Origin of the sequence: Bacillus sp. MUM 116 (assembly GCF_001866655.1) — a bacterium.
Lineage (GTDB): Bacteria > Bacillota > Bacilli > Bacillales > Cytobacillaceae > Neobacillus.
Window position 1 is genome coordinate 57,672 of record NZ_MLYR01000008.1, and the last position, 40,696, is coordinate 98,367.

The window sequence follows — 40,696 nt, forward strand, 5'->3', positions numbered from 1 at the left end:
ATTTGAGTGCAATGGCTCGAAAAAGCGGAAAGCGTACAAAGGGACCAAAACCATTTACATCAGAAGATAGGGAGAAATTTAGGGGGCTTTTTAAAAGGGTGATTTCACATTAAAAAAGAACCGCCCATTTCTAAGGCCCCCTAATTTCCAGGAAACTTATTAAGTTAATTTTCTATTAATGAATTTGTATGATTGAAAACAACGTTTCCATCAACAATCGTTAATTGTACCTTTGTATTTGGTATTTCTTCCTCGGGAATTTCAAAAAGATTTCGCTCCAAGACGACAATATCAGCCAGCTTCCCCACTTCCAATGTTCCTAATTCATGTTCTCTAAATGAGCCGTATGCAGATCCGATCGTATAAGCCTTTAGTGCTTCGGCAAGAGTAATCCGTTCATCCGGATGCCATACTGTTACTCCGCTGCTGTCAATTCTCGTTACGGCACGATAGATTTGTAGAAGCGGATTCAGGATATCAATGGGGAAATCGGTCCCAAATGCCAAATTCGCACCGGTTTTTTTCAATGTATTAATAGAAAATACATGCTTTTCTCGTTCAGGACCAATTCGGTCGGTATAAACACCTCGTTCAGACATCGCAAAGTGATCCGGCTGCATCGAAGCAGTAACACCCAGCTCCTTAAACCGAGGGATATCATTAGGATGAATCACCTCTACATGCTCAACGGAATGACGTGAATCCCGCTTGCCGTTAATCTTTTGTGCTTCTTCATAGGAATCGAGTGCCAAGCGAATGGCTCCATCTCCAATTGCATGAAAACGAATGCTGAAGCCTTCTTTATCTGCCTCAACGACCCATTTTTTAAACGTTTCGGGAGAGTGAGACGTCTCACCACGTGTTTCTGGTTGATCCGCATAAGGCTCTAATAAATAAGCAGTACGAGCGGTAATCACTCCATCAATAAATTGTTTCAGTCCTGACATACGGAGTTTATCCGATTGATACGTATCTCTTAATTGTTTGGCACGCTCTAAATCACCATTTAAGGCTGGCCATAAATGAAGACGTGCTGTTAATTCCCCATTATCTTCAAATTCTTTGAAAAGGTCATAATCATTAAGAATTTCCATTGCCTCTGTCGCAAATAAGTCGTGAACAGCCGTTATTCCTAAACTAGCGGCATGAACCAGGAAATTCGAGAAAAGTTCTCTCTTTTCTTCCTTTGTAAAGTCATATGCGTGGCAGATGACCGCATCCATCGCTTTTTCATATAAAAGCCCATCGGGTTCTCCATTTTCGTATTTACTGATTACACCGTAAGGAGGGTTCTCTGTATCACGATGAATATTCGCAATCTCTAACGCTTTGGAATTCACCCACGCATAATGCCCTTCTGCATGAAACATAAGTGCCGGCCGGTCTGGGAGAATCCGATCCAGAGAGAAACGAGTTGGTAATTGCTGTGTATCCCAGTACCCAGCATCCCATGCTGCGCCCATTACCCATTGATTTTCTGGATTTGCTTCGGCGAATTCCTGAATCATTTCCAGTGCTTCAGCTTCTGAACGTGCCTCGAATAAATTGACACTGTTAAGGGAAACTGCACCATCCATAGCGTGAAGGTGGAAATCATGAAATCCCGGCATAATCAATTGGTCTTTATATTGATAGACTTTTGTATTTTCACCTAAATACGATTTCATTTGCTCATCAGAACCAATTGCAATGATTTTATTGTCTTTAATCGCAATTGACGCGGGTTCAGGCTTGTCCGATAGTCCTGTAAATACAGCATTACTAGAAATTATTACATCAGCAAGTTGTTGAATCATGATCAATCAATCCTTTTAACTATATTTTTTACTCTATTATCATTGAGCCTCTTCAAATCCCAGCTTAGGAGGAGGCAGTCTAAACATTTTTGTAATATTTAAAAGGTAAATAAATCCTAACACAAGCCAAACCCCACCCAGTATAAGTGAATGAATGTCTAATTTAAACCAAAATAATCCTGTAAGCGAAGCACCGATTAACGGAAAAATAAAGTACCGAATGGTCCCAGTTAAAGATCTTTGTTTTTCTCGAATATAAAAGTGAGAAATAACAGAAAGATTCACGAAGGTAAAAGCAAAAAATGCACCAAAATTGATGAGAGATACGGCAGATGTAAGACTTAAGAAAAGTGCACTAAACGCAATGCCTCCAATAATTAAAATGTTGTAAACGGGTGTACGATACTTAGGTGAAAGATACCCAAATATTTTAGCAGGAAGTACATGTTCACGGCCCATTGCATATAAAATCCGGGATGCACTTGTCCCTGATGCAATGGCTGATGCAAAGCTTGAAACGATTCCTTCCGCAAGAATATAACTCATTAAAAAGTTTCCCCCTACCCGCATGGCAATTTCCATATAAGCTGCTTCCGGATTTTTAAATGAATGATAGTCCGGCCAGACGAGCTGTAAAAAATAGGAACCAACAATATATAATCCCCCGCCAATGAGTGTAATAAGAAAAATTGCCCTAGGTATATTCTTTTGAGGGTTTTTCGCTTCTTCAGAAAGGGTTGTTACCGCATCAAATCCTAAAAAAGAAAAGCATAAAACAGGGATCATGGACATCGTGTTCGAAAGATTTATATGTGAATCAATAAATGGAAGCGCCGAAAAGAGTGTTCCTGCTCCAAGACCATTTAGAAGACCCTTAATCGAAAACACGGTAAAAAGCGTGAATGTTCCGAACTGAAGGAACAAAATAGCTGTATTAAACTTTGCTGCTACCGTGATACCAAGTATATTTACAACTGTTATCGTCATAATAAAGACAATGATCCATACATACATAGGAATCGATGGGAAATAGGCCTTCATGGCGATTCCTAACAATAAAGAACTAATCATTGGACTAAATACATAATCCAATAATATCGCCCATCCTACAAGAAAACCAATATGAGGACTAAGGGATTTTTGGGTAAACGTATAGGCAGCACCCGCATTTGGAAAGGCCTTTACCAACTGCGCATAGCTGTAGGCAGTAAATAGCATAATGATTAACGCAACAAAGTAAGCCGTCGAAAGCATCCCGTTCGTGCTATGAACAGCTACTCCATAAGTTGAAAACAGAGTCGTTGGACACATAAAGGACAGCCCAAAAAACACAAGATATTTTAATGAAAGAGAACGCTTTAGCGTGGGCGAGCTTGTTTGATTCATAGATCATCCTCCTTACGCAGGTTCTTATTGTTTTAGGATTCGCGGATAAAGTGTATCTTTACACTTCACAATGACTGTTTTAATAGAATTTGTTCTTTTAAAAGCAACAAAACAACCTTATTTTACGAAAGTTCCAACATTTTCATAAACTACTTTTCCATCCACTATCGTTAACTGTACCTTTGTATCCGGTATTTCTTCCACCGGTAATTCAAAGAGATTTTGTTCTAGAACGACAAGATCCGCAAGTTTCCCTACTTCCAATGTACCTAATTCATGCTCCCTGAATGTTCCATAAGCTGGTCCACTAGTATAAGCTTTCAATGCTTCAGCAAGAGGGATCCGTTCCTGTGGATGCCATACCGTTTTTCCACTGCTGTCTATTCTCGATACAGCACGATAAACTTGTTGAAGCGGATTCAGGATATCAATCGGGAAATCTGTCCCAAATGCCAAGTTCGCACCGGTTTTTTTCAATGTATTTATGGCAAAAACATGCTTTTCTCGTTCATTTCCTATTCGATCGGTATACACACCTCGTTCGGACATCGCCAAGTGGTCTGGCTGCATCGAAACAGTAACGCCAAGCTTTTTGAAACGATGGATATCATCAGGATGAATCACTTCGATATGCTCAATGGAATGACGTGAATCCCGCTTGCCGTTTGCCTTTTGTGCTTCTTCATATACATCTAATGCCAGGCGAATAGCACCATTCCCAATTGCATGAAAACGTATACTAAATCCTTCTTTATCTGCCTCAACCACCCATTTTTTAATAGTCTCAGGAGGGTAAGACGTCTCCCCACGTGTACCTGGTTGGTCCGCATAAGGTTCTATTAAATAAGCAGTGCGAGCAGTAATAACGCCATCAATAAATTGTTTCAATCCTGAAATACGGAGTTTATCCGATTGATACCTATCTCGCAAATGCTTGGCATGTTCAAGATTGCCATTTAATGCTGGCCATACATGAATACGAGTTGATAGTTCCCCTTTATCTTCAAATTCTTTGAAAACATCGAGTGCATCGATTTGTTTTAAGCCATGTAAGTCATGAACAGCCGTTACCCCAAAGCTTGCTGCATGTTTCAAGAAATTAGAGAAGATTTCCTTCTTTTGTAAAGTCGAAAAATTAAATGCATGGCGAACCACTGCATCCATTGCCTTTTCATATAAAAGACCGTCGGGGTCTCCATTATTATCTTTTCCGATCATACCGTAAGAAGGGTTTTCTGTATCCCGGTTAATATTAGCAAGCTCTAATGCTTTCGTATTTACCCATGCATAATGGCCTTCGGCGTGAAACAGTAGTGCCGGACGGTCTGGAAGAATACGGTCCAATGAATGACGAGTCGGTAATTGTTGTGTATCCCAGAAACCTGCATCCCACATAAACCCAATCACCCATTGATTTTCCGGTTTTGATTCAGCAAATTTGCAGATCATTTCCAACGCTTCTTCTTCTGAACGAGCATCAAACAGATTGACACTAGTGAGGGCAACGGCCCCTTGCATAATATGAAGATGGAAATCATGGAATCCCGGCATCACTAATTGGTCTTTAAAGTTATAGATTTTCGTATTCTCACCTGCAAAGGCTTTCATTTCTTCCATGCAGCCAATCGCTACAATTATGTTATCCTTAATCGCAATCGAAGCAGGTTCGGGCTGGTCGGAAAGCCCTGTAAATACAGCATTACTTGAAATAATGATATCAGCTGGTTGTTGAAACATGATTAATCAATCCTTTCATTTCTAGCTCTATAGGCTAAGCTTCTTCAAAGGCAAGCTCGGGAGGCGGCTGTCTAAACATTTTTGTTAAGTTTAATAGATAGATAAATCCGATAAGAAGCCAAGTTCCACCTAGTATTAGTGAATGTTTATCTAATTTTATAAAAAACAAGCCAATTAGTGCTGCACCAATAAGCGGGATCACTAGATATTGAATCGTCCCTTTAAAAGATCTCTGCTTTCTTCGGAAAAAATAGTGAGCAATTACAGAAAGATTCACAAAAATGAAAGCGAACAATCCTCCAAAATTAATCAGCGATATGGCTGTTGTTAGATTTAAGAAAAGAGCACTCAAGGCAATCCCGCCAACAATTAAAATATTAATAATCGGTGTACGGTATTTCGGGGATAGATAGCCAAATACTTTTTTTGGCAGTACATTTTCCCTTCCCATCGCATACAAAATGCGAGAGGCGCTCGTTCCGGATGCAACGGCTGAAGCAAAGGTAGAAGTTAACCCCACTGCTACGAAGAAACTCATAAAAATATTTCCGCCGATATACATCGCAATTTCTAAATAACCGGATTCAGGATTTTTGAAAGACTGAAACTCCGGAAAAATGAGTTGTGCAAAATAGGAACCTGCAATAAATAAGAAGCCGCCTATAAATGTTATCAAGTAGATCGCTTTGGGCAGCGTTCTCTTAGGATTCTCCGTCTCTTCTGACAATGTTGTCACTGCATCAAAACCTAAAAAACTAAAACATAGAATAGGAATAACAGATAGAAGATTGGATGCTTTTACTTCAGGATCATAAAAAGGAACGGCTGAAAATAATGTCCCTGTTCCTTTTCCTGCAAGAAGCCCTTTAATCGACAGGATAAAAAATAGTGCAAACAATAAAAATTGAAAGAAAAGCATATACATATTAATTTTTGCTGCAAATTTAATGCCAAGGATGTTGACAATTGTGACAATGGCAACAAATAAAATAATCCAAACAAACCTTGGAACTGCTGGAAAATAAGCTTTCAATGAGATTCCGAGGATTAGGGAACTGATCATTGGACTGAACATATAATCAATAATGATGGTCCAACCAACGATAAATCCAATATGTGGACTAATTGATTTTTGCGCAAACGTATAAGCCGCTCCTGCGTTTGGAAACGCTTTAACTAATTGGGCATAGCTATAGGCTGTAAATAACATGACAACTAAAGCAATTGCATATGCAGTTGGGATCATCCCATTTGTGCTTTGTACCGCAACCCCGTATGTAGCAAAAAACGTTTTTGGAGCCATAAAAGCCAATCCGAAAAAGACGACATGTGTCAAACTAAGCGAACGTTTAAGCGTAGGTGAATTTGTATTTGCCATTAATCAAACCTCCTTGTAAATGTTATCGTGCAATATTATTTTCTAGGAAAATTCAGAAAATTAAACTTAAAAAAGCATCACTCCATCCAATATGTTTGAATTTATGATAAAGTCTCGTCTAACTCCAGAGTCAACCGCTGTCATTAAAAAAAGCCCCCAAAATGATAAAAAATCATTTCAAAGGGCCTTGAATCGGAATTTGGATTTCATAATAAGCTTCATCATATTGATCCGTCAGCGATATGTCAACCTGCATAATACGAACAGCATCACCTTTAATCACATATCCATGTGTATCGCAATAACAGAGCACCTTCTTAAGCTGGACCAGCATCTTCTCTCTTACGAGTCCTCCATAGTAGGAACATACATATAGTCCTTTTTCTAGTTTCTGTGTTGGCTGCTTAGGCTCTTCGTCCTGCACCAGAATGAATAATTGAGATTGATAGCCACCTAGTTTTTGGAAACAATAAGAGGTTTTACGAATATCATCAAAGTACTCCTTTTTGATAAAATCTCCAAATTTATTGCTTGCCAATACCGGGATGTCTCCGGTAATCATGTTCTCCAGCTCCAAAAGTCCAAGATAAAGATTTTCTTTATCCTCCCACCCTACCGGCCTTGGAAGCTGAATATATTCCCGCTCTTCAAATTGTTTAACTACGATATCCGAATTCCCGTAACTATTAGTGAAAGATTCAATATTGTTTATTCGTGTCTTCAAAATCTGATGGATATTTTGCAATTCCTTAATTTTTTCTTGTATATTTTCCATTGATTTTTGAAGAAATTGAACCGATTTTTTTACGTTACGATCTGTTAGAAATTTCCTGATTTCCTCTAAGGAAAAACCGATTCTTCTTAATTCTTTAATGGTTCCAAGAATTTCATATTGGTAAATGGAATAGTAACGATAGCCAGTATCGGGATCAGTATAATACGGCTTTAACAATCCAATTTTATCGTAATGTCGTAATGTATCTACTGTTACATTTCTTAGCTTCGCCATTTCTCCAATACTTAGCATATTTTGCATGGCATTTTCTCCTTCAACCAACTACCGGTAGTTAATAAATAGATTACAACCTTATTATACTATTTAAAAAATTTAGTATACAATCTAAGATTTGATCAAGCAGGGATAAAAAATTTTTGGGGGCCGTGCGCATTGCTTAAAAACACTTATTTACCCTTACAAATATGCAAGTGATGGTGTATAATTACTTAAAACTACTTAAATCGGAGGTGCGATTCGTTGTACCAAGAGGAAAGATTACTGTCAATCATGGATTTTCTAAAAGAGAATAACAGGGTTTCGGTTGATCAAATTTGTTCATTGTTCGCTGTTTCTAGGGATACAGCTAGAAGGGATCTTGTCAGGCTTGAAGAAGAAAAAGCGATTGTGCGTACTCGTGGCGGAGCGATTCTCCCATCTGTCCATGATGAGGTGAAAAACTATACGAAACGACTTAAAACGGTATCAGAAGAAAAAAAGAAAATCGGAAAATTGGCTGCCTTGTTAATTTATCCTAACGACAGAGTAATCTTAGATGCTTCCACTACCGTTCAAGCTTGTGCAGAACAGATCGAAAACATAGATTGTACCATCATCACCAATTCAATCAACCAGGCTGAAGTATTATCATCCAAGCCTCAAATAAATATTCAGCTTCTAGGGGGCACACTGCAAAAAGAACACCGATTTCTCTATGGTTCATCCGTAAACGAAAAACTTTCTGAATACCATGTGGATAAGGTATATATCGGAGTTGTCGGAATCTCGGAAAACGGATTAACCATCGCCCATGAAGAAGATGGCGTTGTAAAAAGAAAAATGATTCAGCAGGCAAAACAGGTAATCGTGCTGGCCGACCATACGAAGCTCGGCATTACTGATTTTTTTCGCTTTGCTGACTTACAGGATATTGATCTCTTAATTACCGATAAAACCCCTTCGAAGGAGTTTAGGAAATTGTTGAGTAAAAACAATGTGGAACTCTTGACAGCGGATATAGAAGAAGAAGGAGTTGATTAAAGTGATAAAATTAATTGCCGTGGATTTGGATGGCACATTACTTAATGAAGAAAACCGTATAAGCCAAAGGAATCTGGAAGCAATTAAATTTGCCCAATCCAATGGTGTTGAAGTAGTCATCGCCACAGGCCGGGCCCATTTTGATGTTCAAGCAATTTTTAAAAATTCCGGATTGAAAACCTGGATTATTGCTGCAAATGAGGCAACCATTCATCAACCGAATGGGGCAATATTCCACTCAGAACCAATTAATCAAGATGATGCCATTATCATTTTACGATGGCTGGAGAATGAAAACTTCTATTATGAGGTATTCAGCAATCATTCAATTTTTACCTCGCAGAATGGACGGGAGCTTCTAGCCATTGAAATGGACCGCGTTTCAAGTGCGAATCCTGATGTAAGTATTGAACAGCTGAAATATGCTGCTGAAAAGCAATATAGTCAAACAGGGTTTTCTTTTATTAAATCGTACCAAGACCTGGCGAGTAAGGAAATAGAAATCTATAACATCCTTGCATTTTCCTTTCATGAAGAGAAGCGGAAAAAAGGAAGGACACAATTTGAACATTTGGAGAATGTAACGATTGTAAGCTCTGCGAAACACAATTTTGAATTTGAACATAAGAATGCTTCAAAAGGAATTGCCTTAGAAATTCTGGCAAACAAGTTAGACATCCCCTTAACTGATACTGCCGCTGTCGGGGATAGCTTTAACGATTTATCCATGATGCAGGTTGCAGGAAAAAGTGTTGCTATGGGGAATGCCCATGAAGAAATAAAGGAACTATGTGACGAGGTTACGCTTTCAAATGTCGAAGATGGGGTTGCGCATTTGATTTATTCATTGATACCAGTCACCGCAGATTAATAACCAAGTTACTTAGACTATCATTGGCGTAACGCATTTGCGGCGTGACAATGATAGTTTGAGCATATATTTTTTTGAGAGTCCCGAATAAGGCTTAGCCGTTTTTGGGGACTCTCAACTGAAAAAACAATGCAATTCGCATAAGGAATTGCATTGTTTTTTTTTGCGGCTTATTTTTATTTGATTAGATTCGCTGATAAATCCATTGGAAGTATTGGTAGTATTGCTTTACTCATTATTGAAAAGATCAATAAGGTTTTAGCCCACAATAAACTAAAAGTAGCAGGCATCCGCTAGATACTTTCAGAAAAAAATTATAAAAATACAAAAGCAAGTGGAGAAATACGATCCGTTTTTCTTCACTTGCTTTATTTTAGAAATTATCGGACAGCCCCTTTTCCTTTTTATGAAGCTGGTTCAACCTTTGTTGCTTTATAGCTTGAGCCATCCCATTGGAGATACACACGATATTTTTGCGTGCCATTTCCTTTTCCTGATACAATCCCAACTGAGCCGCCTGGGTTGCTTTTGTCGCTCCCTAACCACCATACAGTTATATTGCTTTGACTCATTCCAATAGCAGAAGAGATTGTCTGCAGCATCTCCTGCCAATCTTGAGAATTTGAATCATAGCGTGTAACATGCTCGTTATTCTGGTTCGGAGCATCGTCAGAATTTCCTCCTTTAACGTACAGTTCATTATTCACTCTATTAACGTCACTTGGCTGCTTAAAGCTGGTTGAGTCTGTTCCAAACGCTTGCATCATGTCCTTAAACATTAGTTGCGAGATTTTGGTAGTATCTCCAAGCATATAGTTGCCTGGACCGTTATTCACATACCCAGTCCATACAGCCATCGTGTATTGTGGGGTATAACCCGCAAACCAACTATCATTTACTGCGTTGGATGGATATCCAAATTGAGCACTGGTCTTATGGTCAAAATTGGTTGTACCCGTTTTTCCAGCAACATCCAATCCTGGGACATTTGCCGTTTTTCCAGTCCCAGAGTTTACGACTGTACGTAACATATCTGTTACCATATAGGCTGTGTAATCATGCATAACACGGTTTGGCTGTGGCGTAAAGCTCACAACTTTGCCATCAGGAAAGACTACTTTTTGGACAAAATGCGGTTGATTGTATACTCCTTCATTTCCAAAAGCGCTGTAGGCCCCTGCCATTTCTAAAGGATTAACTGTATTACTTCCAATCGCGTAGGATTCGTACACTTGGTTGTTATTAAAAGGAATACCGAGGTTTTCTGCAAAATTCTTTGCCTTATCCATGCCAACCTCACGAAGAGTAAGAAGCGCAGGGATATTATAAGAATATTGTAGTGCCGTCCGTATTGACAACATCCCGTGATATTTATTATCCCAATTTGAAATAGATTGACCATTTGTATACGTTGTCGGCTGATCATTGATTTGGTGAGCAGTTGACCATTTCAAATATTCAATCGCAGGACCATAATCAAAAATCGGCTTAAACGAAGAACCTGGTTGACGTTTTATATCAATTGCAAAGTTGTTTCCTAGAAATGTTCCTTTATATTCATTTCGTCCGCTCCCTATTGCCCGGACTTCACCAGTTTTTGTATCTAAAAAAACAAATGAACCTTGAAACTTAGAATTAGGATAAGCAATGATATTATTTGTGTTCATCATTTTATCCGCATAATCCTGTGCTTTTGGATCTAAAGTGGTATAAATAGATAATCCACCCGTGCTGATGTCTACACTTTTAAGTTTTCCTTCCACTTCTTTAACAGCTGCATCAAAAAATGCTTCATAAGGAATACCTTGTTGAGTGGTTTTCGGAACAAGGCCCTCCGTTACAGGTACTTTCATCGCTTCCTGCATTTGTTTCTCTGTAATATAGCCCTGTTTATGCATGGAGCTTAACACAAGATTACGTCGATTGGTGGCAGCCTCTCTGTTCGCTGGTTTAGACGGATCGTAATTAGTTGGACTTTGTGGGAGCCCTCCCAGCATAGCAGCCTCCGGAAGCGTTAATTTATTTAAATTATTTGCATCAATTCCGTAGTAGGTTTTTGCAGCAGCGGCCACTCCATAGGCCCCATCTCCAAGGTAGATTTTGTTTAAATACATCGTTAAAATATCCTGTTTAGAATATTTTTTGTCCAATTGATACGCCAAGTACCATTCTTCTACCTTTCGCTTTATGGTTTTCTGTGGAGACAAAAAGGAGTTTTTAATTACCTGCTGTGTTATGGTACTACCGCCCTGAGAACCGAAGTGCCCGGTTAGATTCTTGAAAATTGCTATAGCGGTCCGTTTAAAATCTATACCATCATTTTTATAAAAATTTGCGTCTTCGGTAGCAATAAATGCGTGTTCCAACACTTTTGGAACTTGAGTATACGTAATTTTCGTTCGATTTTCTTTACCGTATTCATAAATGAAATTCCCATTTTTATCATAAAATTTTGTTGGTAGTGGATCTACTAGTTTTGAAGAATTTAATTTAGGCGCTTCTTTAATCATAGTAGCGAAGGTAATGGCACCTACTCCTGACGAAACAAATCCCAGCACCAAACAGGAAATTAACACTTTTTTCAACATGGATGCTTTTTTTGGCGTTTTATTACTTTCTTTTTGATTTTGTCTTATTTTTACAGCTTGTTTTCGTTCCTGACGAGAACGATACGTTTCTTCTGACATTTATCTTCTCTCCTATGTGTAAGTTACTAAAAGTTGATTTAAAAAGAAGCAGTTATCACTAACTTATCTCTGACTGATGAGAGACTGATTTTAGTCCATTACTTTTCATGTAAAATCCGTCTATAATGAATTAAATAAGTAAAAATCTAATCATCCCTTTACGTCTTTCGAAATAAGGTATTTACGCTGTTCAATCTTTTCTAGTATTTCTTGCACAACCTGTTCCTTTTTAACATCTAGCTCTATCATTATTTCCTCTCATTTAAATCCTTCTATAAAGAAGAACAAATAACAAAATCCTTCAAACTAACCCTCCCCTATTCTCCTACTCTATCTGAGGGTCTAAAGTTGAAATGAACGTCTACAAATGCTAACGGCTGAACGTTACAATTATTATTTCATAAACAAGCATTTATAGTTTTGTTCTTCATAGATATTATACATAAAAATGAGTAGAAATAATTTTTCCGTATCTTTACATATTTGAGTCAATTTCATATTATTTTATTGTAATTTTTTATAAAGGCTCAATTTTCATTATAAAAGAATGGTCTTATAATCTGGTTCAATTGTTCCTTCACACCATAGGATTCTTGATAGTCGGTACCTAATTCCCAGGCTGTTTCTTTTCGGTGTTGGACTTTAGTTGAAACACTATTAGGATTAGGTTTTCTTACAATAACATTGCCCTTTTTATATGAATTGGTCGGTTTAATCCCCAATGATTCAGTCACATTATCAATAGGAAAGTTATCACCGTGCAAGCTGAAATAAACTTTTACTTGTGTTTTATTCAAGTGCCAATTCCCCCTCCCATTTAGTATCAGTTTCTATCTTTTATATACAATTATTATATCATTCCCTGTTACACTAACCTGCCACTTTAGTTGAATACAAAAAAGCCACCAATTATGGCAGCTGGATCTTCAAGTAACGCACCCGATAGTTTAAGTGGAATACTTCACATACCCAGTCCGATACAAACAAGGGGAGTAGTCCATCTTTAGTCCAAAACCAGAATATGGATAAAAGGGTATCTTCCTTATCAAAAGCAATCTGAAAAATAATCAACCATCCTCATTTCATGATAATTTTAACGTGAAATAGGCTGTTAAATCAGTAACAGCGACCTAAAAGGAATCATATTTTGTTGAAGAGAGTACACGTAGTATTTCTTATTTGCACAAAACTAACAAAATTTCTTCGTTCAAATCTCTTGTTAGATATTAGTTTAAGCTAATTATTAAATAAACAGGGGCGGTAAAAATGAACAATTTTCAATATGAACTTCAAACTTTAGGAATGGATAATTTCCAAGTCGGTAATTTAATTCCAATCGATCCAAACCTCAATGATCCACGTCATTTTGGCGGAATGCGTTGTGGCGGCGGAATGCGTTGCGGCGGTGGAATGCGTTGTGGTGGATTTCAATGCGGGGGATTTCGTTGTGGAGGATTCCGATGTTTCGGTTGCTTCGGTTGCTTCGGCTGTGGCGGATGTGGTGGATGTGGCGGATGTTATAGCGGCTACAACGATTACAACGATTGGTACAATTACTAATTCACAAAAGAAAAAATGGATATCTTTTAAAATAAAGTGCCCATGCATAATTTGCCGCAAGGGCACTTCTTTACTGATTATCATTTTGCACAAAAAATCGTACACTAACTGATAGTGCACAATCTTAACGATTAGAAATTCCTTCACTCACTAACCTCCCGTTCAAATAAGAAATGGGATTCCCACAGCAACCCCACTGTTCAACTCAAGCACCCGTTAGTAGGAGGGAATTATTACTATCGTATAAATAAACCGTTATATTCAATGAACTCATGAAGCGCAAAAATCAGCGCTTCACCACAGAGAATGAAAATGGTATGGAAGTGTCAATACTGATACAGACCTTAATCCAGTCAACCAATTCATAGACTTATTCCTTACGCTCTCCTCTTTTTTTAACGATTGAGCAGGGTCTTCTTAAGTATTGTCATTTTTCTAATCTTGAGGAAGTTTATTTTCATGTTCTTCAAGGAGCTTTAATTGGTTTAGCATTAACGATGATCGTTGGCGTTCTCACATTTTTAGCTCAACGTCGTTTACCTCATAAAAAGATGTTAGTGTTTACCGGTGCTCTTTTAGTAATAGTTTTAGCAGTAATGGTAGGCGAAACTATTCAAGAGATGCAATTAGCAGGTTGGATGAGTACAACCACAATTAGTAATCTTTATATACCTAATTGGGGTCAAGTTTGGTTCTGTATTTTTCCAACCGTAGAAACTTTATCATTTCAAGCACTAGCAGTTATTTATGTATTAGGTTCTTATTTTGCACAACGTTATATAACAAAAAGAAAAGCAATTAAGAAAAAATTAATTGCGGCTTAAAATAAAAGCATTAGAATAAAAAATTAGAGCAACTTTAAAGCGTTGCTCTTTTTTATTTCGCACGAATCTGTTCTTTAAGTACCTGCCACGATAGTTTAAGTGAAACACTTCACAAAACAGTCTAGGAACAGTGTTCTTACTCGTACTGTTTCCTCCACAATTTGGCCTGTTTGTTGAATATGAAATAAGTCCTTGATTTGAAAAAGCCTTTGCTTTAGTTAAAAATGATTGTTTTGACGAGTTTCTTCTACTTATAAATACCTTTGTATTAGCCCCATTTTGTCATGCAACCAAATTTCATTATTGAATAAGCTTACTACCTCAAAAATTCTCAACCTTCTTATTAAAATTTAATTGAATTCTATTCATGTATTAATCAATATTCCGAATAATCATAATAAATATAGTTATTTAAGTTATTATTAAAATAGTTTAGGAGGGAACCCATGTCTAAAGCTAATAAAAAAGGTTGGTACTTTCTTGTTGCAGTAGTAGTTGCCGTCATTATTTTTATTGGTTTTTCAAACTACATTAACCGGTCAACTCTTAATGAAAGTCTAAGGCAAGCGATGAAAGATAAAGGTACAAAAATGATCTCGTATTCCCTTTATTCAAAAACTGGATCTTTAATTGGTGCAGATCTGATTTATTTAGTAAAAGGAGCAAATGGAAAACAGTATCATATAGAGGTGGACCATAATCATTTGGTCGTTTCCACAATCCAAATAAATTGAATTGCAAATGGAGCAAAATTCTTTACAATAACAACTCAGTGTAAAACACTTTATCTGTATGTATATCGAACAAGAAAAGGGCTGCCGAAGCAGCCCCTATTCTTCAACATAAGCACCCGTTAGTTTAAGTGAAAACCTTCACATTCTTTTTTTATTTTAACAAAATCTAATTCTTTAATTTGTAGGGGCGCATATCAAAAAGACGCCTTCTTACTAAAGAAAAGCGCCCGATTGTTGAAGATCAATAATTTAATTTTCAATAAAGGCACCAAATCATTTAGATAAGAAGGATCTGTCACCGTTAGTTCGAACGCTACCCCCTTCACAAAAGAGGTAAATATCGGCTCTCTTTATCTAATAAAAAAATCAATAAAAATGTTAGTAGGTGGTTGCACAATTAAAAAAGGAAGTATATAGTTGACTAGTCAACTATTAGAACGAAAGGATTTTTATAAAATGAATGATTTAAAGTTTCATGACTATTTGCAATTAGCGCGATTATTAGTGAATAAAATGAATGAGCAATTGACAAAAAATGAGCTATACCATTCGCAATGGTTAATCATCAATTATCTTTACAATTATGATTCGGCAACATTAGTGGAAATTGCGAACTATTTGCATGTCGAAAAATCAGCTATAACGAGAACGGTCAATCGATTGGAAGAACACAAATTAGTTCTTCCAGTGTCTGGTAAGGATAAAAGAGAACGAAGGATTGCACTAACGGAGAAAGGCAAAGAATCATACATTCTTGGGCGAAATATTGTGGATGAAATTGAATTGAATGCGTTAAAAAATATTTCATCAACAGAACAAGAACAATTTTTCACCACATTAAACAAAATTAAAAATAATGTACATCAACAAGGAAGGTAATCAAATACATGGACAAGCATAAACTTTGGACAAAAGACTTCCTTATCGTCTTTTTAACCAATCTTTTTATATTTTTAACATTTTATTTATTAGTAGTTATTTTTTCTGCCTACGCGATGGAAAAACTTGATGCTACGCAAAGTCAGGCTGGTTTAGCTGCAAGTATTTTCATTTTAGGTGTGTTAATAGCAAGACCTTTTGCAGGGAAATTTATTCAAAGTGTCGGTCACAAAAAAATACTCTATATCGGATTAGCCTTTAGTATTATGACGACCATACTCTACTTTGAAATTAATAATTTAATGTTATTATTATTGAATCGTTTTTTACACGGGGTTGCGTTTGGTTTAGCAGCTACTGCGACCAATACGATTGTTGTTGGCTTAATCTCATCTGAACACAGGGGAAAAGGGATCGGTTACTTTACATTGAGTAATACACTTGCTTCAGCCATTGGCCCATTTTTAGGACTTTTCATTAGTCAATATGGTGATTATCAAATGATTTTCCTCGTTTGTATAGTATTTGCCATCAGTGGTTTTATCATTACAGCCTTCTTAAAAGTCGCAACACCAGCTGTACCTCAAACAAAATCTACTTCCTCAAAAGGTTTTCATTTAAAAGACTATATTGAGATGAAAGCTGTACCGATTTCAATTGTTGTCGGTTTGATTAACTTTAGTTACTCAAGTATTCTCACATTTTTAATGGCGTATGCAAAGGATATTCAATTAGTCGATGCAGCGAGCTTCTTTTTTGTAGTATTTGCTATTAGTATTCTTGTTTCAAGACCTTTCACCGGGAAATGGTTTGATACAAAAGGTGAAAACTTTGTCATGTACCCATCCTTGCTATCTTTTGCAGTTGGCTTGATATTACTAAGCCAATCTCATAATGGATTTACTTTATTATTAGCAGGTGTCTTCATCGGTTTAGGGTTTGGAACGCTTCAATCAAGCACACAAGCCATTGCTATTAAAAGCAGTCCACACCATCGGGCTGGTTTAGCTACTTCAACCTTCTTCTTATTAGGAGATGTAGGGATGGTGACGGGACCGTATTTATTAGGGTTTTTACTACCTTTTACTGGTTATCGAGGATTGTATGTAACAATTGCTATACTTGTATTTGCCAGCATAGCTTTGTATTACTTATTACACGCAAAGAAAGTGCGCGTTGCTAACGTTAACCTAGAAATCAATGAAACCAAAAACTCAAAACGGGTGATGCTATAACAATCTAGCGAAAAAATATTTTAGATTATTTCTAGCTATAGTTTTATTTCGTTTCCTCCTATCCAACCATGGTGTAGACTGTTTAAACAAATGAATAGAAAACGAAAGAAGGACCTTAATCCAATTCATACCATTTCAAGGTCCCTTTTTGGTTCATCCAATTATAATGTGGGCTTAACTTTTTCGAATTACAAATAATCGTGAAGAGAAAATTAATATAAATATCCAACTTTATTTAAGAGTCTAATTCCATTAAATGGCCCGATTGTTGAATAAAAGCTAATGACGATTGTTCAACTAAACTGCCACGATAGTTGAAGTACAAAATTTCACAATCTTTCTTTTTGAAAAAAAGGCGACCTTCTTCTTGAAGTATCGCACCCGATAGTACAATAAGATTGGCATTAAATTTTTCCATTTGATGTTTCTTTAAATGAGGAAATACTTGACGATTTAGAATTGAAAAGTTTCCAAATTATGTACCCTAAAAATGTTCCAATTGTATTTAATATTACATCATCTATATCTGAAGAACGCCCCATAGGAATAGCAAACTCCACTGTTTCAATAAACAAAGAAAATAGAAATCCTACACAGTTGTTAGCTCAAAAGTGAGATTAAACATTCAGTATTTGATTAGATGCCGGCCATTTTTCTAAGGAGTAAGCCATTTGCCAAAATTCATACTCATACTCGCTGCTAATGATAAAATGCTTCTTCATGCGCTCGCGCCCTTCTTCTGTATCACGGGCTGCGATGTTATCAATATTGTTGATTTGTTCCTTCACTAGCATTTCAAACCATTCGCTATGGTAAGCGTCAATCCATTGTTGATAAATGCTTACTCCAGGTGTTGCGCCTTTTAACAGATGGCCAATTTCATAATAGATCCAATAGCATGGCAATAAAGCAGCAATAATATCACCTACATGACCTTCAAATGCTGCACGATACAAATGGGACGTATAAGCATAAGCACAGGGAGCCGGTTGAAATTGTTTTTTATGCTCTTCTGTAATTCCCAATTCTTTTATAAAACTTTCATGCAATGATCCTTCTGCCTTGGCTGTGTTTTGGGCATGAACAGCCATTTGCTCTGTTAGTTTAGGGTCTGTCGCCTTTGCAGCTGCTAATGCTTGTACCTTTGCAAAGTGGCTTAAATAATATGAATCTTGCATTACATAATATTTGAATTTCTCTAAAGGCAATGTTCCATCTCGTAATTCTTGAATAAACGGATGCTGAAAATTAGCTTCCCAAATCTGATTTGCTTCTTTACGTATGATTTCTGAAAATTTCATTTCCCTACTCTCCCTAATTTAAAATTGCCTAACATCTGATATGGACACATATGGATAGATTTTAGCTGCCCATACAGCTAGTAGTAAACAAGCAATTATGCTTAAAAAAAATAAGCCATCCCTTGTCGAAAAAGAATACTGATAATAATAAGTTCTTTCTTTAACAGCAGAAAATTGTTTCGCCTCCATCGCAACAGCAATACGATGCGCCTTGCGTATACTTTGAGCTAGTAATGGAATAGCATACAATTTTGTTTTATAAATAATAGCTTTTATTCCCTTTTTGCTTTCGATCCCTCTAACTTTTAATGCAAAACGAAGCGTTTGGAATTCATCTATAAGTATCGGAAGTAGGCGAAAAACAGCCATAAAGCTATAAGCAAATTTAGGACTTAACTTCATTTGCTGCATTAAAGAATAAAATAAGTCAACCGGCTTTGTTGTTAGTGTAAATAAGAAGCCCAGCATAGCAAATGTAATAGCTCTAAAGCCAACATGAATCCCGCGGTAAAAACTTTCTTCTGTTATATGAATAAGCCCCCATTTAAACCATGTTGTGTCCCCTTGGCCAAATAAAATCATCGAAGAACCAGTTGACAAAAAGATAAATAAACAAGGAATAAAAAGAATGGAGTTATATTTAAATGATAATCCTGTTAACAAATAAAAACTTAAAAGGCTAAGAACAGCTAAGTTCATTAAAATGTTTACATTATGAATGAACAAAATATAAAGATATAACAGAAGTGTTAAGCAAATTTTTAAGCTTGGATTAACCGTATGCAGCCATGTTTTCCTTTGCTGCCAATCTATTAACATGATCATCACCCTTTAAATAATTGCAATATTAAACACCTTATTATTTTCTGAGTTTGAAACAAGCCCGCCATTCTTGATTTCCCAAACTCTTGTAGCAAATTGATTAATAATCTCTTCACTATGTGTCACCATAATGATGGTGGTTCCCTCACTTCTTTTTCCTTCCAGTACTTCAAGAATGTTAATCGTATTATGCAAATCTTGCCCAAATGTCGGTTCATCTAATAAAATGATTGGTTGATTTGCAATTAAAGAGGATGCAACACTTAATCTCTTTTTTTGTCCAACAGAAAGGTGATAAGGATGCTGCTCCTTTAGATGGTAAAGATTAAACTGCTTTAGCATCTCTTCTACTTTTTTATTAATTTCTTTCTTATTTTTACATTGAAGCTTTAAAGAATAAGCCATTTCATCAAATACGGAGTTGGCCACAAATTGATGTTCTGGATTTTGGAAAACCATCATCATTGATTTAGACACAACTTTAAATTTTTTTGCATTTTCCCCCAAAACCCTATAAGTTCCTGTTGTTTTTAAAAGCTGCATAAGAGAATGCAATAAGGTACTTTTTCCTGCTCCGTTCTCTCCACGAATAGCAATACATTCACCTTTATACACGTCAGCTTTTTCAATAGCGATTGCTTCCTTTCGCCCTCGGTATCCTTTAAAATCCGATAACTGGATAATGGGTTTATCTTCCTGACTGAAAGAAGAATGCTTTATCTTTCTTTCTTTTTTATAGTCATTCCAAGCATTCGGATACCAAATTCCATATCTCTTTAGGTCTTGTTGATAATGTTTGAGTACATAGTCTTTATCCCCGTCTGCAACAACTTCTCCTTGGTCATTTAGTAAAACGATACGGTCAATATAATCAAGAACATATTGGAGCTTATGCTCAACAATGATAACAGTTCGATTTTGAGATATTTCTTGGACTGTTTCCCACACTTGTTCTGTTCCCTCTGGGTCTAACATCGCTGTTGGTTCATCTAATAGCAGTACTTTTGGATGTAACGCAAGAACAGAAGCGATTGCTAGGCGCTGCTTCATTCCTCCGGATAAATGGGCAATTTTCGTATGAATATTTTCAAGGCGCAATCCGACCTCACTCATGACTTCCTGTATACGCTGTTTCATTTCTGAATAAGGTACGTTTAAGTTTTCTAACACGAAAGCAATTTCTTCATCTACATAGGGCATACAAAATTGCGAGTCTGGGTCTTGAAATACATAGCCCCAAGAGTCTGGAAGAAGTAATTCTTTCGCTTTCAGGGGTACGTCAATTGAATGAGGGATAATGCCTGCCAACACTTGTAAAAGTGTTGACTTCCCTCCTCCTGAAGGTCCTGTAATCAACACTTTTTCACCCTCATGGAAAGAAACTGTCACGTCTTTTAAAACTAATCGATTAGAATCTGGATAAAGTAGGCGTAAATCCTTCACTTCAACTATCTTTTTCATTACTCCACCTCATTACTTATCAAGTGCATCGTAATGTTCTTGACGGTTCGTACGAAGAATAGTAGTTACCTTCGTTTCTTCTAACGCTTTTACTAAATAATAAGCGCCAACGCCTGCAATAAGAATCGTACCAATTAGCCGAGCACCTACAAAAAGAGTCAAATTCCATAGAGCTAAATCACCGATATATCCTTTGTAGGAGTCCATAATGATGGAAGCCAATCCAGAGCCAAAAGCTGCTAAACACGTCACAAACAGGCTATAACGCTTATACATAAACAATGCAAAAATAATTTCTGCAAACAAACCTTGCATGGCACCGTATAACAGAGCTTCTAACCCAAATTCTGATCCTGCCAAAAATTCTCCTGAAGCTGCTGCTATTTCAGCTAAAAACGCTACCCCGGGTTTGCGAATGATTAAAAAGGCTACCGTTGCTGCTATAAACCACATTCCGTATATAAGCTGGTCAATATGCAGCCCAATCGGTTTAACCGCGTAATATAAAGGACTCCATAATTTATAAATCAAACCAAACACAATCGAAATAACAACCGTCACTAAAACATCTGTCAAAGTTAATGATCTTTTCATGATTCCACCTCATTTTTTTATTTAGACGGGGCTTTCAAAGTAAAACTCCATCCTCCCTTCTCCATCTTTCCACCTATTATTTCCATAAAAAAGACCACTCTTCAAAGTATGAGAGTGGCCATGATACATCAATTCCTATAAGTAACCATCAATAGGCTTATCATAACAAACCACTTCCCTACGCTAGTATGAACTAGATCAGGTTCTAAGGGTCGAGATGCGAACATCCCTCTCAGCACAAGGCACCCCTAGTGGAAAGATCTTGTAAATTCAATTTTATAAATATAAATGTACAATAATTTAAAACAAATTACAACAATTTTCCGACATCTTATGGATCTAAGTATATTATATTGAAATTAATGCTCTGATTTTCTACTTTTATGAGATTTCATCTCTACAAGTTGCATTTTATTAAATAACCGGCCTACTTTTGTTGATGTTTCATCATTTAAATTTGCATTTTGTAGTCCGAATGTGATTTTATCTTCGAAATTAGTAATTTATTAATTATTCGACATATTCCGTTTTTTTCGACCCCCTCAGAAGATCTCTATGTTTCAAGATATCATTCTTTTTGGATTACCATTTCTTACTGAATAATGTAAAGAGCTTAATGAAGTGTTGATAATTAGTGGTCTACAGGAATTCTAACGGGCAGGGGGTTGGAAAGGAAATATTTAGGTAAATGGAGAATTATTAAAAATAGTATATTTACCAAAGGGGAAAAATTCCGTTGAAGAAATTATTAACAGCAATAATTCTATTATTAATAAGTTTAATATATGTAATTTATAGGGTTACAAAAGCATCTTTGTATCTACCTGAGTTTTCCATTAATGCAAAAAATCCAGTGAGTTTGCATTGGAATTTTATTGCTATTGATACGGGGATTACGCAAGGTGGTCCCGGATCAATTTATTGGATTTGGATGACTCCGATTTATTTGCTTGTCTTAGTTTCTTTAATTCTTACCTTTTTAGCTTTTAAAAAGAAAAGGTAAAATAATCATTCCTTCAAAGAAATTATTGGCTGCGTATGCAGCTTTTTTTGTGCTCTGCACAATGTAACATAATACATATTTGGCTTAGTGACAGGGTTCTTGCTGTAGACCGCAAAGTACGTTTAGTTTAACAACAAGGGGAAAATGTTAATTATTTTTTAGGATAAAACTGGTAAATTGAATCATGTATTTATTCTCTTAATGCGTTATACTTTTTAAGTCTGAAAATTTAATCTAGGGAGGAATTTGATGTTAAGAAAATTAATACGTGTTCTGCCTTTTCCCGTTATGGCTCTAGCGTTAGTTTTCTCTTTAGCTTTTGATTTTGAAGGAAAGGCGAATGCAGCTAGTCCAACATCGAGTCTCGTTTTGTCTAAGCAGGTGTTTGCAGAAAGTCACCCGGCATGGCAAGCCCTGCATGGCTTGACCGCTGAGCAGTATCAGCGGACATTCAATGAACTGGTAAAGAAAGGCTATAGACTCATCGATGTTAGTAGCTACACAATCGGTGGAAAAGATCGCTACGCTGCCATCTGGGAGAAACGAAATGGCCCCGCATGGCAAGCCCGACATGGTTTGACCGCTGAGCAGTATCAGCGGACATTCAATGAATTGGTTAAGAAAGGCTATAGGCTTATTCATATTAATGTTCACACAAACGGTAGTGGAAAAGATCGTTATGCTGCAATTTGGGTGAAACAAAAAGGTCCCGCATGGCAAGCCCGACATGGCTTGACCGCAGAGCAGTATCAGCGGACGTTCAATGAATTGGTTAAGAAAGGCTATAGGCTTATTCATATTAATGTTCACACAAACGGTAGTGGAAAAGATCGTTATGCTGCAATTTGGGTGAAACAAAAAGGTCCCGCATGGCAAGCCCGACATGGCTTGACCGCAGAGCAGCTTCAACGGACGTTCAATGAACTGGTAAAGAAAGGCTATAGACTCATCGATGTTAGTAGTTACACAATCGGTGGAAAAGATCGTTATGCTGCAATTTGGGTGAAACAAAAAGGTCCCGCATGGCAAGCCCGACATGGCTTGACCGCTGAGCAGTATCAGCGGACATTCAATGAATTGGTTAAGAAAGGCTATAGGCTTATTCATATTAATGTTCACACAAACAATGGAAAAGATCGTTATGCTGCGATCTGGGTGAAATAAGATGGTCCCGTATGCAGGCTCGGAAATATAAAATGTCACAAGGTAGAGAATTCCAAAAAATCAGCCGGAAGAATAATGAACAAAATTCAAAGAACCGATTCCAAAAATCGAATCGGTTCATTTATCGAAACGAAGTAGGGGTCTGTGTAGCAACCGAACCAATAAAAAAGACCGCTATCAGTTTGTTTTGCTTTTTTAGTAAATTCCTGCCATAAATCAATATAAGGCTATCCTATAACAGCAGCATTCCCCAACTTTTTTTGGAAAACCTTTCGGATTGACATATAGCATTATTTCACAAACCTGCCATTTAGCTTAATAATAAAAGTTCTGAAGTTCAGCTAATGTAACCTTTCATCCATTAACTTACATTCATTCCTTGCCCTGGATCCACAAAAAAAGCTGCATATGCAGCTTTTACTTTTTTTAACCATTAGTTAAGAATTTATTAGTCTTCAACTTCTATACGAAATAATATGGACTGGCAACGTCTATATTTTTACCCATCTATTCGCTAATTAATATGATGACATTAAGATTTTTCTTTCCAAAAGTTTTCAACCTCTAATTCCCGCAGAATAAATGCCAATTATAGTAAATAGAAATCATAGTTAGTTCTAAAAGATCACAATCAAAAACGATTGTATTTGATAATTTAAATTTTCCCGTTTTTTTTAATCGGAAAACCTTTGATTAGTCGTTATTAAAACTATTGTCAAAAACAAATTATCAATAACTTCCCTTTGTGATCAGATACGACCCCTGAATAGAAGATGATAATTACTTATATTGGAAAAAGTCTTGCGGATTAGAGCAGCTACCCTGTCACTAGGCCTATACCTGTAGTTTTCGTGTACTTCACCATTTCCATCATTATTTTAAGTGCTTCTGGTGCTACCTTGTAATTATCAATTCGTTGTTCCAATTTAATTACCTCCTAAAAAAGTTTATTCAATATCTTATTAAACTACCTAAAAAAAATCTTAAAAGATGGGCAATCAGAAAGGTTTTCGTACTGTCCACTTTTCCATTCTGTTTTTAATTTCTCATATTCAATTTCAAACCATGTTCTCAAACTATTAATTGCATGATCGTCTACTGCCATTATTAGTAACCTATACATATAGAGAGGCTTTAAACGTTCTAATCAAAGGTCCTCAATATATTAATGAAACACAGTTAAAAAGAATGATTGAAGAGGAATTGGAGATTGAAGAGCATTGGGAGAATCGGAAGTAAAACAAATGTGTGCTTACTGCGCAACGCAAAGTGGTTTCCCCAAACGGAAATGAAGCGGCTTCCAGGTGGCGAGTATGGTAATTGATATTGCAAAAAGTGTTTTCTAGAAGGAGAACATTGGAAATTGCCTTGGAATCGAAAATAGGAGAGGCACAAAATGAAATGTGAATTTAAGGATAGCTATCCTCACCTCTCCAGAAATGCGCCCGATTATGGATGATCTTATTGATAATTGGCTTTAACTATTGCTTGTAGGGTCATTTTCATAATCCGTTTTTTTGTACCTTTACTTATATAAGGTTTTGCACTCTTTTTTTTGTTTGCACTAGCTCGCCAACGATTCCAACCTTTCTTGTCTGTTCCTCTCCCTGTTCCACCTTTTCCTTTAGCTTTACTCATAAAATCACCCCATTATTATTCTAGGTTGAGTTACCTTTCTGGTTAGTTTTAGTCATTTTACTGGGTTATTGACCAAGCATATTGCAATTAATAACATCCTTAAGGTCACCCATACAATTGTGTAGAAACAATAAACTAATATCGACGAACGCTGGTACTGGGCCTAAAGCTAAAATAGTTGCAAACAGTTGCATTAAAACAATAAAAGCCCACTCATTAACGAGTGGACTGATTTTTCGTTTTCTGACCTAATTGCTAAAAATAACGATTAATCCAATAATTCCAAAAATAAGGCAGATTATAGTTATAAAAGTATGGTGGTCCTAAATGGACTCGAACCATCGACCTCACGCTTATCAGGCGTGCGCTCTAACCAACTGAACTACCAGACCATATTGCGGAGGCAGGATTTGAACCTGCGACCTTCGGGTTATGAGCCCGACGATCCGGTCGGGAGCTTCATTTTATACATGATGGTTGAAATATAATGTCTTACCATTCCATAGGTGCTCCTTTTCTGATTAGAGATTTTATTTTTGATTGTCCTACCGGCAAACTGCTTTAAGCCTTCCGTTTCCCGTTCGTAATAACTGGAATCTGCGTCCATTAGTTCGTTCGCGTAAATTCTGTTTCCATTCATAATGCTGCGAATCGAGCAGGCTAACTCATCGCTTGGGCTGTCCTTTAATAAGTAACCTCTTACATCTGCTTTTAGTGCCCGCTCAAAATAACCTGCCCTTGCGAAGGTTGTTAAAATGATTACTTTGCATTCAAATGGATGTAAAGCTTCAGCTGCCTCAAGTCCGCTCTTTTCAGGCATCTCTATATCCATTATACAAATATCGGGCTTCAATCGACGAACAAAAGTAAGGGCCTCTTCTCCATTGCTAGCCTTCCCGACCACTTCCATATCCTCTTCCAAATTAAGGAGAGAACCAATTGCCTCTAACAACATACCCTGATCCTCGGCAATGACAATTCGAATCATCCTATTTGTCTCCTTATCTGTCAGCTGTTTTTTAAGCAGAAACTCCCCTTAAAATAAGAGGAGTCAGCCATATATGGTATGCTATAGTTCCGGTTTTACTTTAACAGAAACACTGCTTTTGGCTAAACCTTTGATCGCTTTATAGCTCACAAAGTTCTTGCTTTCCTCATCCCAAAGTCGGAAATGTAGTGATTTCAGACTTGTAGTAAGGGTGATTGTTGGTACGTTTTGTAAAGGAAGTGTATGATTATGTGCCTCCTCTAATTTATAGTTGGGAACCCTTGGACTTAAATGGTGAACATGATGGTAGCCAATATTCCCAGTAAGAAATTGAATAAATTTTGGAAGCTTATAAAAAGAACTTCCCTCCACTGCTGCTTTTACATATTCCCAGTCTTGATTTCCTTCAAAATATGAATCTTCAAAAGTGTGCTGTACATAAAACAGCCAAATGCCCGCTGAACCTGATAGCATAAAAATCGTTCCTTGTACTAAAAGAAACGCCTGCCATCCGACTGCCCAGCAGAGTAATCCTGCTAAAGCAACAATCAATATATTCGTCAAATAGGTGTTCATACGTTCCTTTTTTCTTGCACCTCTTCGGTTAAATCTATTTTTAAGCAGGAAAACATAAATCGGACCTAATCCAAACATAACAAAAGGATTGCGATAGAAACGATAGGCTAAACGTAGTCTAAATGGTGCTGCCACATATTCATCCACAGTAAGTGTCCAAATATCTCCTGTTCCCCGCTTATCTAAGTTACCACTTGTAGCGTGATGCACAGCATGCTCATATCCCCATTGATCAAACGGGAAAATGGTTAAAACCCCCATAACGGTCCCAACTATTCGATTGGCACGGCGACTTTTAAAGAAGGAATGATGGGTACAATCATGAAAAATAATGAAAATCCTAGTCAAAAACCCAGCTGCTATCACAGAAGGAACTAATGATAGCCAATAAGAAACAGATAAACTTTTATAAGCAAGATACCATAAGATTAAAAATGGCACGACCGTGTTGATGAGCTGCCACACACTTTCCTTAGTCGTTGATTTTTCATAAGGAGCAACTTGTTTTTTTAAATTAGTAGTATTTTTTAAGGTCATTTTATTCAAAATTCCTTCCTATGTATTGTTAAATTTTATTATAGTGGAATAAAAATCACCTTGTAAGTAACAGGTGTCAGGTGCAGAGTATGATAAATGTCATATAAGTTGGTCTCAAAGAAATAATCCGCAAAATCCACCCAATTTTATATGTTACTTTTTAAAATTAAAATAAATGCCGATTTGTCTGGCACTTTTCAAGTATGATGGACCATATTCAGATCATGCATATGATGTTTTTTGGAGAGAATTCTATAAATATGTCGAAAAAAACAAAAAACGAGGTTAAGAAATGAGTAAAAGAAGTTTTGCGGATTATCATGTAGCGAAGAAATAAAAAGAGCACTAGGTGTGTTAAAATACGAAACTCCTTCAGAAATTCAGAGTGAATTCATTCCATTAGCAATGGAAAATCAGGAGCAGGCGTTTACGCAGCTTTCGGACCTTGGTGGGCATGGGCAATTGAAAACACTCCACGTTAGCAAAACAGGGCGGTAGAGGCGGAAGAAGAGCATAACTTTTGTTGGACATGGTAGGGTGTCAATCAAGCCTGTGCACCTGCTGTTGCGCTAGTCGCCTTTAAACAAAAAAGTTTTTTGCCCCTTAACCGATTGACTAGCTTTCTTAGCTTCCAGCCGGAACTATCCAGCAAACGTCTTATAAGTCTATGTATGGTTTTGGGTTAAGATCCTGAACTATGTTCAATTGCATTTTCCCAATTTTGGAAATAATACAATGCATTTTTCATCAGTTCTGGATGTGACTTTTTCACCTGCTTTTTAGGAGGGGGCTCTCCTTCCTGCTTAAAAAGTTCAGAAATTTTATTTACAACTTCCTCCATACTCATGCTAGTTTCCATTTTACCGCTCCTTTCGCTATTTACCTACATCATTTCCATTTTAAAAAAATAATACGAATGTATCTAAAACTCAGCAAATGGGATAGCCATACATTCCAATGTTTTCACGCCGTTTAAACTTTATCCTCCATATTTGTTATTCATCATTTTCAGTAATTCATTACCTTTATTTACATATGCTTTATAAACGAGGAGTGAAAAACTTATGCAAAATCAACAGTTTGATATCGAAACGCTTAAACGAATTAGAAATAAACTGGATTATATTTACTCCATAGCAAAATGTAATTACAATGACCACCCTGAATTAATGGATACTATTGAAAATTTAGCCCAGGTAGCAAATATGTTTGCGAATGTTAGGATTCACGAGTTAAACGATCGTATAGAAATCTCGGGCCCTCAAGGATTTATAGTGTCTAAACTAGCTAACGCATACTCCAGAATGAAAGATTATGAGAAACAAAAAGATAGTGACTTTCCTACTTGGAAGCTCTAATGTTCTTTCTTTTGACAATATAAAAACGTAAAAGGTAACTTTGACAAGATTGCTCTGATATTGTTTTTATATCTGTTGAGTTACCTTAAAGAAGGCAAGCCAATTACAGGCTTGCCTTTATCTATATGATGAAGTTTTTTAAAACGTAACAAGTTTACCGCGTCTTCCACCTCTACCGCCCTACTTTGCTCCATTGTTAGGTTTGAGGGTAGATAAATTCGCTTCACTCGTCTTTAAAAAACGAGCCATTTTATCTTCAAAACTTTCCTTTGGTTTGAAATTTCGTTTTGAACGGAAATCATTGAAACGGCTATCAACTTTTCTTTGGCGTGGTGGGCTTTGTGTGTAAGTATAGGTTTGACCTTCGGGTCTGTCTATCGCTTTTTTGATGGACAAGGCAATTTTTCCGTCGTTCACACTTAATCACTTTTACTTCAATCTGGTCGCCTATTTTTAGATTGTCATTTACATCTTTTACATAGCTATCAAAATGCCGTTTTCTGCCTATTTCAGAAACTTACTCAAATCAGTTGAATAAAAAACAGCAACTTTAAGAAAAAGAATTGGATAATATAAAGAAGTTCTGCCAAACTTAAATTATAAAATATGCCTTCAACAACCATGAGCATAAATTATTATTTAATTATTATAGATTCTAGATAAGGTGAGAGAATGAGGGAAAGTATTTTTGCTGTTGGAAAAGAAGTAAAAATTAAAGCGTCCGGCGAATCAGTGACAATCTATAAATGTCAGTTTGTTAAAAACATGAAAAGGTACGCATACATTGTTAATGAATATCCAAATACCTTTTTCTTTGAAGAAGAATTAACTGAAGAATAATAACAATTAATCATCATTAGCTAATGGTGAAGAATAGAATTCCTGCAGATGAGTTTGGTAGAATATCCTCTTTAAACTAAATGCCCTTTAAATTAGGCTTCAATTTGTCTCAAAAGACTTGTGTGGTAATAAATGGATGAGAAAAAGAGCAGTTATCAACTACTAACTACTCTTCTATCAGGGTTCCTTATTCTTTATGCTAATGATCTAGTCAGTTGTAGGTCTCTTCCTTGGGTTAAACCAATCCTTCAACTTGTTTTTCAAGTAATCCTTTAAAAAAATACGTTTTTTTCTCTTTTTATCACGATTTTTCATGGGAAATCATCACCCCAATTTACTGAATAGAGTGGTTCCCCTGATATTATACCTCAGAAAAAGACTCAAAGGAATTTCACTGTAGACAATACAGACGAACTTATTTAACTGCTTCTTTTAATTCCTTGCCAGGTTTAAAAGCTGGAATCTTAGAAGCAGGAATCTGAATTTCTTCCCCTGTTTGTGGGTTACGGCCTGTTCGAGCTGCGCGCTCACGTACTTCGAATGTCCCGAATCCAATTAACTGGATTTTCTCTTCCCTAGCAAGTGCACTAGAGATGGTTTCAATCAACGCATCCACAGCTTTTGTGGCATCATTCTTGGTTAGCTCCGCTTGAGTCGCAACAGTATTTACTAATTCTGTTTTATTCATATTCAAACACCTCGTCTTTTTATTAATAGCTATTATGTAGCAATTACAGCATATCATATATGTCATATATTTCCTAAAAATCTTTCTCATAACAAAATTAGATAAAGGTAAAATAAATCCTTTTTTTTAAAGAGATTAATACATAGATTTGATTGGATAGATTGTGTTTAAGTGCCAAGTAATTCAAAAAATTTCTGGTTAAGATAATGAATAATACGGTATATCGTAACTGAAGGTGTATGTTAAGAAATTCCTATGCTTTATTGGATTGACTTCATTTGCCTTTTTCTAATGGCAAAGTTTTTATAAACACAACCTTAAGATAGTTACCTTCTGGGAATTCTTTTATTGATTTAAAGTCTTTTGGAAGGGAGAATTCATCAACTAGTTGATATGTTCTGTTTGTTTCTTTAAATGCCTGATCAATAAAACTTATCTTTTGATTTTCTATTTTCGGCTCGTTCGGTATGGAGGCGTTAGCCGTAAATGGAACAGGAACCGACGGAATGTTGGCGTGAGCAATACAGTCCGTGGTTATCGGTCCATTTAATGCCGAAGCGACACGTACGGAATGACGGAAAGGCGCTTTTCCTTCTGATCAGTCCGTAGTGCTGCCAGCCTAAATATGTTAGCTCTTGATCTACATTCTACATATTTAAAAGTTCTTATTACTGAAGAAAACGTGCAGTTTTAAGGCTACCAGAATTGATAAACATGGAATTGGCTTGATGCACATCTTAACAAATTTTCTAGAACTGAAATGAATCGAGTAAAATTTTAACCAGTCATAGTCAATAACTGGTCTTTTACCCAACATTCAAACTGAATGTCTCCAGTGGATATTATTTTCTTCGAAAATTTGTTATAATGAAGTGTTTTTAACATTATTGAGGGGGAACGTTATTTTTATGTCAGTTGAAGTTGGCAGCAAGGTGCAAGGTAAAGTAACAGGCATCACTAATTTTGGAGCATTCGTAGAATTACCGGATGGATCAACAGGTCTAGTGCATATCAGTGAAGTTGCGGATAGCTATGTAAAAGATGTGAATGACCATCTCAAGATAGGCGATCAGGTTGAAGTAAAAGTGATTAGTATGAAAGACGGAAAAACTTCTTTGTCCATCAAAAAAGCGATAGATAGACCCGAAGGACAAACTTTTTCTTATACAAAACGCCCACCCCACCCAGGAAGATCTGATAATCGTTCCAAAGATTTTCGTCCAAAAGGTAATTTCAAGCCAAAGGAAAGTTTTGAAGATAAAATGGCTCGTTATTTAAAGACGAGTGAAGAGAATTTATCTACCCTTAAACGTAACAGTGGAGCAAAACAAGGCGGTCGAGGCGGAAGACGCGGATAACTTGTTGCATTTTTTAATGCTTCATTATATAGATAAAGGCAAGCCTGTAATTGGCTTGCCTTCTTTAATGTAATTCAAACCAACTTAGCATTTAAATCTGCGTTGTCCTATCACTGTTAATTTTTTAAAACTTTTGGTTTGTTAAATCAATTATTTCAAAGCCATTGTGGAGCAAGATTTAGACGTGATTGGCGTGGTTAAAGAAACTAAGCAGCGTTATAACGTTGACGGAAAAGTGGTTTCTTTAAAGCAGCTTTATCGCTTGTCGCAACCAATTAAATCAAAAAAGGGTATCCTTCGCTCCATTCGTACAGTTATGTCGAATAGAACCCCGGTAAAAGTTGTAATCGTTCAAAATAAAAACAAGAAAAGTGAATTGCTTGCCATCCTAAGCACTGCTTCTTCAATTGTTGGAACCTTCAATTGCCCGTTGAATCGCATAAATAACTCCCGTATGCATTCCTTCATGGTGTAAACTAAACGCGAGAATTTCTCCGATTGTTTCCATCTTAAAACCAAGCCGTACAAAGGGTTTTATTGCTTTTTCCTGCAGGCGGTTGCCGAGAGATTTCTTGATATAAGCAGTTTGCTTTTTTAATTCATAGGATAAGGTTTGCAACGTTGGAGGTTCTACTTGCCATTCGCTTGGTCTCGTCTGATTGCCAAATAGGGTGACAACTTCTAGAGAAAGTTGTTGCGGTAATCCTGCAAAGTTCGAAGCAAGCTGATCCTGAACAATCAAAATATGACCAACGTTCCAACGGATCGTATTGTTAAATCCCCTAGGCATAATATCAGCCACATCTTCTGTGATAGATTCCAACCTTTGGAGAGTAATGGCTCGAACCACTTCCACTTGTCTCAGCAACATATCGTTCATCATAATAGCCCCTCCTCCTATGAAAGCTACGGATTAAATTTTTGTGTATTACCCCTCTGTGGGTGCTGTTTAAATTTCCGTTTAATGTGAATCCTCCCGTTATCCTCAAACTTCTCTTTCATCCATTAAACTCTTATGTATCCAAATAGCTGCCGCAGAACCTTCGCCCATAGCTATTGTCACTTGTTCAGAATGAGCAACCACATCACCTGCTGCCCATACATTGGGTATATTCGTCATTTTGGTTCGCGGGTTGACAACAATATGCTGATTTTCAAGAAGTTCTACCCCTAATTGCTTCGCAAGGTTCGACTTCACTTCATTCCCCCCGAATGCAATAAAGCCGCGTTCACCCATAATTTTCTTTCCACTTTGCAGGATAAATCCTTGTAGATAAGAATTTTCTGCCATGACCTTTTGGATGGTCTCTTCAACATAATGAATCCGATGAACCTTAAGTTCGTTTAATAGGTGTTCTGATATCTCCGTCTGTTCATGATTGATATAGATAAGATCTTGTGTCCAGTAAGAGAGGATTAGGGCCATCTTAGCTCCTACATTTCCCGCGCCAATCACAATCGTACTTTTATTCTTCACTTCATAGCCATCACAATCTGGACAAACATAAACGCTTATACCTAGACAGTGTAGAAGCTCAGGAAATGCAGGCATCCTGTCCATTACACCGGTTGCCAATAACAATCGCTTTGATACATATTGGAAACCGGTTTTTACCGTGAGCTGAAATCCCTTTCCAATCTTTTCAGCACTGTCAACAACTTCGGATTTAAACTCTACTCCAAGCTTTTCTGCTTGCCTTTTTCCAATCTGACGAAGTTCTTGCCCACTAATACCATTTGGCCAACCTAATATATTATGATAACTCTTACATAATGTTGATCGACCATGATTTGAATCAATGACAAGAACTTTATGTTTATATCTGCCCAATTGGATAGCTGCTTGAAGACCAGCAATACCGCCACCTACAATAATACAATCATAATTCACAGGTAGCTCCCCTTTCTTTGACCCATTCACATAGAAAGGATTTTCAAATTTAATTTCCACTCTTTATCTTATAGTAAAGTGCATTGCCTATTTTCCCCCTAAAGTTTCACCCCAAAATGAAAGCCACCCACACAGTAAGAATGGCTTTAACTTTTTTAGGGGTTGTTTATTTGTAGGAGTTGTTCTATTTTGGGTTTGAGATTTGAGAAGCCTTTATCGCCCACAGCCCGAAAAAAAGTGTACCATCTTTATCGAATAAGAAGAACGCTGGCACAAATTCATTCTGAAAGGAATCCGTAATTTTATGCAGGTTATCTACAGCAACTGGGTACTTGATTTGATACTGAGTGATATCCTGTTTCCCTTCTCAATATCCGTATCACTTTGCTGCTTTGGCTGTGGATCCCTATCGTTTGAAGGCCATATTCCTTCCTGATACGCTTCCCGATAAGACACAACCTTATTCATCACTTCACGACAGATATGACAGGATAAAAGGGAGGATTATAAATGGCACAGCGCCAAGCCATCGAATCGCAAATTTTACCCGATTGAGTGGTTGTAAATGCTAGGGGTTGTGTGTAAATTGGAGTTTTTTATAAGGCGTAAACTCTCCCCCATATTATTTTTCAAAATTTAATTCAATTTATAAAAATACCTTGATGTTTATATATCGCTGTTATCTACCCTCCAACGTAACACTGGAGCAAAACAGGGCGGTAGAGGCGGAAGACAAGCATAACTTGTAAAACTCCTCTGAAACTCAAGATGCTTCCTTAATCCAAGAATATGCAAACTTGTATTTTCATGCCTACTCCCCACTTCATTTTTTCGCTATCTTTCTTTCTATAAAGGGTCCTGAATAATTTTAAATACAACTAACAATGACAATGTTTAACATATGAAATAAAGCCTGCATTTAGAAATGTGTTTTTTCTTCCTATATTACAGTACAGCGATGTATAATATTGGTAAGATTATGTCGAACTTTAAGTAGAAATGGAGGTAATTGTATTCAATCAAATTATTAACCATATGAGTTCCAAAAAGCCTGAATAGGCTTGATTGCATTTTAAATGGAAGTTTTACTTACCAAGTAATAGACAGCATACCAGCCAAGGATAATCTTACATTTAACAATGGATATTTTGTAAATTGCTGTGCGTTATTTGTTGATATTAGGAATTCTTCCAAATATAAAAATACAACATCTACTATCTTGACTGACTTATACAAGATTTTTAAGAGGGATTTATGATAACCAATAACGAAGGAAACAATTACAATGGACTTGATAATGAAGAAGTGTTACAGACATTAGAAAGAATCAATTTTTGGATACATAATTGTGATACCAAAATATCTTTTGCTTTAGCTTTCGCAGGGGTTATAGTAGCGGGATTTTTCTCAAGTAGTATAATTACTAATTCACTTACCAAATTAGTGAAAAATACAATAAAAATTTATACCATAACCAGGTGGTGGGAAATTACAGGGTTACTTACTTCAATATTAGTCCTAATAATTTTTTTTATTTGTATAATTACTGCAATAGTATACCTTTTTATGGGACTAAAAGGTTCAATAGATACTTCTCTTTGTAAGGAAAAGGAGCTATCAACCGATTCATTATTATATTTTGGCTCAATAGCAAATCAAACGTTTCAATCATATAAACATAAGGCAATTACAAATACGGGTGGTCTAATTTACAATGATTATTTATCACAAGTTTATATAAATTCAAAGCTTTGTAAGAAAAAATTTCTTTTTTTAAATAAAGGGGTTAAATATTTAATTTCCTCAATCGGCTTATTTGTATTATTAAATATCCTTTTTTTGTTTATCAAGTAAGTTAAGCATGTTGTTCAGTAGCAGAAGTAAATAATTAAGCCGGACCTGCGAAAAGGAAGCTTTCGATGCAGATAACTCATATGGAGCTATTAATCTCTTTATCAAAAACAGCCTTTTTCTTCCTATTCATAGCACTAAAACTCATTTCCAAAAACAAAGCAACATTTTTGATATTCAACGCCGTTTTTGGTGCTAAAATAGAGGAACAGAACCCATATGCAGATTAATGCACTGTAGAAATTAGGAGCAGAAAGAATTTATAAAGAAAAATTAACGGGAACTAGAAGAGATCTACCTCATAAAAAGGATCTTCGGCTAGAAGATCCTTTTAGCTACTTGTTTAATTAAAGCGCCCGATTATGCAACAAGACAAAATATATATGGATTATGAGAGTTATAATTTCTAAATCTCATTTTGGCTGAAGGACGCAAAATTTCTTCTCAGATTAGTACCGATTAGTCGTTCCTGAGGCTATACCCCAATTGATAATCCCTCTAGCTTTCGCTATATACCCAGCACCATTATACACTTGAGGGGTATAACAGGAGGTTTGACCTTTCATTATCACCCCGTTACCACCACGATCAGCACAATTATAGCTCTTTCTTAAAGTAGTACCATTACTATTGTAACTCCACACCGTTGCAAGCGCATAGTAAGAACCCTTATCGTACGGTGCGGCGTGATAAAGCGTTATTTTACCCCAAGATGTTCGACACTTCGCACTCCATTTTAGCTCCACTTTTCCATAAGCATTATCGTATCTGTCAACAATATAACTATAGGATTTGGTGACTGCATCTTTCGCACAACCTGTTGAAACAGGGTTTGAACCATCATAAGATAGGGCAAATGCTTTTTCAGCTGGTGAAACAGCAAATATCAGACCAAAGACAAAAGTAAATATCATCCCAATATTTAATAATTTTTTCATTCTAACAACTCCTTCATTTCTAGATTTTACCATGTAAAAATTTGTATTACGATGGACTAAGGGACTATTATACATTTAATAAACGACCATTTTTTAGACAGCAACTTAGCATTGTGGTAGATCATTACTATATACAAAATTACTTATTCCTTATTAAAAGAATGCACCAGATTGTTAAAGATCAAAGGCTGTTGAGCTGTTTCGCACTTATTGAACTTTAGTCACCCGTCAGTTTAACTGTTAATGAAAGTCAGTTCCATTTATGAACGGTTTTCTGCATATTTAAAGTATTAATATTAAACAACTTTATTGTAAATGATCGGCCACTCAAAAAGTGACCGTTTTGTAACGAAGATCTTCTATAAAAAAATTATCTTGTTTATGAGTGGCCCCAAAAAGAACGAATTCTTGCCGTACCCCAATAAGACATGAAACAAATGTGTGCCTACTGCGCCAAGTGGTTTCAACAAACGGAAATGCAGCAGCTTCCAGGTGGTCAGCCCCTACAGCAAAAAAACTACCTGGTGGGATTGTTACCAACAGTACACGATATAGATATTCCCCCCACATCTTCTCCATTTCGAGGAGGACCTGCTCCTTGAATTCCAACTAATGTTATTACTGCTTGATAAACGGGTGAAGTTGTCCTTTTATAAACTTGTCAGGGAGTATGAAGAAGTAGTACTAGAATAAATAATAGGAAGAAACACGTCAAAAAAGGGGAATATGTGGTTCTTGTTGTAACAAAAACGAACGTTTTTGTTACAAGCCTGATTAACCCTAAAACACTGTATTCTTAATAGATACTTTGCCCCTGGTTACAGGAACGCTGGAATTAGGCCAAAACCTGTTTAAGAAACTATAAAAACGGAAGATTCAACTGCTTTAAATTTTGAATCCGCTAACTCCATTCCATTGCAAAATGGGCAATGACAAGGTTCATCATTTAAATCTGTATAAAATGTAGCTTTATAGCTTTACAATCGTCTGGTAATTTGAGGGTGGAATTGTTGAATTTGGTGCCAAACTAATATAAAGGGGAAGTTTACAAATACTAAATACTAAATTCCTTTATAAACCAAGTAAAGTGGGAGAAAATAATGAGTATTGAAATGAAAAAAGAGCATCTTATACAGTACGGGTTAAAAGTGTTTGAAGAAATTGGGGCTAATGAAATTTGTAGCGTCTGTATTAGAAGTGGAAATTCTTGTTGTCAGGGGTGTGAATTCTTAAAGGATAAAGGAAGGTTGTCAAAAACGTAATACCTCATGTATGGCGTGGTTATGCGGCTTACAAAAACTTTATTTTAAAGAGATTGGGTTATTAGATGATTGGGAAAAATTGTGGACAAAAATCCCAGGTAAATTACACCGTGGAGATGTGACTCCTGATATAGTGAGAGTGAATACATTACTCAAAGTTAAACACATTAATAAAAACTCAGGAAAGTTAATGTCTGATAAATTCAAAACTTTTGTAGAAGATGGGGGTAACCTAGAAAAATTAGAAAGACGTTTACAACACGATTTTGTTATGGAAAAACTATAAATAATTTGTTATTGTTACTTTTAATCCCTCTACAACTTTTTAAGAGCCGATCCAAAAGAAAAAATGAAGACACACAAATTTAAATAGACTGAAAATCTTTTTAAATTTTGTTATAAATTACATGTTATCATTTAGAATGAAAGGATGTTGTGACAGCCTTTTTCTTATTCGTTAATGGAGTCGATTAGTTGAAGAACTTGGATGTCCTATCGTTATTCACCAGAATAAAAAGTTCCCCGATTATTCGGATGCATACTTAATTATTCCATGTAAATAAACTGAGTATTCTCGCTGTACACATTCTCTTAACTTGATTTTTCCTTCACTTTCTAATTCTCCAACCAATTCTTCAATCTTTTTTTCATCTTCTTTTGTAGCCTTTGAAATCTCTGTTGAAAACAAATTACCTCGACTAGAATTACGTAGATTTTTTAATAAACCAACTTTATTCATTTGGTTATTCAGCTATCGGATTGCAAGAGTTGAAGATCAACGGACAGATCGGCAGCTCTTTTTTAGCATAAATATCAATGGAATAAGATCAATAGTTCTGTTTGATTTGAATTTGAATATTATTAAAGATGCCGTTAATTACATTCTTTTTTACAGTGATCATATCAAGCGATTAAATAACAGGGGGAGAAATTTATATGGATAATGTATTAAAAGTATCATCAAAATCAAATCCGAATTCAGTTGCAGGTGCAATTGCAGGCATATTAAGAGAAAGTGGAAATACAGAAATTCAGGCGATTGGAGCGGGTGCTTTAAATCAAGCGATTAAAGCCATTGCTATTGCAAGAGGATTCGTTGCTCCTAGTGGTTTAAATCTGGTTTTTGTTCCTGCATTTACAGATGTTATAATCAATAATGAAAATAAAACAGCAATCAAATTATTGGTAGGTCCTAGAAAAAAACGATAGATTTACGTTGAGACGATCAATAAAAGAATTATTTTAAAAAATTTTCCTTAATACAATATTAGCCTGTTGTGCTAACGGGTGCTTTAACAAAATAACTGAGGTGCCATTTTTGTAGCTTTTTCACATTTTCCATATTCAGCAAACGGGCGCAATTCCAGAATAAGAATAGCGCTCTTTTTTTATGTATAGGGCCAGATTGTTGAAGCGGGATTGATTATATGCAATATTTATTGAACAGTTTAATATTAAACGTGATGAAACAGACTATAAGCAAATGCAAAAATTCAGTTCTCTACTCCACCTTTTTATTAGAAGGCGATAAAATAATTTTTGATAGGATGACAAGTAGAGTGGTAAAGTATTAAAATGATGATTTAATGATTGTGAAGGATCGCACTTAAATTACTCAGCATTCCTGTAATGAAGAAATATGAGGTGTATGAGAATGAATAAAAGATGGACAATCGGGAAAATTAAAGAATTTGTTGAGAACAATTCGGAAAGTAAGTTGCTATCGGCGGAATACCACGGTTTTTCTCAAAAGTTACTATTTAAATGTGCATGTGGTAGCAATTTTGAAAAAACATTTACGAAATTTAAAAATAATAACCAACGTAAATGCGACGTGTGCCAACCGCCAAAAGCTTCACGCTAAATGTATAGCGAATAAACGAAGTGCCGATTTCTATTAAATAGAATTTGGTGCTAATATGAGGGACGCTCTTCAATTAAAGGGCGCTATTCCGAAGTAATGATTAAAGTCCAATTTCTCAATTTTAATGTTGAGAAATTGGGCTTTTTATTATTTAGTGCAAAATAGCGCTTAAAACAGGCGCAAAATAAATCTTAAAATGACATATAGGAGTAAATGCGTCAAAAACAAGGGGGAAAAAACAACCTCAAAATCCTTAATCGTTTCCATTTTTTTGGATTATCTACTGTAACTATTTTTTTAATATCGCCATTTGATAATTTTTAATTTGTTGGATTGCTTCTTCTAGTCTTTCTATGTCACGTCTACACCATTTATCTATATCGGTTAGCCGTTCTAGGTTGTATATGTGCCTGAATCTTGTTTCACTTTCTCGGATATGATGGATATACATGTTATTACCTCCCTAAGACACAGGAACCTTTAAAGGTTCCTGCTCCATACTTCTTTAATTGGGGAATGAAGTTCTTCATCGTTATAGAAGATGGTTTTTTTTGGTAAGGAGATGTTGACCATGAATTTTTTTCAAAGCGTCACTACTTTAGAGGAGTTAAAAAAACAATACAGAAAGTTAGCTTTACAATTTCACCCGGACCGTGGAGGAAACGAAAAAGATTTTATTGAACTAAAAAAAGAATACGATCAACTATTCGAAAAGCTAAATAAAACCGAAGAAACCAACAACGCTTATACAAATATCATTGATGCTCTAATGAAATTCAGTGAAATCAATATTGAAATCATCGGAACTTGGGTTTGGGTGTTGTTTAGATACTATTGAAAGAACAAGTTTCGTGGCTATATTTCAAATTTACGGCTGCCCCTTAGATCCAAATAAAAAGGAGCAGCATTTAAGCCGCTCACAACAATAACATGAAGAATTACCTAATTTTTTAATGAATCAACTTTAGTTCACTAATAAATGGCTCGTTTTTTAAAGACTAGTGAAGAGAATTTATCTACCCTAAAACGTAGCGCAGTGCAAAACAGGGAGGTCGAGTCGGATGACGAGGATAACTTGCTGCATTTATTAATAATTCATTATATAGAAAAAGGCAAGCCAGTATAGACTGACCGCCTTCTTTATATAGTTATTATAATTAAGTAAATTGATTGCGGAGGCAGGATTTGAACCTGCGACCTTCGGGTTATGAGCCCGACGAGCTACCAGACTGCTCCACCCCGCGACGATAAAAAATAGTTATTAATTATAACAGCCTGGCAACGTCCTACTCTCACAGGGGCAAGGCCCCAACTACCATCGGCGCTGAGAAGCTTAACTTCCGTGTTCGGTATGGGAACGGGTGTGACCTTCTCGCCATTATTGCCAGACTATTTAATTGAGGTTTCATTCCCTCAAAACTAGATAATACAGAAGAAGTT

Annotated in this window: 38 protein-coding genes, 3 tRNA genes, 1 rRNA gene, 5 pseudogenes and 1 riboswitch (1 of these 48 running past the window's edge); of the genes and pseudogenes, 19 read left to right on the plus strand and 28 right to left on the minus strand. The window is 36.3% G+C overall.

The window, feature by feature from the left end; translation table 11 throughout:
* Positions 1 to 113 carry the 3' portion of a YaiI/YqxD family protein gene (locus tag BIV60_RS02270; RefSeq protein WP_071354128.1) on the plus strand. Its footprint begins 328 nt before the window's first position, so the window shows 113 of its 441 coding nt (coding positions 329-441); the start codon falls outside the window, past its left edge; its stop codon occupies positions 111 to 113.
* Between the two features lie 51 nt (positions 114 to 164).
* On the opposite strand, the gene BIV60_RS02275 is transcribed toward BIV60_RS02270, so the two are convergent.
* The 5 genes from BIV60_RS02275 to BIV60_RS02295 form a co-directional block, all read right to left on the minus strand.
* Entirely contained in the window at positions 165 to 1,796 is a 1,632-nt protein-coding gene (locus BIV60_RS02275; protein WP_071354129.1) for an amidohydrolase, read from the minus strand.
* 39 nt (positions 1,797 to 1,835) lie between these two features.
* Positions 1,836 to 3,182 (minus strand): APC family permease, encoded by a 1,347-nt coding sequence (locus tag BIV60_RS02280; protein WP_071354130.1) that lies wholly within the window; start codon positions 3,180 to 3,182, stop codon positions 1,836 to 1,838.
* A 117-nt stretch (positions 3,183 to 3,299) separates the two neighbouring features.
* The gene (locus BIV60_RS02285; protein ID WP_071354131.1) at positions 3,300 to 4,919 is read right to left on the minus strand and encodes an amidohydrolase; all 1,620 of its coding nucleotides are present in this window, start codon (positions 4,917 to 4,919) and stop codon (positions 3,300 to 3,302) included.
* A 34-nt stretch (positions 4,920 to 4,953) separates the two neighbouring features.
* Entirely contained in the window at positions 4,954 to 6,297 is a 1,344-nt protein-coding gene (locus tag BIV60_RS02290) for an APC family permease (RefSeq protein ID WP_071354132.1), read from the minus strand.
* 172 nt (positions 6,298 to 6,469) lie between these two features.
* Positions 6,470 to 7,333 (minus strand): MerR family transcriptional regulator, encoded by an 864-nt coding sequence (locus BIV60_RS02295; RefSeq protein WP_071354133.1) that lies wholly within the window; start codon positions 7,331 to 7,333, stop codon positions 6,470 to 6,472.
* A gap of 219 nt (positions 7,334 to 7,552) precedes the next feature.
* Between BIV60_RS02295 and BIV60_RS02300 the strand changes: the two genes are divergently transcribed.
* Positions 7,553 to 8,332, plus strand: a complete 780-nt coding sequence (locus BIV60_RS02300) for a DeoR/GlpR family DNA-binding transcription regulator (protein ID WP_071354134.1) — start codon at positions 7,553 to 7,555, stop codon at positions 8,330 to 8,332.
* Between the two features lie 4 nt (positions 8,333 to 8,336).
* On the plus strand, positions 8,337 to 9,203 hold the full coding sequence (locus BIV60_RS02305; protein WP_071354159.1) for a Cof-type HAD-IIB family hydrolase: 867 nt from the start codon (positions 8,337 to 8,339) through the stop codon (positions 9,201 to 9,203).
* Between the two features lie 404 nt (positions 9,204 to 9,607).
* Here the strand turns inward: BIV60_RS02305 and BIV60_RS02310 are convergent, their stop codons facing one another.
* Together BIV60_RS02310 and BIV60_RS02315 are read right to left on the minus strand one after the other, a co-directional pair.
* The gene (locus BIV60_RS02310; protein ID WP_083402063.1) at positions 9,608 to 11,890 is read right to left on the minus strand and encodes a PBP1A family penicillin-binding protein; all 2,283 of its coding nucleotides are present in this window, start codon (positions 11,888 to 11,890) and stop codon (positions 9,608 to 9,610) included.
* Positions 11,891 to 12,417: 527 nt separating this feature from the next.
* The gene (locus BIV60_RS02315; RefSeq protein ID WP_083402064.1) at positions 12,418 to 12,687 is read right to left on the minus strand and encodes a DUF4279 domain-containing protein; all 270 of its coding nucleotides are present in this window, start codon (positions 12,685 to 12,687) and stop codon (positions 12,418 to 12,420) included.
* Between the two features lie 505 nt (positions 12,688 to 13,192).
* Between BIV60_RS02315 and BIV60_RS28095 the strand changes: the two genes are divergently transcribed.
* The 5 genes from BIV60_RS28095 (at position 13,193) to BIV60_RS02340 (ending at position 17,122) form a co-directional block, all read left to right on the plus strand.
* Positions 13,193 to 13,450 (plus strand): heterocycloanthracin/sonorensin family bacteriocin, encoded by a 258-nt coding sequence (locus BIV60_RS28095; RefSeq protein ID WP_256218277.1) that lies wholly within the window; start codon positions 13,193 to 13,195, stop codon positions 13,448 to 13,450.
* A gap of 497 nt (positions 13,451 to 13,947) precedes the next feature.
* A complete protein-coding gene (locus BIV60_RS02325) occupies positions 13,948 to 14,274 on the plus strand; it encodes an FTR1 family protein (protein WP_071354136.1) in 327 nt (108 codons plus the stop codon).
* Between the two features lie 446 nt (positions 14,275 to 14,720).
* On the plus strand, positions 14,721 to 15,008 hold the full coding sequence (locus BIV60_RS02330; protein WP_071354137.1) for a hypothetical protein: 288 nt from the start codon (positions 14,721 to 14,723) through the stop codon (positions 15,006 to 15,008).
* A 417-nt stretch (positions 15,009 to 15,425) separates the two neighbouring features.
* Entirely contained in the window at positions 15,426 to 15,887 is a 462-nt protein-coding gene (locus BIV60_RS02335; RefSeq protein ID WP_083402066.1) for a MarR family winged helix-turn-helix transcriptional regulator, read from the plus strand.
* Positions 15,888 to 15,895: 8 nt separating this feature from the next.
* Positions 15,896 to 17,122 carry an MFS transporter gene (locus BIV60_RS02340; RefSeq protein ID WP_071354138.1) on the plus strand — a complete coding sequence of 409 codons (1,227 nt, stop codon included), beginning with the start codon at positions 15,896 to 15,898 and terminating at the stop codon, positions 17,120 to 17,122.
* A 404-nt stretch (positions 17,123 to 17,526) separates the two neighbouring features.
* Here the strand turns inward: BIV60_RS02340 and BIV60_RS28100 are convergent.
* The 5 genes and pseudogenes from BIV60_RS28100 to BIV60_RS02365 all read right to left on the minus strand — a co-directional run.
* Positions 17,527 to 17,703: pseudogene (locus BIV60_RS28100) on the minus strand (VanZ family protein); the annotation flags it as partial.
* Positions 17,704 to 17,739: 36 nt separating this feature from the next.
* On the minus strand, positions 17,740 to 18,423 hold the full coding sequence (gene tenA, locus BIV60_RS02350) for a thiaminase II (RefSeq protein ID WP_071354140.1): 684 nt from the start codon (positions 18,421 to 18,423) through the stop codon (positions 17,740 to 17,742).
* An 18-nt stretch (positions 18,424 to 18,441) separates the two neighbouring features.
* Entirely contained in the window at positions 18,442 to 19,236 is a 795-nt protein-coding gene (locus BIV60_RS02355) for an energy-coupling factor transporter transmembrane component T family protein (RefSeq protein WP_071354161.1), read from the minus strand.
* Between the two features lie 18 nt (positions 19,237 to 19,254).
* On the minus strand, positions 19,255 to 20,706 hold the full coding sequence (locus BIV60_RS02360) for an ABC transporter ATP-binding protein (protein WP_071354141.1): 1,452 nt from the start codon (positions 20,704 to 20,706) through the stop codon (positions 19,255 to 19,257).
* Positions 20,707 to 20,718: 12 nt separating this feature from the next.
* Positions 20,719 to 21,300 carry an ECF transporter S component gene (locus tag BIV60_RS02365; RefSeq protein ID WP_071354142.1) on the minus strand — a complete coding sequence of 194 codons (582 nt, stop codon included), beginning with the start codon at positions 21,298 to 21,300 and terminating at the stop codon, positions 20,719 to 20,721.
* 158 nt (positions 21,301 to 21,458) lie between these two features.
* A riboswitch (TPP riboswitch) is annotated at positions 21,459 to 21,560 on the minus strand.
* A 476-nt stretch (positions 21,561 to 22,036) separates the two neighbouring features.
* On the opposite strand from BIV60_RS02365, the gene BIV60_RS02370 reads away from it, so the two are divergent.
* Positions 22,037 to 22,303 (plus strand): hypothetical protein, encoded by a 267-nt coding sequence (locus BIV60_RS02370; protein ID WP_071354143.1) that lies wholly within the window; start codon positions 22,037 to 22,039, stop codon positions 22,301 to 22,303.
* Positions 22,304 to 22,552: 249 nt separating this feature from the next.
* A complete protein-coding gene (locus BIV60_RS02375) occupies positions 22,553 to 23,467 on the plus strand; it encodes a hypothetical protein (protein ID WP_071354144.1) in 915 nt (304 codons plus the stop codon).
* 1,461 nt (positions 23,468 to 24,928) lie between these two features.
* On the opposite strand, the gene BIV60_RS28105 is transcribed toward BIV60_RS02375, so the two are convergent.
* The 6 genes and pseudogenes from BIV60_RS28105 to BIV60_RS29435 all read right to left on the minus strand — a co-directional run bounded on the left by BIV60_RS28105 (position 24,929) and on the right by BIV60_RS29435 (position 28,065).
* Complete coding sequence (locus BIV60_RS28105) at positions 24,929 to 25,105, minus strand: DUF3934 domain-containing protein (protein ID WP_083402068.1); 177 nt, start codon at positions 25,103 to 25,105, stop codon at positions 24,929 to 24,931.
* A 315-nt stretch (positions 25,106 to 25,420) separates the two neighbouring features.
* Positions 25,421 to 25,497: transfer RNA gene (locus BIV60_RS02380), tRNA-Ile, on the minus strand.
* A 6-nt stretch (positions 25,498 to 25,503) separates the two neighbouring features.
* Positions 25,504 to 25,621 (minus strand) — tRNA-Met (locus tag BIV60_RS29425).
* A 199-nt stretch (positions 25,622 to 25,820) separates the two neighbouring features.
* Positions 25,821 to 26,093 (minus strand): annotated as a pseudogene (locus BIV60_RS30825) (response regulator); the annotation flags it as partial.
* A gap of 81 nt (positions 26,094 to 26,174) precedes the next feature.
* Positions 26,175 to 27,206, minus strand: a complete 1,032-nt coding sequence (desA, locus tag BIV60_RS02390) for a Delta(5) desaturase DesA (protein WP_071354162.1) — start codon at positions 27,204 to 27,206, stop codon at positions 26,175 to 26,177.
* Between the two features lie 682 nt (positions 27,207 to 27,888).
* A complete protein-coding gene (locus BIV60_RS29435) occupies positions 27,889 to 28,065 on the minus strand; it encodes a hypothetical protein (protein WP_177177203.1) in 177 nt (58 codons plus the stop codon).
* A 205-nt stretch (positions 28,066 to 28,270) separates the two neighbouring features.
* On the opposite strand from BIV60_RS29435, the gene BIV60_RS02395 reads away from it, so the two are divergent.
* Complete coding sequence (locus BIV60_RS02395) at positions 28,271 to 28,564, plus strand: hypothetical protein (protein WP_071354146.1); 294 nt, start codon at positions 28,271 to 28,273, stop codon at positions 28,562 to 28,564.
* A gap of 180 nt (positions 28,565 to 28,744) precedes the next feature.
* Here BIV60_RS02395 and BIV60_RS02400 read toward each other — a convergent pair.
* Positions 28,745 to 29,051, minus strand: a pseudogene (locus BIV60_RS02400) (S1 RNA-binding domain-containing protein); the annotation flags it as partial.
* Positions 29,052 to 29,236: 185 nt separating this feature from the next.
* Here BIV60_RS02400 and BIV60_RS29440 point away from each other — a divergent pair.
* Entirely contained in the window at positions 29,237 to 29,404 is a 168-nt protein-coding gene (locus tag BIV60_RS29440; RefSeq protein ID WP_177177204.1) for a hypothetical protein, read from the plus strand.
* 415 nt (positions 29,405 to 29,819) lie between these two features.
* On the opposite strand, the gene BIV60_RS02405 is transcribed toward BIV60_RS29440, so the two are convergent.
* Both BIV60_RS02405 and BIV60_RS30150 read right to left on the minus strand, forming a co-directional pair.
* A complete protein-coding gene (locus BIV60_RS02405) occupies positions 29,820 to 30,092 on the minus strand; it encodes an HU family DNA-binding protein (RefSeq protein WP_071354148.1) in 273 nt (90 codons plus the stop codon).
* 274 nt (positions 30,093 to 30,366) lie between these two features.
* Positions 30,367 to 30,522: pseudogene (locus BIV60_RS30150) on the minus strand (RlmI/RlmK family 23S rRNA methyltransferase); the annotation flags it as partial.
* Between the two features lie 478 nt (positions 30,523 to 31,000).
* On the opposite strand from BIV60_RS30150, the gene BIV60_RS02410 reads away from it, so the two are divergent.
* Together BIV60_RS02410 and BIV60_RS31145 are read left to right on the plus strand one after the other, a co-directional pair.
* On the plus strand, positions 31,001 to 31,450 hold the full coding sequence (locus tag BIV60_RS02410) for a S1 domain-containing RNA-binding protein (RefSeq protein WP_071354149.1): 450 nt from the start codon (positions 31,001 to 31,003) through the stop codon (positions 31,448 to 31,450).
* Between the two features lie 157 nt (positions 31,451 to 31,607).
* Positions 31,608 to 31,847: pseudogene (locus tag BIV60_RS31145) on the plus strand (IS4 family transposase); the annotation flags it as partial.
* A gap of 6 nt (positions 31,848 to 31,853) precedes the next feature.
* Here BIV60_RS31145 and BIV60_RS02415 read toward each other — a convergent pair.
* Together BIV60_RS02415 and BIV60_RS02420 are read right to left on the minus strand one after the other, a co-directional pair.
* Complete coding sequence (locus BIV60_RS02415; protein WP_071354150.1) at positions 31,854 to 32,333, minus strand: DinB family protein; 480 nt, start codon at positions 32,331 to 32,333, stop codon at positions 31,854 to 31,856.
* A 102-nt stretch (positions 32,334 to 32,435) separates the two neighbouring features.
* Positions 32,436 to 33,341, minus strand: a complete 906-nt coding sequence (locus BIV60_RS02420; RefSeq protein WP_071354163.1) for an NAD(P)/FAD-dependent oxidoreductase — start codon at positions 33,339 to 33,341, stop codon at positions 32,436 to 32,438.
* Between the two features lie 1,254 nt (positions 33,342 to 34,595).
* Here BIV60_RS02420 and BIV60_RS02425 point away from each other — a divergent pair.
* A complete protein-coding gene (locus BIV60_RS02425; RefSeq protein ID WP_071354151.1) occupies positions 34,596 to 35,195 on the plus strand; it encodes a Pycsar system effector family protein in 600 nt (199 codons plus the stop codon).
* A 446-nt stretch (positions 35,196 to 35,641) separates the two neighbouring features.
* On the opposite strand, the gene BIV60_RS02430 is transcribed toward BIV60_RS02425, so the two are convergent.
* Both BIV60_RS02430 and BIV60_RS02435 read right to left on the minus strand, forming a co-directional pair.
* Positions 35,642 to 36,130, minus strand: coding sequence for a DUF2690 domain-containing protein (locus BIV60_RS02430; RefSeq protein ID WP_177177205.1), 489 nt, complete (start codon positions 36,128 to 36,130; stop codon positions 35,642 to 35,644).
* Positions 36,131 to 36,457: 327 nt separating this feature from the next.
* A complete protein-coding gene (locus BIV60_RS02435) occupies positions 36,458 to 36,709 on the minus strand; it encodes a hypothetical protein (RefSeq protein WP_071354152.1) in 252 nt (83 codons plus the stop codon).
* Positions 36,710 to 37,402: 693 nt separating this feature from the next.
* Here BIV60_RS02435 and BIV60_RS30155 point away from each other — a divergent pair.
* The gene (locus tag BIV60_RS30155) at positions 37,403 to 37,678 is read left to right on the plus strand and encodes a hypothetical protein (protein WP_256218274.1); all 276 of its coding nucleotides are present in this window, start codon (positions 37,403 to 37,405) and stop codon (positions 37,676 to 37,678) included.
* Positions 37,679 to 37,918: 240 nt separating this feature from the next.
* On the opposite strand, the gene BIV60_RS29045 is transcribed toward BIV60_RS30155, so the two are convergent.
* Positions 37,919 to 38,131 carry a hypothetical protein gene (locus BIV60_RS29045; RefSeq protein WP_141770390.1) on the minus strand — a complete coding sequence of 71 codons (213 nt, stop codon included), beginning with the start codon at positions 38,129 to 38,131 and terminating at the stop codon, positions 37,919 to 37,921.
* A gap of 197 nt (positions 38,132 to 38,328) precedes the next feature.
* Here BIV60_RS29045 and BIV60_RS02445 point away from each other — a divergent pair, with 197 nt between their 5' ends.
* The 3 genes from BIV60_RS02445 to BIV60_RS02455 all read left to right on the plus strand — a co-directional run bounded on the left by BIV60_RS02445 (position 38,329) and on the right by BIV60_RS02455 (position 40,094).
* Positions 38,329 to 38,601 carry a stage V sporulation protein S gene (locus tag BIV60_RS02445; protein ID WP_071354153.1) on the plus strand — a complete coding sequence of 91 codons (273 nt, stop codon included), beginning with the start codon at positions 38,329 to 38,331 and terminating at the stop codon, positions 38,599 to 38,601.
* 445 nt (positions 38,602 to 39,046) lie between these two features.
* On the plus strand, positions 39,047 to 39,256 hold the full coding sequence (locus BIV60_RS30160; protein WP_071354154.1) for a hypothetical protein: 210 nt from the start codon (positions 39,047 to 39,049) through the stop codon (positions 39,254 to 39,256).
* A gap of 571 nt (positions 39,257 to 39,827) precedes the next feature.
* Positions 39,828 to 40,094, plus strand: a complete 267-nt coding sequence (locus BIV60_RS02455) for a J domain-containing protein (RefSeq protein ID WP_071354155.1) — start codon at positions 39,828 to 39,830, stop codon at positions 40,092 to 40,094.
* A 332-nt stretch (positions 40,095 to 40,426) separates the two neighbouring features.
* Here BIV60_RS02455 and BIV60_RS02460 read toward each other — a convergent pair.
* Both BIV60_RS02460 and rrf read right to left on the minus strand, forming a co-directional pair.
* A tRNA-Met gene (locus BIV60_RS02460) sits at positions 40,427 to 40,500 on the minus strand.
* A 29-nt stretch (positions 40,501 to 40,529) separates the two neighbouring features.
* Positions 40,530 to 40,645 (minus strand): 5S ribosomal RNA (gene rrf, locus BIV60_RS02465).
* Positions 40,646 to 40,696 lie beyond the last annotated feature (51 nt).

Coding starts and splice junctions, on each gene's coding strand:
- BIV60_RS02275 (WP_071354129.1), bottom strand. CDS start 1,796: ATGATTCAACAACTTGCTGATGTAATAATTTCTAGTAATGCTGTATTT.
- BIV60_RS02280 (WP_071354130.1), bottom strand. CDS start 3,182: ATGAATCAAACAAGCTCGCCCACGCTAAAGCGTTCTCTTTCATTAAAA.
- BIV60_RS02285 (WP_071354131.1), bottom strand. CDS start 4,919: ATGTTTCAACAACCAGCTGATATCATTATTTCAAGTAATGCTGTATTT.
- BIV60_RS02290 (WP_071354132.1), bottom strand. CDS start 6,297: ATGGCAAATACAAATTCACCTACGCTTAAACGTTCGCTTAGTTTGACA.
- BIV60_RS02295 (WP_071354133.1), bottom strand. CDS start 7,333: ATGCAAAATATGCTAAGTATTGGAGAAATGGCGAAGCTAAGAAATGTA.
- BIV60_RS02310 (WP_083402063.1), bottom strand. CDS start 11,890: ATGTCAGAAGAAACGTATCGTTCTCGTCAGGAACGAAAACAAGCTGTA.
- BIV60_RS28095 (WP_256218277.1), top strand. CDS start 13,193: ATGGATAATTTCCAAGTCGGTAATTTAATTCCAATCGATCCAAACCTC.
- BIV60_RS02325 (WP_071354136.1), top strand. CDS start 13,948: ATGATCGTTGGCGTTCTCACATTTTTAGCTCAACGTCGTTTACCTCAT.
- BIV60_RS02330 (WP_071354137.1), top strand. CDS start 14,721: ATGTCTAAAGCTAATAAAAAAGGTTGGTACTTTCTTGTTGCAGTAGTA.
- BIV60_RS02340 (WP_071354138.1), top strand. CDS start 15,896: ATGGACAAGCATAAACTTTGGACAAAAGACTTCCTTATCGTCTTTTTA.
- tenA (WP_071354140.1), bottom strand. CDS start 18,423: ATGAAATTTTCAGAAATCATACGTAAAGAAGCAAATCAGATTTGGGAA.
- BIV60_RS02360 (WP_071354141.1), bottom strand. CDS start 20,706: ATGAAAAAGATAGTTGAAGTGAAGGATTTACGCCTACTTTATCCAGAT.
- BIV60_RS02365 (WP_071354142.1), bottom strand. CDS start 21,300: ATGAAAAGATCATTAACTTTGACAGATGTTTTAGTGACGGTTGTTATT.
- BIV60_RS02375 (WP_071354144.1), top strand. CDS start 22,553: ATGTTAAGAAAATTAATACGTGTTCTGCCTTTTCCCGTTATGGCTCTA.
- BIV60_RS28105 (WP_083402068.1), bottom strand. CDS start 25,105: ATGAGTAAAGCTAAAGGAAAAGGTGGAACAGGGAGAGGAACAGACAAG.
- desA (WP_071354162.1), bottom strand. CDS start 27,206: ATGACCTTAAAAAATACTACTAATTTAAAAAAACAAGTTGCTCCTTAT.
- BIV60_RS29435 (WP_177177203.1), bottom strand. CDS start 28,065: ATGGAAACTAGCATGAGTATGGAGGAAGTTGTAAATAAAATTTCTGAA.
- BIV60_RS02395 (WP_071354146.1), top strand. CDS start 28,271: ATGCAAAATCAACAGTTTGATATCGAAACGCTTAAACGAATTAGAAAT.
- BIV60_RS29440 (WP_177177204.1), top strand. CDS start 29,237: ATGAGGGAAAGTATTTTTGCTGTTGGAAAAGAAGTAAAAATTAAAGCG.
- BIV60_RS02405 (WP_071354148.1), bottom strand. CDS start 30,092: ATGAATAAAACAGAATTAGTAAATACTGTTGCGACTCAAGCGGAGCTA.
- BIV60_RS02410 (WP_071354149.1), top strand. CDS start 31,001: ATGTCAGTTGAAGTTGGCAGCAAGGTGCAAGGTAAAGTAACAGGCATC.
- BIV60_RS02415 (WP_071354150.1), bottom strand. CDS start 32,333: ATGATGAACGATATGTTGCTGAGACAAGTGGAAGTGGTTCGAGCCATT.
- BIV60_RS02425 (WP_071354151.1), top strand. CDS start 34,596: ATGATAACCAATAACGAAGGAAACAATTACAATGGACTTGATAATGAA.
- BIV60_RS02430 (WP_177177205.1), bottom strand. CDS start 36,130: ATGAAAAAATTATTAAATATTGGGATGATATTTACTTTTGTCTTTGGT.
- BIV60_RS02435 (WP_071354152.1), bottom strand. CDS start 36,709: ATGGAGAAGATGTGGGGGGAATATCTATATCGTGTACTGTTGGTAACA.
- BIV60_RS30155 (WP_256218274.1), top strand. CDS start 37,403: ATGGCGTGGTTATGCGGCTTACAAAAACTTTATTTTAAAGAGATTGGG.
- BIV60_RS29045 (WP_141770390.1), bottom strand. CDS start 38,131: ATGAATAAAGTTGGTTTATTAAAAAATCTACGTAATTCTAGTCGAGGT.
- BIV60_RS02445 (WP_071354153.1), top strand. CDS start 38,329: ATGGATAATGTATTAAAAGTATCATCAAAATCAAATCCGAATTCAGTT.
- BIV60_RS30160 (WP_071354154.1), top strand. CDS start 39,047: ATGAATAAAAGATGGACAATCGGGAAAATTAAAGAATTTGTTGAGAAC.
- BIV60_RS02455 (WP_071354155.1), top strand. CDS start 39,828: ATGAATTTTTTTCAAAGCGTCACTACTTTAGAGGAGTTAAAAAAACAA.